The 57671-nt window shown below is 44.9% G+C and carries 42 protein-coding genes (1 of these 42 running past the window's edge); 8 read left to right on the top strand and 34 right to left on the bottom strand.

Annotation, left to right across the window (positions count from 1 at the left end; all coding sequences use genetic code 11):
• Nucleotides 1–72: 72 nt before the first annotated feature.
• The gene (locus GKG43_RS11730; protein ID WP_083487066.1) at nt 73–825 is read right to left on the bottom strand and encodes an Rpn family recombination-promoting nuclease/putative transposase; all 753 of its coding nucleotides are present in this window, start codon (nt 823–825) and stop codon (nt 73–75) included.
• 434 nt (nt 826–1259) lie between these two features.
• On the opposite strand from GKG43_RS11730, the gene GKG43_RS11735 reads away from it, so the two are divergent.
• Both GKG43_RS11735 and GKG43_RS11740 read left to right on the top strand, forming a co-directional pair.
• Entirely contained in the window at nt 1260–1814 is a 555-nt protein-coding gene (locus GKG43_RS11735) for a hypothetical protein (RefSeq protein ID WP_055152909.1), read from the top strand.
• Entirely contained in the window at nt 1811–2437 is a 627-nt protein-coding gene (locus GKG43_RS11740; RefSeq protein ID WP_055152907.1) for a BTAD domain-containing putative transcriptional regulator, read from the top strand. The genes GKG43_RS11735 and GKG43_RS11740 overlap by 4 nt, the downstream gene beginning before the upstream one ends.
• A 233-nt stretch (nt 2438–2670) precedes the next feature.
• Here the strand turns inward: GKG43_RS11740 and GKG43_RS11745 are convergent, their stop codons facing one another.
• Nucleotides 2671–3912: a uroporphyrinogen decarboxylase family protein gene (locus GKG43_RS11745; protein ID WP_050639153.1), complete on the bottom strand. Its 1242-nt coding sequence runs from the start codon at nt 3910–3912 to the stop codon at nt 2671–2673.
• A 213-nt stretch (nt 3913–4125) separates the two neighbouring features.
• Here GKG43_RS11745 and GKG43_RS11750 point away from each other — a divergent pair, with 213 nt between their 5' ends.
• Nucleotides 4126–6423: an extracellular solute-binding protein gene (locus tag GKG43_RS11750; RefSeq protein ID WP_055152905.1), complete on the top strand. Its 2298-nt coding sequence runs from the start codon at nt 4126–4128 to the stop codon at nt 6421–6423.
• A gap of 190 nt (nt 6424–6613) precedes the next feature.
• Here GKG43_RS11750 and GKG43_RS11755 read toward each other — a convergent pair whose 3' ends face one another.
• The 5 genes from GKG43_RS11755 to GKG43_RS11775 form a co-directional block, all read right to left on the bottom strand.
• The gene (locus GKG43_RS11755; RefSeq protein WP_055152903.1) at nt 6614–8014 is read right to left on the bottom strand and encodes a D-alanyl-D-alanine carboxypeptidase family protein; all 1401 of its coding nucleotides are present in this window, start codon (nt 8012–8014) and stop codon (nt 6614–6616) included.
• 345 nt (nt 8015–8359) lie between these two features.
• Complete coding sequence (locus GKG43_RS11760; RefSeq protein WP_055152901.1) at nt 8360–9034, bottom strand: phosphatase PAP2 family protein; 675 nt, start codon at nt 9032–9034, stop codon at nt 8360–8362.
• 148 nt (nt 9035–9182) lie between these two features.
• The gene (locus tag GKG43_RS11765; RefSeq protein WP_055152899.1) at nt 9183–9803 is read right to left on the bottom strand and encodes a helix-turn-helix transcriptional regulator; all 621 of its coding nucleotides are present in this window, start codon (nt 9801–9803) and stop codon (nt 9183–9185) included.
• 207 nt (nt 9804–10010) lie between these two features.
• Nucleotides 10011–11348, bottom strand: coding sequence for a sensor histidine kinase (locus tag GKG43_RS11770; RefSeq protein WP_055152897.1), 1338 nt, complete (start codon nt 11346–11348; stop codon nt 10011–10013).
• Complete coding sequence (locus tag GKG43_RS11775; RefSeq protein WP_055152895.1) at nt 11345–12070, bottom strand: LytTR family DNA-binding domain-containing protein; 726 nt, start codon at nt 12068–12070, stop codon at nt 11345–11347. The genes GKG43_RS11770 and GKG43_RS11775 overlap by 4 nt, the downstream gene beginning before the upstream one ends.
• A 188-nt stretch (nt 12071–12258) precedes the next feature.
• Between GKG43_RS11775 and GKG43_RS11780 the strand changes: the two genes are divergently transcribed.
• Both GKG43_RS11780 and GKG43_RS11785 read left to right on the top strand, forming a co-directional pair.
• Entirely contained in the window at nt 12259–13539 is a 1281-nt protein-coding gene (locus GKG43_RS11780) for a leucine-rich repeat domain-containing protein (protein WP_055152894.1), read from the top strand.
• Complete coding sequence (locus tag GKG43_RS11785; protein WP_055152892.1) at nt 13497–14822, top strand: PT domain-containing protein; 1326 nt, start codon at nt 13497–13499, stop codon at nt 14820–14822. Before GKG43_RS11780 ends, GKG43_RS11785 begins: the two co-directional genes overlap by 43 nt.
• A 654-nt stretch (nt 14823–15476) precedes the next feature.
• Here GKG43_RS11785 and GKG43_RS11790 read toward each other — a convergent pair.
• From GKG43_RS11790 to GKG43_RS11845, 12 genes are all read right to left on the bottom strand, one after another.
• Nucleotides 15477–16715 carry a uroporphyrinogen decarboxylase family protein gene (locus tag GKG43_RS11790; RefSeq protein ID WP_129879125.1) on the bottom strand — a complete coding sequence of 413 codons (1239 nt, stop codon included), beginning with the start codon at nt 16713–16715 and terminating at the stop codon, nt 15477–15479.
• 16 nt (nt 16716–16731) lie between these two features.
• Nucleotides 16732–17055 (bottom strand): L-rhamnose mutarotase, encoded by a 324-nt coding sequence (locus tag GKG43_RS11795; RefSeq protein WP_025653827.1) that lies wholly within the window; start codon nt 17053–17055, stop codon nt 16732–16734.
• A 95-nt stretch (nt 17056–17150) separates the two neighbouring features.
• Nucleotides 17151–18188 (bottom strand): uroporphyrinogen decarboxylase family protein, encoded by a 1038-nt coding sequence (locus GKG43_RS11800; protein WP_055152887.1) that lies wholly within the window; start codon nt 18186–18188, stop codon nt 17151–17153.
• Between the two features lie 90 nt (nt 18189–18278).
• Nucleotides 18279–19520, bottom strand: coding sequence for a sugar ABC transporter substrate-binding protein (locus tag GKG43_RS11805; RefSeq protein ID WP_242857574.1), 1242 nt, complete (start codon nt 19518–19520; stop codon nt 18279–18281).
• A gap of 108 nt (nt 19521–19628) precedes the next feature.
• Nucleotides 19629–20654, bottom strand: coding sequence for an ABC transporter permease (locus tag GKG43_RS11810; RefSeq protein WP_050639179.1), 1026 nt, complete (start codon nt 20652–20654; stop codon nt 19629–19631).
• A complete protein-coding gene (locus GKG43_RS11815; protein WP_050639180.1) occupies nt 20654–21703 on the bottom strand; it encodes an ABC transporter permease in 1050 nt (349 codons plus the stop codon). Before GKG43_RS11815 ends, GKG43_RS11810 begins: the two co-directional genes overlap by 1 nt.
• Complete coding sequence (locus GKG43_RS11820; RefSeq protein WP_070102397.1) at nt 21688–23226, bottom strand: sugar ABC transporter ATP-binding protein; 1539 nt, start codon at nt 23224–23226, stop codon at nt 21688–21690. The genes GKG43_RS11815 and GKG43_RS11820 overlap by 16 nt, the downstream gene beginning before the upstream one ends.
• 23 nt (nt 23227–23249) lie before the next feature.
• The gene (locus GKG43_RS11825; protein ID WP_055152883.1) at nt 23250–24731 is read right to left on the bottom strand and encodes a peptidylprolyl isomerase; all 1482 of its coding nucleotides are present in this window, start codon (nt 24729–24731) and stop codon (nt 23250–23252) included.
• Nucleotides 24732–24767: 36 nt separating this feature from the next.
• Nucleotides 24768–25406, bottom strand: a complete 639-nt coding sequence (locus GKG43_RS11830; protein WP_050639182.1) for an SGNH/GDSL hydrolase family protein — start codon at nt 25404–25406, stop codon at nt 24768–24770.
• A 115-nt stretch (nt 25407–25521) separates the two neighbouring features.
• Complete coding sequence (locus GKG43_RS11835; protein ID WP_050639183.1) at nt 25522–26583, bottom strand: uroporphyrinogen decarboxylase family protein; 1062 nt, start codon at nt 26581–26583, stop codon at nt 25522–25524.
• Nucleotides 26584–26684: 101 nt separating this feature from the next.
• On the bottom strand, nt 26685–27989 hold the full coding sequence (locus GKG43_RS11840) for a hypothetical protein (protein ID WP_050639184.1): 1305 nt from the start codon (nt 27987–27989) through the stop codon (nt 26685–26687).
• 131 nt (nt 27990–28120) lie between these two features.
• Nucleotides 28121–28873 (bottom strand): AraC family transcriptional regulator, encoded by a 753-nt coding sequence (locus GKG43_RS11845; protein WP_050639185.1) that lies wholly within the window; start codon nt 28871–28873, stop codon nt 28121–28123.
• A gap of 154 nt (nt 28874–29027) precedes the next feature.
• On the opposite strand from GKG43_RS11845, the gene GKG43_RS11850 reads away from it, so the two are divergent.
• Complete coding sequence (locus GKG43_RS11850) at nt 29028–31283, top strand: extracellular solute-binding protein (RefSeq protein ID WP_050639186.1); 2256 nt, start codon at nt 29028–29030, stop codon at nt 31281–31283.
• On the opposite strand, the gene GKG43_RS11855 is transcribed toward GKG43_RS11850, so the two are convergent.
• The 7 genes from GKG43_RS11855 to GKG43_RS11885 form a co-directional block, all read right to left on the bottom strand.
• On the bottom strand, nt 31277–33715 hold the full coding sequence (locus GKG43_RS11855) for a response regulator (RefSeq protein WP_055152882.1): 2439 nt from the start codon (nt 33713–33715) through the stop codon (nt 31277–31279). The genes GKG43_RS11850 and GKG43_RS11855 overlap by 7 nt on opposite strands.
• A 22-nt stretch (nt 33716–33737) precedes the next feature.
• On the bottom strand, nt 33738–37583 hold the full coding sequence (locus GKG43_RS11860; protein ID WP_129879126.1) for a diguanylate cyclase: 3846 nt from the start codon (nt 37581–37583) through the stop codon (nt 33738–33740).
• A 2-nt stretch (nt 37584–37585) separates the two neighbouring features.
• A complete protein-coding gene (locus GKG43_RS11865) occupies nt 37586–38164 on the bottom strand; it encodes a TetR/AcrR family transcriptional regulator (protein WP_050639189.1) in 579 nt (192 codons plus the stop codon).
• A 453-nt stretch (nt 38165–38617) separates the two neighbouring features.
• Nucleotides 38618–40801: an alpha-galactosidase gene (locus GKG43_RS11870; protein ID WP_055152878.1), complete on the bottom strand. Its 2184-nt coding sequence runs from the start codon at nt 40799–40801 to the stop codon at nt 38618–38620.
• 48 nt (nt 40802–40849) lie between these two features.
• Nucleotides 40850–41707, bottom strand: a complete 858-nt coding sequence (locus GKG43_RS11875; RefSeq protein ID WP_055152876.1) for a carbohydrate ABC transporter permease — start codon at nt 41705–41707, stop codon at nt 40850–40852.
• The gene (locus GKG43_RS11880) at nt 41704–42570 is read right to left on the bottom strand and encodes a sugar ABC transporter permease (protein ID WP_055152874.1); all 867 of its coding nucleotides are present in this window, start codon (nt 42568–42570) and stop codon (nt 41704–41706) included. Before GKG43_RS11880 ends, GKG43_RS11875 begins: the two co-directional genes overlap by 4 nt.
• Nucleotides 42567–43877 carry an extracellular solute-binding protein gene (locus tag GKG43_RS11885; protein ID WP_129879127.1) on the bottom strand — a complete coding sequence of 437 codons (1311 nt, stop codon included), beginning with the start codon at nt 43875–43877 and terminating at the stop codon, nt 42567–42569. Before GKG43_RS11885 ends, GKG43_RS11880 begins: the two co-directional genes overlap by 4 nt.
• A 210-nt stretch (nt 43878–44087) precedes the next feature.
• Between GKG43_RS11885 and GKG43_RS11890 the strand changes: the two genes are divergently transcribed.
• Nucleotides 44088–44939 carry an AraC family transcriptional regulator gene (locus GKG43_RS11890; protein ID WP_129879128.1) on the top strand — a complete coding sequence of 284 codons (852 nt, stop codon included), beginning with the start codon at nt 44088–44090 and terminating at the stop codon, nt 44937–44939.
• Between the two features lie 124 nt (nt 44940–45063).
• On the opposite strand, the gene GKG43_RS11895 is transcribed toward GKG43_RS11890, so the two are convergent.
• The 8 genes from GKG43_RS11895 to GKG43_RS11930 form a co-directional block, all read right to left on the bottom strand.
• Complete coding sequence (locus GKG43_RS11895; protein WP_129879129.1) at nt 45064–51027, bottom strand: hypothetical protein; 5964 nt, start codon at nt 51025–51027, stop codon at nt 45064–45066.
• Between the two features lie 41 nt (nt 51028–51068).
• Nucleotides 51069–51836, bottom strand: a complete 768-nt coding sequence (locus GKG43_RS11900) for a hypothetical protein (protein WP_050639191.1) — start codon at nt 51834–51836, stop codon at nt 51069–51071.
• Nucleotides 51837–51860: 24 nt separating this feature from the next.
• Nucleotides 51861–52406, bottom strand: coding sequence for a hypothetical protein (locus tag GKG43_RS11905; protein ID WP_129879130.1), 546 nt, complete (start codon nt 52404–52406; stop codon nt 51861–51863).
• Nucleotides 52407–52457: 51 nt separating this feature from the next.
• On the bottom strand, nt 52458–52952 hold the full coding sequence (locus tag GKG43_RS11910) for a signal peptidase I (RefSeq protein WP_055152868.1): 495 nt from the start codon (nt 52950–52952) through the stop codon (nt 52458–52460).
• A complete protein-coding gene (locus GKG43_RS11915; protein ID WP_129879131.1) occupies nt 52949–54655 on the bottom strand; it encodes a hypothetical protein in 1707 nt (568 codons plus the stop codon). Before GKG43_RS11915 ends, GKG43_RS11910 begins: the two co-directional genes overlap by 4 nt.
• Nucleotides 54656–54820: 165 nt before the next feature.
• Nucleotides 54821–55426 carry a hypothetical protein gene (locus GKG43_RS11920; RefSeq protein WP_055152864.1) on the bottom strand — a complete coding sequence of 202 codons (606 nt, stop codon included), beginning with the start codon at nt 55424–55426 and terminating at the stop codon, nt 54821–54823.
• A 208-nt stretch (nt 55427–55634) separates the two neighbouring features.
• Nucleotides 55635–56240 (bottom strand): signal peptidase I, encoded by a 606-nt coding sequence (locus GKG43_RS11925; RefSeq protein ID WP_055152862.1) that lies wholly within the window; start codon nt 56238–56240, stop codon nt 55635–55637.
• Between the two features lie 314 nt (nt 56241–56554).
• Entirely contained in the window at nt 56555–56884 is a 330-nt protein-coding gene (locus GKG43_RS11930; protein WP_129879132.1) for a hypothetical protein, read from the bottom strand.
• Between the two features lie 123 nt (nt 56885–57007).
• On the opposite strand from GKG43_RS11930, the gene istA reads away from it, so the two are divergent.
• On the top strand, nt 57008–57671 hold the start of the coding sequence (gene istA / locus GKG43_RS11935) for an IS21 family transposase (protein ID WP_154266205.1). The gene runs 950 nt beyond the window's last position; 664 of the gene's 1614 nt are visible here — the first part of the coding sequence; it begins with the start codon at nt 57008–57010; the stop codon falls past the right edge of the window.

A 57671-nucleotide genomic window follows, 5' to 3' on the forward strand; every position in this document is an offset into this window, starting at 1 on the left:
GTTTTATGCCTTCTTTTTAGTGTCCATTTTTAGGGAACCCTTCTTCTTAATGTGTCCACATCTATGGGTACATTATAGTTCTAGCCCTTGTTCTAGCCCTTGTTCTAAGCCCTGCGCTATTCCCTCGTTTCTGGCTTCTTCCCGTTCATAATATCTTTCTTCCCAAGCCTGCACATATCTCACCCCCGCTTCCTCACTCGTTTTCACCTTACGTACCCGCTGATGTATGCGCTGAATCCGCTCGCTGTCCATATTTGCCGCCGTCTCATCGTTTGTATGTTCCAGATAATAAAGAAATTGTGCCAATTCCTCGGAAACTTCCTCTTTGTTCGTGCCGTGTGTATTTAAAAAAACCCTTACTGCTCCGTCTTCCAGGCAGCACTCCGGTACTTCCTCGCATCTGGATCTGAACGTATACATATATTTATCATAGCCAAATAAATCAAATGTCATAATCATGATGATGTATGCCATATTCAGATGGTTATAATCGGGAACCCCCGGTTCCAAAAGAGAGGTGTCTATTATAGCCTGGTAGTACCTGCTTCTTTTTGCCAGGTCTCCTCTCTTTTTCTGCTGCATTTCCGTATTGTAAATGATAGCGTCTTCATCCATAGAAAATACGTCCATCCGAATTGCGCGCAAAAGCGGCGATACCCGAAGTTCCTTTTCCGTCTCATTTTTATCCAGAAGCGGTACATTCCGCCCAAAGATAATACTTAATACGTCCTGATGCGCTCTTGGGTCTTCCATTACTTCATCAAACAAAAAGCGGTTTGTAAGGTTTAACTCTTTTAACGGTATAATTTTTCGCTTTGTGTCCATATAGTTCTCCTCTATTTTACCACATATTTTCTTCTGTTAAAAGTGAATGGCACACGAAAAAACAATCATAGGCATTCCTCCTTGCAATTATTAAATTCTTCAAACATTGAATCACCGGACGAAACTGCCCTTAGGATTGAAATTAGATATTTCAAGAATAATGAGTATAAAGAATGTTTGAAATGAATCCAGATTCATGGATTGGACTCATTCACATTAACATATAAAACCAAGGATTGTCAATGTATCTGTGCATCTATAACAGGATAACCGTATATAAGTTTATCCTGCCAAGATATTTGTTGAACTTCCTGTTACGAATCATGTATAATAGGTTCAGGCATTTATCCGAGGAGCATAACGACACTGCTCCTGCTGACCGGCATTTTACTTATTTAAATACCCTATTCAAAACTACAAAGGAGATTGGTTATATGAGAAGAAAGCCTGACCTTCACATTCGATTTTTTAATGATTTTACAGTATCCAGCCCCTATTATGAGTACGCTCCGAGCGCACACAACAGTACACAGCTGACATTGCTGATATCCTACCTGGTAGCCAATCAGGATACCAAAGTGCCAAAAGATGTACTGATGGCCATGCTGTGGCCCGATGAAAAGGATAAGTGTCCGGTCGGCGCCCTGCGCAATCTGGTATACAGAGCACGAAAAGAACTTGAACATCTTTATCCCGATAAGGATGTGGATTACATCAAGTTTACCCAGGATGCCTACTACTGGAATCCCGATCTTTACTGTAAGATCGACATCCATGACTTTGAGAATTACAACAACCTGGCCCGGCAGGAACCTGATCCGGAAAGGCAGTTCCGTTATTACTACCGGATGCACCGCCTGTATACAGGTGAATTCCTTTCCAACCACACCTCCATCGAATGGGTTCAGTACCGCATAACCTATTATAAAAATATGTATATTAACTGTACCATGAATATCTCTATACCAGGCACCGTTATGACGAGTTGATTGCTCTATGTGACCAATCTATTATTTTCTATCCCGACGAAGACCGTTTTTACCGTTATAAACTGCTTGCTTATCTGGGTATGAATACCATTAAGACAGCGCTGGAATACTACCACACTACCCTGGATTTCTTTTCTTCCAAATACGGTACTGATATCAGCGGATCTCTGAGGGATGTCCATCAGGAGATTCTCCTGCGCATGCCCAGCAAAGAACTTGATATCAACGAACTGGAAACAACACTTGGAAAAGATGATAAGAGCGGACAGACTTTTTACTGTAACTTTGATATCTTTAAGAACATCTATCATCTGCATTCCCGCTCCTCCCTGCGTATGCCGGGCCGGCATTATCTGATGCTGCTTACCCTGCATTCAAAAAAGGAAAAGATGCCGGATGCCGCAAAGGTGAAAGAAGTCATGGAAACCCTGTACTATATGCTTTCCACACATTTGCGTAAAAATGACGTTTTCACCAGAACATCGCTGACTCAGTACTCTGTGCTACTGAGCGTTACAGAAAAAATAGGCGTGGATACGGTAGCTGCCCGAATAAGCGAGGCGTTCCATGAGATGAATTCAAATTCGGAATTGTATCTGGAAGTCTCAAGCAAGGAAATCTAAAAACCGGAACCAAGCGGGCAAGCCCCGGAGAAATTTCCGATATCATATACCAGCACCGCAGCAGAAGAGGCAGACTGTACCGGGGATGCATACTTAATGCACGATCCCCGGTACAGCCCGCCTCTCCTACTGCGGTGCTGTTTTAATCTCTTTATTCTTATTGTATATTTCCAGAACTGTCACATTATGATAGCATACTGTGACTTTATTGAACCTGCTTTTATTGAAAGTACCTATTTACGTGAATCCGCCACGGCCCGGTACATAGCCAGTATGTTAACTCCCGGTACGTCGGGCATGATATTGTGTTCCTGATTAAAGACAAATCCGCCGCCCGGAGCAAAGATATCAATCATTCTTCTTGTATACTCATACACTTCTTCCGGTGTGGACCGGTTCAGGATGCTTCTCGTATTGCATCCCCCGCCCCAAAATGTGATATCCTTTCCGAACTCGCGTTTCAGTACCGCAGGATCCATCTGATAGGCCGTTGTCTGAACCGGGTTGATTACATCGTATCCTGCATCAATCAGATCCCCTATGATCGGATATATAGAACCGCAGGAGTGCAGAAATGTTTTCATGCTGCTGTGTTTGTGTACATATTCGTTTAACTGTCTGTGGTATGGTTTGAATAATTCCTGATATTTTTCCCTGGACATAAACATTCCCGTGTCCATTCCCAGATCATCACCAAAACGCAGGATATCTACGATATCCCCCACTGATTCACATACCTTTTCCAGTGTGGCAAGATGGCGGATCATCAGTTGTTCTACCAGTGATTCCACATTTTCAGGGTCTGCATATGTGTCCATCAGAAAATTGTCGATTCTCCTCAGGAAAGTCCCCCACTCAAACAGGTTACATCCGCAGGTGATCATCAGCGCTCGGTCTGTCTTTTCCCTGAGCGCCAGCGTGCGCTCTCTTAACTTCTGGTAAAAGTTCTCTTCACCTGCATGATCCCATGGACTGTGCACCAAAGCGCTCCAGAGTACTTTTCCCATCTGGTGGTCCAAGTCAGACCAATCATCCGGATAATCATCCATATATGGAAAATATGTCTGGTCAAAAAAAGTGGCTCCGACCGGCATTCTTGCGATTAATGTGCCCTCCTCATCATGGACTACATAGTCTCCGTTTTCCAGCTTTTTGGGCCGGAACCATTTTGGATACTGGCCCGTGGAGCCATCCGCAAGTGTCACATCATACCAGTCATCGTCATTCTCATTGAATACTCTTCCTATATCAATTACATCTACGCCGAATTGATCCATAAGCTCAATCTCCGGCTGTACAACCTGTTGTACTACATCATATATTCTTGTATGCCCGCCGGAGATTCCCATCTCCTTTTTCAGATTGTTATAAGCAATTGCAGATATACCTGAACTCGGCGTCCCGCCCAGATCCAGCGGCACATAATCAGGTTCTTCGTGGTTGATAGATGCTAAGACTCTTTCCCTTGACGTCATGCTGTTTATTCCTCCATTTCTAAACGGTTAGATTTTTCTATATGCGGTAAATGATTTGTTATTTTTGATTATAAACTAAAATACTGTAAATTCAATACCATTTTTTAAATTCTAATCTAAACGTTTAGATATTTTGATTTACTTAACCTGATGTGTTATGATGAAACAATAAAAACACGCTGTAATTTTTATTCATACTGGAGGTGATTATCATTGGCAACCTTAAAAGATGTTGCAAAAGACGCCGGAGTCTCGATTGCAACGGTTTCCTGCTGTCTGAGCGGCGCAAAAAATGTAAAACCGGAGACCCGTGCCAGGATCATGGATTCCATAGAAAAGCTAAAATATATTCCCAATGCGTCGGCGCGCAGCCTCAAAACTGCAGATTCAAAAAAGATCGGGATTGTTCTCACTGATATCGATGATTATTACCACGCCGAAATATTCAAAGGCATCTCATCTTATCTTCAGAATAAGGGGTTCAGCATGAATGTTGCTTTTTCCAACAACTCCCCTGATATCGAATGTGATAAAATAGATGATTTTGTAAGCGGCAATGTGTCCGGTCTGTTAATCATCACGTCTCAGCCCGGGAATACGGATTTTTTTACAACCAGGATCAAAAATTATAATATCCCCACCGTCTTTATCGAACGCAGGCCGGACAATATGAATGCTAGTTTTGTCGGTTTTGATAATGTGAAAACCGCCTACTATCTCACGGAAAACCTGCTCAGGAAAGGCTATCAGAACATTGCCCTGATTACCGGTTCGCAGCAGTTCTCTTCCGAGGCCGAGTCCATAGAAGGGTACCGGACTGCTCTGCAGGATTATGGTCGGCCCGTGAACCCCGATCTGATCCGTTCTGCCAATATGACCAAAGAAGATGGATTTAAGGCATTTCTCACCCTTCCCCTCCTGAACCAGGTAGACGCCGTGATCACTACATCGGAAAATGCAGCCCAGGGCGTGGCAGAAGCCTGCAAAATACACGGGAGCAACCCATCGGAAGATATACAGATCCTGACTTTTGGGGAAGAGTCCTGGAGCCGTGCCAGCCTGTCCGGAATCACCCATACCTCCCGTACCGCATTTACACTGGGCCAAAAAGCCGCCGGGCTGCTGATGAAAAATATAGAATCCCCTGTTCTGTTTGAGGAAAAGACCCTGCTTTTTACAGATGAAATTATACACACCAGGCTTTTCATTCCCGAAGCAAAAAAAAACAGTCCTACGGTCAAAAAGACAAACACTGCACAGGAACCGCTTCGTATCCTGATGGCTGACCTTGCAACCTCCCATGCCGCCAGACTGCTTTCCGAAAATTTCACCAGACAGACCGGTATTCCGGCAGAGATTGATTTCGCTGCACAAAACGAACTTCTGGATAAAATTGTGGAGGATATGGGCTGTTCACAATCCCGCTATGATATTTATATGTACGACATTCCCTGGCTGCAGTATCTGGTACAGAACGGAATGATTGCAGATATAACAGACTATATCCAAAGCGATCGCTTTCATCCGGAGGCCTTTTTTCCGGAGAATCTGGAAAACTGTATGTTTGATAAACATTATTATGGCATTCCCATCGTAGGAGGATCGCAAATTTTGTTTTACAGAAGGGATCTCTTTGAGAACCGGAACGTACAAAAAGAATTTAAGAAGATGTTCCAGATCCCGCTCTCACCGCCCCGTACATGGACAGAATTCAACGGAATCGCTTCCTTTTTTACAAGAGAATACAATCCAAACTCCCCAACCCTTTACGGAACTTCCATGGCTGGAATCGTGGACGAGGAACTGGCCCCCGAAATCCTGATCCGCCTCTGGTCCTACGGGGGAAAAATATGGGATAAATACAACCGGGTCTGTCTGAATACTCCGGAAAATAACCAGGCCTTCGGCAGTATCCTAAAAACCCTTGATTATATCGGGAGGCCTCCGTTTGACACTGCAATTGAACAGACTGTCGAGGATTTTTGTTCCGGAAAAACAGCGATGCTGATCACCTACTCAGAATATGCGGGCCAGATCTGCCAAAGCATCCACAACCATATCATAGGCCGTGTCGGATACGAACCCATCCCCGGAAAAACTCCTGCCAGCGTGGGATGGAACCTGGGGATGAATCCATGCACTGCCAGATCAGAAGAAGCATGTATGTATTTCCAGTGGCTCTCTCATAAAGATATCAGCATCTACATGACCATTCTGGACGGCCAGTCCCCTGCACGGGCGCCTTACTCCAGCCACGAACTGCTGAAGCTTTATCCCTGGATGGAACTGACCGAAGAAAGCTTCGAATACTGCCGGAAAAGAACCGGGCCTTACAGTAAAAATTCCCTGATCATCCCGCAGAGCCGGATTGAGGCTGCACTTTGCAGTGTGATGAAGAATATTGTAAACAATGGGATGTCCATCACAGAGGCTTTGAATAACGGGCAGGAAGAAATGCAGGCACTGTTTAAATCCTATGGGTATCCGAAACCGCTGCATTTGTTGGGGTAGGGGGGGACGCCTGCAGGTAGTTTCCCCCGCACATCTCCCTACAGGCTGCGTGCATCCAATCGGTAGAATAGATGCATCGGGAGAGCACTGATATTGGTGAAAGCGGATTGAGTCAGTTAATAAAAATATTTTTTTAGAAATAGAATTTAATTTTTATAAGTCTGGTATTACTTATAGTAACGGTTATATGTTACTCCTTGCGGTTGCGGTTTTTTCTGTGCAGCATTACTGATCCTGCGATGATCAGTATGAGAAGCACAGCTGCGGAACCTATTCCAACATACAATTTAAGCCTGGGCTGTTCGGCTTTTTCATCTTTTGCAGGCTCTGTCGGCGCTGGTTGAGTTTCCTGTTTATTTTCTATTTTACGGCTGTCGCTTGCTGCAGTATCTCCCATCAGTTTTTGATAGCCTTCCTCTGTCAGAGTAACCTCTGCGCTGCCCACTGCCTGGCCTTTATAGGTATAGATAATTTTTCCGTCCCGGATTCCATTTTCGGTTAATACGATGTTTTTCTCCAGACTGGAAAAGTTTACGCTCTGGGGTAGTACGACATAGGGGTTTTCTGTGTTAAAATTACTGATGTCTTCTGAGGTTTCCAGTGTCTCAACTGGAACTTTTTTGAAGTTCGAAAATACATAGTCCATCATGGCTCTTGTATCGGTATAGGCATCTACGCCGTAATCATAGAGTACTACGGCGGCCAGGTGCATGTCTCCGTTATCTGCCATTGTCACCAGGGTTGTCTTGGCCTGGTCCGTATAACCGGTTTTACCGCCGGTACAGTATTCGTAATAATAGTAATTTTCCGGCCACAGCATCTTGTGGTTCTGTTGAAATACGCGTTCTTCCTGTGTCAGGTTTGTGGGTCCGATTTTATATTCCAGTGTCCCCATGATGGTTCTGAATTCTGGCTGCTGGTACACGGCAGACGCGATAAGCGCCATGTCATGGGCCGTTGTGTAATGCTCATCATCGTGAAGCCCATTCGGATTCACCCAATGCGAATTGGTACATCCAAGCTCTTTTGCCCTGTCATTCATTTTCTGTATAAATGTATCATAGTTTCCACCCAGGCGCTGCTCTCCCACGCTTTCGGCAACCGCATGTGAAACTTCATTTGCAGAAGCCAGAAGCACTGCATGGAGCGAATCATCCAGGCTTAATTCCTCTCCCGCTTTCATCCCAATCTGTGCATCATCATACTGCAGAAAGGAGATACTGTCCTCTGTAAACTTTACCTTATCGGCCAGATCTGCATTCTCCAGTGCAACAAGCGTGGTCAGGAGTTTTGTGATACTCGCCGGGAAATGCTTTGCATCCATATTCTTTCCATACAGGATCGCACCGCTCTCCATATCCATTACAACTGCCGAATCGGCGTACACCTTCGGACCTTCTGGCCATGCCTCCAGGCCGTTTGTATCGATCTTTGCCTCATAGGATGACGCTTTTTCCTGCGCTTCCGCTTCGGCTGCAAGCTCCTCCTCCGTCTTCTCCTGTGTATCGCCATCTTCCGCCAGTACAACGGACGGGGAAAGTATCAAAATTGCTGCTAATAAAAAACAAAATAAAAACCGTTTTAACTTCATAATTCCCTCCAGATTTTTATTATCATATGCCGATCTTTCTAAACTCATTCTTATATAAAAAAATTATTACATGCATAATATGTGGAATTTTTTTTATCATAATTTTGCTGTTCTGGCTAATTATCCCATACTTTATTCTGCAGCTTTGCTGCAGACTCGCCCGCAGGGCATGAATTACGGGGTACCCTTTGAGTATACCTTATTCCGCAGTTTACTGCGGATCCGCCCGCAAGGCATGAGTTATGGTGTGCTTTTTGGTATATATTACATACTACTCCAAATAATAAGAGCTTGCAAGTAGTGAGCTTATGAAGACTGGAAATCAGATGTAAACGGATAGATCTCTTAATATTTTTTCATTATATCCAATTGATAATACAACACTGCGGTGCTGTATAGTGCAATCAGCACCAAAGAAAGTAAAATCCCCGCCACAATATCAGTAAACCAATGGACACCGGATATAAGCCGCCCGATTACAGTTACTATCATAATGAGAACCGATACAATATCCGATATCCAAAGCCAAGCCTTCCTTTCCTGCAGATAATAATGAAACTGCAGCATGGCTGTAGCCATAATACAGTTTACAAACATAACATGTGAGGAAGGAAACGATGCTTCTAAGCTTTCTGTAAGAATGATGGGCCTATAATTGACAACCACTACTTCAAAAAACACATAAACAGCAATAACCATCGCGTAAAATACACCCAACAATAATATTCTGTAATCGACTTTCTTAATGCTTTTCCGCTTTATAAGCTGGAACAGTCCCAGAACCGCAAACCCCAAAGCAATTACTATCGCGAAAACTCCAAGCCAGTCAGTAATATCGTACCATAATAGGTTTACACCGAAAAATTTAAACACACACTGGTTGACGGACGCGAGGCCAACTTTTGAGTGATCCGGACCGACGGGCTGAACATCCACGGTTTTGACCATAACAGTAAAAAGTATAAAGATGAAAAACAATCCCCCTGTTATGATAAGACACTTCTTTAATTTTTTTTGCATAATCAATCTTCCTTTCTTTTGCGGAAATAATCTATTTGCAAGCTGCATTTGGATTATCTGCCAGCAGTACCAAAAGGACAAGAAACCTGTCGTCACAATAGAAAAAGGCCCCGACACTCTTCGTGTCAAAGGGCCTTTTCTCAAGGATTTAATGCTGATCTGCCTGCATCTGCTTCCATAGTAAAAATACTTTCACTCCAAAAAATAAAAATAATAGAATAGTTGCATATGGCTCTCTTGCAGCTGCAAATAAACAGATAGCTGCCGCACCGGCTGCAATCGAAATTTTAGTAAAAAAACGGTACAATAACTCCTTCTCAATATAGGTGAATATAAGTCTGGCAATGCCAAGTCCGATCAAAAATGTAAAGACAGACCAATAAATAGTACGGTCTATATTGGGGGTATGGGTATTCGCCAGAAGATTCACGGAGTAAACATGGTTCCCTTCCGGCTTTCCATAAATCGGAAGTAATATAAATGCAACAGACAAAACATCAACGATCCCGCTGATAACCATGTAGATCTTTTTAAGATTGGAACGGTTCTCAGTTTCCGCCAGGGTAATCAATTCATCACTTGATAATAATTCATCAATAGTAACTGAAAAAAGTTTTGATATGCATTTTAAAGATTCGATGTTTGGATAGCCCCTGCCGCTTTCCCACTTTGATATAGCTGTCCGTGATACATACAGCTGCTCTGCAAGCTGTTCCTGCGTAAGATTGTGATTCTTTCTGAGCTGCTGCAGCTTTTCATTAAATTCCATTTGTATCCCCTGTTCGTTATTTGTCTTAGACTTCTATAGCAACAGATTCTTGGATAAACTCTCCACTGCTCTTTCATTTTTCTGAGGTTTCGATGTATACCTCCTGCAATTTATTGTATACATATTATAAAGTTTTATCAACACTCAAATCCAATGTACCGAAAATAGATAAGTCCATTATATTATAATAGCTCATATATTTAATCTCTATATCTGGCTGTCATACTGAATCAGGACAGAGGCATAAAAAACCTCTTTTCTCTGCTCAAACCGGACAGTCCCATTATAACGCGCTGCGATATCCTGTACAGACGCTGCTCCTATCCCCATACCGGGGCGCTTCGATGACAAGGGGAGGCCATCCATGAAGCGGACGGATGTCTTACAGGTGTTGTCGATTAGAATCAGCAGCTCCGAGTTACCATGGCGTTTGATGCGTACCTTGATAAACGGCTGTTCATCCTTCTGCTGCAGGCAGGCTTCCACCGCATTTTCCAGCAGATTCCCCAGTAACACGGTCATATCGGTCTCGGTAATGGAGGAGAGTTCGGGATAATCTGTTTTTACATCAAATTGTATTCCGTTGTCCCGTGACACCCCCGCATAATAACTGATGACAGCGTTCACCACGTCATTGCGGCAGTACAAATCAAGCACCTCATGGGGCAGTTCATTTTTATACAGTTCAATGTAATTATGCAATCCCTCTTTGTCATCTTTCTCTATGTAGGACTGTACGACAGCCAGGTGCTGTCGCAGATCGTGTCTTGCTTTCCTCATCTCATCCATATGCTGTGCCAGACTGTCAAACTGCTTTTTCTGAGCATTCATACTCTGATTGGCATAGTGCAATGCTTCCTCTAATTGTGTACGGGTTCTTGAAATCTCCAGTACTTTGAATGCCACAAAGGACACATAGCACGTACCAAACAGCATCAAATAGCGGGAAACCAAAAATTCCCATGTGGCATAGGCGTAGACATCATCGACAGCACAATACAGCATCCCGAATAAGGTTGAGAACAGCGGGATCTTCCACAGATACCGCCATAATGCATCATCCTGGATCTTCAGCGCTTCCGTAACAGTGTGCTGAAGATAGTGGAACAGAAACGGGCAGGTGATGAGGTATATTATAATACGGGCAATGTTGTAGACCAGATAGGGATGTTGGTCGGAAAAATTCCAGAAGAACCTGCTCTCAATGTAGTTCGCATTTCCAAAGACAAAGAAAGACCACGAAAGCAGAAGCAGATAGGTGAACATCAGTTTTGGGAAGCACTCCTTTATCAGAGAAAAAGACAATATGAGATTGATCAGCATGAACCCATAGCGCATGACTGTTGTCCACAGCATCGCCGTCTCATACCCACTGGAATTAATCAGGTAAAAAACCAGACTGTTGAGAGTCGCGACACCGGTAATCAGTACCATGATATAGCGAAACGGAATTCGCAGCCTGTCACGGAACATGTAATAGCGCGGCACGGCAAAGGGAATAAAATCCAGATATGGAAATAAGATCACCATCAGGGTATCTATCACAGCAGATCCTCCTCTCTTGCTTTTTGAAACAGATAGGTATGGTAGTTCATTTCGATTTTCTTTCTGTCCCGCTTGGAAAAGGGCAGCCTTTTGCCTGTCCTCAACAGGAAGTCCAGCTTATCCAGACGCTCCACATGATCAAGGTTTACGATGCATCCCTTATAACAGGTTTGAAACTGGGGATAGCAAAGCAGCATAGTTGTTAAGTTACTAAATGGAATCCGGTATCGCCTGATCCCCCGCTGCTCGGTATGTACCTGCACATAATGTCCGTCAACATCACACCAGAGAATCTCACGCAGAAGGATGCGATCTTCCTCCAAACAGATGAATCGTGCATTTCTTATCTTTGCAATTGAAAGCATTGACAACGTATGCTCAAAAGCAGCATAGCTGAACGGTTTCAGCAGATAACCGCCTGCCTTTACCAGATAACTGTCTATTGCATGGTCACGGCTGGTGGTGACGAATACAAGAGAGACAAGTCCATCGCTCTGCCTGATTTTCCATGCCGTATCAATGCCAGATAGCCCGTCCATATACTGGTCAATAAAAATAAGGTCGTAAGTGTCTTTTCTGAACGTAGAAAGAAATGCTTCCCCGCTGCTAAAATCCTCAATCGTAAGAATCTCATCCGCATAATGTTCCGCAAAAAAACGATGCAGGCTGTCTTGTATTTCATTCCTACATTCCGAAAGATCATCTATGACAGCGACTTTCATATCGAATCCTCGCTTCCTGTATTATCCACACGAAATAAATGTTTTATCTACTCTATTTTACATGATAAAGAACCTCCAAACAATGTAATTTCCTGCCAAAAAATGCAAATTTCAGCCATACCATTGTTTTTAAAATTTTTTTTGCTAAATTGGAGTAGAGAGGGTGTACATAGAAAGGAGTATGAGAGATGATAAAACAATTATGGAAGAAAACCTGTACCTGCCTGCTGATCTTAGGGCTGGTACTGACAATGGCACCAGTAAAGACATTAAAAGCGGAGGACCCGGTTATTACTGACCCAACTGAGGCAGAGCGCGTACTCAGAGAAACTCTCGCTGATGTAGTTGTGGACAATAGTGACACCGATGAAGGTTGGAGACAAAACATAGAAGAAATTCTAAGAAAAAAATTTGTAGTTACTGGTCAAATGAAGCTAACTAATGTGAATTTTCTTACCAGGAAAAAAGCAACAACTGATGCCCAGGGTTCTATGGATTTTACGGTTTACTTCAAGCTTTCTGATCCGTCATCACCCACGGGTATTTCTGGTGAGTATTCTTTTCCTTATACAATAGTGATACCTAAGCTGCTCAATGAAGGTGATGTCATAATTAATAATACTAATTTCCCAGATCCGAAGTTTCGGGAATATCTGGGGGGCTACACGATAGATACAAATGATGATGACATATTATCAGCTGCTGAAATTGATGCAATTGAAGAGGTGAATGTTGCTCGTCAAGAGATATCCGACTTGACAGGAATAGGCTACTTAAAGAACTTAAAGAAATTAGGCTGCTGGGGCACAAAGATAAAAGTTCTGGATGTCAGCGGCAACCCCAATCTGGCGGAGATACAGTGTCACGACAACAGTGATCTCGCCTCATTAATCGTGAAGGGGGCCGGAGCTTTAACATTTTTGAAATGCAATGATACCAATATCGCCAGCATCGATGTCAGCGAGAATCCAAATTTAGAAACATTGGTCTGCCAGAACAATAGCAGTCTGGGATCCTTGATTGTAAAGGGTGCTTCTTCATTAAAACAAATAGACTGCTCGAAAACAGGAATCAGCAGTTTAGATGTCAGCGAAAATCACAATCTGACTGAATTAAAGTGTATGGAGAGTGCAAATCTGGCCTCACTGACCGTAAACGGTGCAAGCGCTCTAAGCTATCTGGATTGCGGAGACACAAAAATTGGACGCCTGGATGTCAGCGGGAATAACAATCTGGTGAGTTTATATTGTGATAACGCTAATTTATCAGAATTGATCTTAGGTGATGCAAAAAATTCTTTAAGTGTCATCTATTGCGATAACAACAAAGATTTAACAGATCTGGATGTCAATGGCTCAACATATTTAAATACACTGGAATGCAGCAATACGGGATTCGCGGTCTTGATGTCAGCAACGTCGCAAATATGGACCTTTTGCGTTTCAGCCGATGCAATCTTGCATGGTTAAATATCGGCGAAAATAGAGCCTTCGACTCATATTCTACAAAGCCTGGCAATACGAATCTATCCCTGGATGTTACGGGTCCAAGCTTTGATATTACTAACGCATTTCCCGGAATTGATCCCGGCAAAGTTCATATAACAGACGGAGGCACCCTGAACGGAAGTGATGTCACAGGTTATAAAGACGGTGAACCATTAATCTATGAATATAACTGTGGTTCTTACTCTGATGGGACGGATGCGAAATTAAATGTAACCCTGACTCTTAATGTTCTTAAATCTGACAGTTATATTTATATTGATAATGATCTTAATAGGGACTATACCGGCAATCCTGTGAACCCAGAGATCCGTGTTGAAGGAAGCAAGGGGAAAGTGACTGCTTCTTATTTCAAATGGAATGGAGCTGACTGGGAACCCTGCTCCGACATACCAAAAGATGTTGGGAGATATGCAATTACGGTAACCGTAGAAGAAGACGATTATTTTAATCAGGCAGGTCTGGAGGCATCAGAATTTGTAATAACAAAGGCAGCTAATGAGTGGACAACACCGCTCTCCCTTGGTGACCGGACCTATAATGAAACAGCAGGTATCCCGGCCGCAGCAGCAAAGTTCGGAGATGTAACCTTTACTTACAGCAATGTACAGGATGGAGTATATACCAGCACAGCGCCTGTAAATGCAGGAACCTGGTATGTAAAAGCTATTGTAAAGGAAACAGAAAATTATACAGGTTTAGAAGATGTAAAAGAATTTCATATTTCACAGGCAGCTAATGAATGGCTGGAAGCCCCTGCCCTGATTGGCTGGACCGATGGAGAACCAGCAAATACGCCTTCTGCAAAAGCTAAGTATGGAAATACAGTCTTTTCCTACAGTAATGCTAAAGATGGTCTGTTCACTGATACAATGCCGGAAAATGCAGGTACCTGGTATATGAAAGCCAAGGTTGAAGCAACTGCAAATTACACCGGCCTGGACACCGTAGTGAAATTTACTATCGCCAAGAAGGAAGAGCAGAAGCCAGGAGACAAACCGACTGATAACCCAAATGACAAACCGACTGATAACCCAAATGACAAACCAAATGATAAACCAAATAACAAGCCAACTGATAAACCAAATGACAAACCAACAAATAAACCCGCCGACAAGACAAAAGCGAAATCCAGCACCCCTGTAACTGGCGACACATCAAATCCAGCACTCTTAATCAGCCTGCTGGCACTGTCCGGCGGTACCTTATGTGTATATGCCTTCAGGAAAAGAAAATCAAGTAACTAAGCACAAAAAATTACATTGTAAATAATTTGCAACAAAGGGCGGCAGATTGTACCTGTTAAGCTGTTAACAGACAATACTGTATAATCTGCCGCCCTTTCTTCCCTCCTCCAGTCATCGTTAGCCTGAGAACATCATTATCCAGTTCATAGCCCTGTTTCTGTTTTTTCTGAATTCTTCATAAATCCGGTCTTAAAATCATGTTATAATATCCTTAAAAATCTCAAGAGGTGAATATGAAAAATATATTAGTAGTTATAGGCAGCGGCAGAGCAAACGGAAATACTATGCATAATTTTCCCGTCCGGCCATTCTCCCGCGCCGCCGCCCTCCCCTCCGGGTGCACCCAGCCTGTCAGGGGCGGGACTTCTGCCGCGGGCGGGGAAACTTTCCTGTCCCTTTCTGCAGGCATAGAGTGCGCCGTAGTTTCACTAGATAAAAAACACATCGGATTGGAAGGCTAAAATCTGCTTCCGAAGCAGATTTTAAGCCGGCCTGAGCCGCGCAATTCATCAGAATTGCACGGTGAATGCCGGCGATGACTTCCAATCCGATGTGTTTTTTATCTAGTGAAACTTGGCAAACGGACCGCCCGCAGAAAGGGACAGGAAAGTTTCCCCGCCCGCGGCAGAAGTCCCGCCCCTGACAGGCGCCCCCCTACCTGCTATCCGCCACAGCCTTATACATAGCAAGCAGATTCTCCGCCGGTACATCCGGCATGATATTATGTTCCTGATTGAACACAAATCCGCCGCCCGGTCCGAAGATATCGATCATTTTTCTTGTATAGTCATATACTTCCTGTGGTGTAGACCTGTTTAATACGGATCTTGTATTGCATCCGCCGCCCCAGAAAGTAATATCATTTCCGAATTCTTTTTTCAAAGTCGCAGGGTCCATCTGGTACGCTGTTGTCTGTACCGGATTGAGTACATCATATCCCGCATCAATCAGGTCTCCAATGATTGGATATATGGAACCGCAGGAGTGTAAAAATGTCTTCATGTTACTGTTCTTGTGGACATAATCATTAAGCTGTGTGTGATAAGGCTTGAACAGCGTTCTGTATTTCTCCTGGGACATAAACATCCCTGTGTCCATTCCCAGATCGTCTCCAAATCTGAGTATATCCACAATGTCACCCACAGCGTCGCATACACAGCTTAAGGTCGCCAGGTGCCGTTCCATCAGCTGATCCACAAGTTCTTTTACATTTTCCGGGTCTGCATAGATATCCATCAGGAAATTATCCATTCTGCGCAGGAAAGTTCCCCACTCGAACAGATTGCAGCCGCAGGTAATCATCAGTGCCTTGTCCGTGCTGGCTCTCAACTCCAGGGTGCGCCTTCTCAGTTCACTGTAGAAGCCTCTCTCCCCTGCGTGATCCCACGGACTGTGCACGAGAGCGCTCCACAGGACTTTGCCCATCTGGTGGTCCAGGTCAGAATAATCCTCCGGGTAGTCGTCCACATACGGGAAATATGTCTGATCGAAGAAGGTTGCTCCAACAGGCATTCTTGCAATCTGGGTTCCTTCTTTGTCCACAACAATGTAGTTTCCATTCTCCTGGCGAATGGGCTGAAACCATACCGGATACTGACCGGTGGAGCCGTCTGCCAGAGTCACATCATACCAGTCGCTGTCTTTCTCATTGAATACTCTTCCAATGTCGATCACATCCACTCCGAATTCATCAATGATATTCCGCTCCGGTATGACTACCTGCTGTACTACGTCAAAGATGCGGGTATGCCCGTCTGTAATGCCCATGTGCTTCTTCAGGTTGTTATAAGCAATCGCCGAGATTCCTGAACTTGGCGTTGCCCCCAGATCCAGCGGCACATAATCCGGTTCTTTATGGTTAATTGCCGCCATCACACGCTCTCTTGAATTCATACCAAGACCTCCGTCCTTAATCTAAATGATAGACCTCTTCCATCTCAGCCCACCATTCGCCTTCTTTTCTTTCCTCAAGCGGCTGCTGGAAAGGCATAACCAGATCCCACCACTCCTGTGTCTTTGGGTCTGCCGCCATTTTGTCCATATCTGCTTTATAGTCATCTCCTGTATATTCATAATATGAGAACAGTAATTCCCCAAAATTGTAAATGGAATAATTAGAAATATTGCATTCCTTGATCATTGCATTAATTTCAGGCCATATATGTGCATGATGATATTTGTAATCATCCAGTTTTTCCTTTTTTACTCCTATGATAGATCCATATCTCTGCATTGCTGCACCTCCAATTGATAAACATAATACTGCGTCCTGCCCCACCCATAAGGGCTTATATTACGGGATACTTTCTAAGTATATTAGTTAATCTCTTAATAAACCTTCTGTGCTTCTTCAAACAGCGCATGAATATTTTCCGGCGGTACATCCGGCATAATTGCCTCGTGGCTTGGGGAAATAATCAATCCTGTCGGGAAAATTTCGCGCAGTTCTTTTACTTTATTACGTACATCTTCCGGGCTGCCATGTACGAGCAGATCCTGAGTATCCACGCCTCCGCAGAAAGCTACCTGATCGCCAAATTTTTCTTTCAGCCCTCTTGGCTCCATTCCTGCTGCCAGCGCCTGGATTGGATGAACAATATCCACGCCCGCCCCAATCAGATCCGGAATTACATCCACGATAGAACCGCAGGAATGATAGATTACCTTTACACCGTAGCTGTGTGCCTGCTCTACAAGACGTTTGCATCCCGGGATAATAAACTGGCGTACCATGTCCGGTGATAACATGAGGCCTCTCTGGCTGCCCATATCGTTTCCAATCAGGACTGCATCCAGTTTACCCTTTGTTGCTTCAAAAAAGATCTTATTTGCCTTCAGATAGAATTCCATGACCTTTTCATTGACTGCTTCATAAATTTCAGGATTTGCAATCATATTCATAAGTGCAGTCTCCATGCCAAAAGCGGCACAGGTATCCTGGAAATGAGCCGACCAGAGGATTCCCAGTCTCACTTTTCCTTCCGGAGCTGCCTCGACACGGCGTAAACACTCTTCGGGATCAATGTATTTTTCGGGATCCGGCCATTCAAAGAAGTCCAGATCTTCCAGCTCCTCGGCATCCTTAAAACATCCGTCTGCCGTCAGGGTCCGGTCCTCCGCATCTACATCGCCATCCATATACCAGTCAAATGCGGCATAGATCGCGCTTGCGGTCGGTGATTTGTACGGAACTTCCACTGCATAGAAATCATCTCCAACCGCCAGTTTTAACTCATGCATGTCTTTAACGCCATAATACTCAAATAATGCCGGCTGTGAAAATATATCCGGCATGCCAAGCCATGCAGCCGGGCGGTCTACCGGTTTTCTCTCAACTGTTGCCAAAAAACGTTCTTTACTGTTCATCTGCCTCTCCTCTTTCACAGGTCAGGCGGAGGTTGATATACCATCCTCCGCCCGACCGTTATCTGCTATTTCATATCTACTAACTCTTGCTTACCACTGGCATGGAAGGAAATCTTCTACATTGTCAGCACTGATGATATCTGTTCCGATGTAAGCAACTCTCGGAATTTCTTCGCCGTTGAAGTACTCGGACATTGTTCTTACTACAAGACCTGCATCTGCCTGGCAGGACTGGTAGCTTGCATACTTCAGCTGTCCGCTCTGGATCAGCTCTGCGCCCTGTTTGGAGATACCAGCTGCTACAATGATGATATCTTCACGTCCTGCTGCCTTACAAGCCTCTGTTGCACCGATTGCCTGGTCAGAATCGTCTGCAAGCACGATTGCGTTCAGGTCGTCGCCATATTTTGTAATCCAGTCAGATACTACCTGTTTTACAGCGGAAGCCTCAAATCCTGGTGACTGTACGTCAAGAGATTTGATGTCAGGATATTCTTCTGCTAATGTGGACATAGGTCCGAATGTACGTGCATAGTATGGTGATGTTCCTACATTGTGTGTGATGTAGCAAACTCCGCCTTTTCCGCCAAGCTCTTCACCAAGCTTGCTTGCCAGGTTTCTCATCTGATACCAGTCGTTCGGGCCTGTGTAAGCCAGAATATTGTTCATGGCATCTGCCTCTGGAAGTGTGTTGCTGCAGAATGCAGGGATGCCTGCTTTTGTAATCTTCTTGAACTGCTGTCCGGCGTGGTCAGCACTTACCGGGATTACTACGATTGCATCCGGGCTCTCATTGATTGCCTGGTCAACATATCCGTCCTGTGTAGACTGATCCCAGTTAGGATCGTATACATCACATGTCATGCCGACTGCTTCACAAGCTTCCTCAAAAGCTTCCTGATAGCAGGTTGTCCATGCATGAGCTCCGTGTACGATTACGATGACGTGTTTACCCTTCTGTCCGTCAGCCGGAGATTCCGGGAATTTTGCATCATTTGAATCATCCCAGTCAAGGTACTCATAGTAGTGCCATTTGTTTATGTCGCTGTCATCAAGTTTTTCCAGTTCTTCTGCATCGCCCTTTGCTTCCGGAACATCGAATGTGGTTCCCTCTTCCAGCAGTGGATGATTGTCTGTTGTTTTGAGCTCCTCAATTGCTTTTGCTAAAAGGTCTTTGGATTCTGCCAGGTTATCCCCGCCGCCGCTGGAATCCTCTGTTTTCGTGTCTGCTTTTGAATCAGATTCTTTGGAGTCACTTCCGCAACCTGTGAGGCTTACTGCACTTACCAGCATAAGCCCGCTGAGCAATACTGCTACATACTTTTTGAACATTTTTCTTCCTCCTTTTATTTTCCTTGGGTTTCTTATTAAAAACATGTCCCGCATGCTTCTAATCTGAGTTAAGCTGAACCTGCGATTATTCTGATAGAAAGATCTTGCCTATGAAGCCTTGCCCAGCTCCTTCATGGCCTCTTTATGCAGGTTCGGCCTTGTACCTACTGTCTTGTTTCTGTTATACAGTGCGATAGTCTCATATACAATACATCCGATCAGGATCGCTGCAATGACAAGCACCTGTATCTCTGTTTTCTTGAAAATAGCTTTCAGAAGTGCAATGGCTACCAGGGATACCCAGGTCCACACAACGCTTCCTTTTCCTCCGTTGATAGCAGTACCGCCGATAATGGTTGCCGTCAGCGCGATCATCAGGGGGCTGATTCCCTTCTCACCCATTGTAATACCTGCTGTTCCTGAGTAGATACCATTTAACGCTCCACCCAGTGCACAAGCTGCAGAAGAAATTACAAATGCAAGTGTTGTTACACGGTCACTCTTAATACCTGCCAGCCATGCTGTCTCCAGGTTACCGCCGATCATATATACATTCCGCCCGAATCTTGTGTAGCGCAGAACAATCATAACAATAAAGACAACGATTGTTGTGATCAGAAAATATGTTGAAAACGGCAGGAACGGAACCAGGTTTTCATTCAGGACATCGCTGAATGCATAATCTTTTCCGATACTCAGTTCTTCACCGCCTGTGTAAATGTACATGGATCCCTTCAATACAAACTGCATACCCAGTGTTGCGATAAAGGAGTGGATCTTCAGCTTCGTAACAAGGAAACCGTTAATGCATCCCACTAAGACTCCGACCAGTGTTGCAATCAGGATGCAGACAACCCACGGAAGACCAGGTTTGTCGTGCAGTCCCAGACAAAGCAGCGCTGCAAATGTGGACATATACATGATCGTCAGATCCATATGTCCTGCAATCATACATGTTGTAAATCCTAAGCCCAGCCAGATAACAAGGCTTCCGTTTCCTGTAGCGGCACTAATGTTGTACATGGTATAGAAGTTATCTACAAAAAGACCAATAATCAATATCAGAGCCAGGAAAAGATAAGATCTGTTTGCATTAATAAAATTTGCATTAAGTTTAAATTTCTTATTTTTCATTATGCTCTACCCAACTTTCTGTTAGAATAAGTATTCAGCCATACGATAAACAGGAATACAAGACCCTGTACCAGATATTTCTCATAGGTTCCAAGACCGATCCATGAAAGGATGTTGTTAAGGATACCGTAGGCGATTACACCTCCAAATGTTCCAACTACTGAACCTTTACCTCCGTTTAAGAGGCATCCGCCCAACAGTACGGCTGTCAGACAGGAGAAGTCATATCCTGTACCGTTTTCGTAGGATGCTGTCTTACGCAGTGCTGCGAAGAAGATACCTCCGATGGATGCACAGACACCGTTGATGATATAAGCGGTAATCAGTGTTTTTGCACAATTGATACCTGAGAATTTTGCTACTTCATAGTTCGTACCGATGATTTTCAGTTTCTGGCCAAATTTTGTCTTGGCGTGAATAAACCATGCGATGATCATGATTACGATCATAACGATCGCCATCAGGGAAATGTACTTTCCGATATAAGTTCTGGCAATAGAGAAGAATGTATTTGCAGCGTTCTGTGCAAATTCCGTATCCTTTGCCACTTTATCTGCATAGAGCTGTTTTCCTTCCCATACAACACGTACGATACCGGACAACAGAAGGTTGAAGCCCCATGTCCAGATGATTGGGTTGGCTCTGAGCTTACCGATCATGAAACCATTGATAAAACCGATGATCACACCGGATAATATACCGATCAGCATCGCAACCGGGAAACCGAAGTTAATGGTCTGCACCGTCATCATACCGCCCACAGCCATGGTAAGCGGAATGGACATATCGGTCATATTGCCGGAATATGTAATGAAAATAAGTCCCGCACTGACCATACCGATCAGCGCAACCGCCTCCAGAATGGACTGGATATTGCTGGCGGCGAAGAATGTACCCTTTGATACAATCATACCTATAATAATCAACGCAACTACAACAACGTAAATACCTAGCTTATTGAATATAAGACTGAACTTGTTGATTTCTTCTTTTCGTGTATCTACTTTTGGCGCGCTTGGATTTGGATTTTTATTTATTTGTTCTGACATGATACGTACTCACCCTCCCCATTAGCTGCAATCAACAGTGAATTCTCATTGATACCTTCTTTTGGAATCTCGCCGATAATATGGCCTTCTCTCAGGATTACCGCGCGGTCGCAAAGTCCTACAACCTCCGGCAAGTCACTGGAAAGCAGGATACAGGCATTGCCCTGTGAAACAAATCGCTTAACCGCATCATGGATAACCTGTTTTGCATTGACATCAACGCCTCGGGTAGGTTCATCCAGGATCAGGATGTCAACATCTGCCGCCAGCCATTTTGCCATCAGGACTTTCTGCTGGTTACCGCCGGAGAAGCTGTTTACCTGTCTGTCTCTGTCTGCCGGATAAACGCTCATCTCGTTAATCTTTTCGTCTATAAGGCCGTACTGTTTCTTGCCGTCATAGATAATGCCGGGGCCGCATCTGTCAATAATACATGACGTAACATTGTCTGCAACCGTCTGAGGAAGTGCAAGGCCTACGACCTTTCTGTCCTCTGTCAGGTAACCGATTCCACCCTTAATGGCTTCTCCAAGATCTTTGAAATGAACCTCTTTTCCATGGATGTATTCTTTTCCGCAGTCAACCTTGTCAACGCCTGTCAGTCCTCTTGCAATCTCGGTACGTCCTGAACCTGCAAGTCCGCAAATAGCAAGAACCTCCCCTTTGTGGAGATCGAAGTTCACATGATGGTAAAATCCCCATCTTGTAAAATCTTCGACTTTCAGTACCACTTCATCGGTAACCATGCTCTTATGGTCCGCATAGAAGCTCTTTACAGGCTCACCGACCATGCACTCTACCAGCTGTTCCGTATTGGTCTCGGAGATCGGGAAAGAATCAACCAGCTTACCATCTCTCATAACCGTAACCATGTCTGCAATCTCAAAGATTTCACTTAAGTGATGAGAAATATATACGATTGCCAGTCCCTGTTTCTGAAGATTTCTTACAATCTCAAACAGCTTATTTACTTCTTCGCTTGACAGCGCGGAAGTCGGCTCGTCCATAACCAGGATCTTCGGTTCGGAACCGAGCACCTTTGCAATCTCAACCAGCTGTGCATCACACTGGCTGATCTCGGATACATCCAGCGTCGGATCCAGATCATCCAGACCTACCCGGCTTAGCAGTTTCTTCGCTTCCTCGATTGCTTTCTTCTTGTCAATGAACAGTGCGTTCTTTTTGGGAAGGCGCCCAACAAGAAGGTTCTCATAAATAGAAATCCTCCGTGCCAGTGATAACTCCTGGTACACCATTCCTATCCCGTACTCTTTTGCAAGATTCGGTGTGTGGAGATTTCGCTTCTCCCCATTGATGTAGATCTCTCCGGTATAATCATTGAAAAGACCCGCAAGCATTTTCATCAAAGTGGATTTACCCGCTCCGTTTTCCCCCATGAGGGCATGAACTTCCCCCGCTCTCACCCGGAAATCGACCTTATCAACAGCCAATGTACCGGGAAATCTCTTGGATACGCTGCGCATATCCAGTGCATACGCTTCATTTTTTGATGCGTTACCCATGCTGATTAACTCCTTTCGTGTTGCTATTTATTGATTTCACCGCCGGCAAACCCTAAAACGTAGCTGTGACGCTTTACTTTGGCAGTATCCAGCAGATTCTGATACCATTCTTCATAAGCATCTGTGCGCATATCTTCCTCCGCTTTTACCTGCCACGCCTCAGCACCCGAGCCGGCGTAATAAACCACATGAAAACCGCCTTCCGTGTATATGACACTGCAGTCTCCAGGCTTACGCCCATCGTCAAACACCCATTTATCAATTGCATCATCCAGATTATCTCTGGTCAGATTTTCAAAATTTCCGTCTGCCTCAGATAAAGATTCATTTTCTGAAGCAAGCGCCCCGAAGCTTTCCTCTGTTTTGTTTCCTTTTTCCCATGTCTCCAGCAGCTCTTCCGCTTTTGCACAGGAATCTTCATATAACTGGTTCACTTTATCATCATAATCTTCTGAACTGCCATCCTCCAATGCTGCATCCACCGGAAAACAGATGTCTATAATATCAGCCGTCGGATAGCTGCTCTCGTTCCTGCTGTGGAACACCATCACATAGTATCCGGAACCATCATCAATCACATTTGCATCGCCGTCTTTTCGTTCTGGTGAAAAAAGCCATTCCCCATAGGAAAAGTTCGGATCATAGTAGGCATCGTCAAAAGCATAATAGGTTCCATAGTCTTCAAACTCACTGCTGGCTTCCTTCAGATCCCCACCCTTTTCTACTTTGTCGAAGATCTTCTGTGCTATGGAAAAAGCATTCTGCTTTTCTTCCTCTGTCGGCTCTGTATCAATATCACTGGCCTTCACATAAAACCTTTCATAATTGACAAAAGTATATTCCGGAAGGTGTTCCTCATAATACGCTTTTATCTCATCTTCGCTGAAACGAAAGTCAGCCTTGATCTGGTCACTGTATTCAGCCGCTAGATGGGAATAGGTAAGATGCTTCCCGTAGAGCTTTTCTGACATTTTGCTGCCGTATATATTTTCCAAATACTTGTCTGTACTGATTCCGGCATCATCAGCTCTGCTTTTTATGTCTTCCAGTGCAGTATCGATCTCTTCCTGCGCCTCACTGCTCAGTTCAAATCCTTCTTTCTCTGCCAGAGCAGCCGTCCTTAGAACGCTGGACATAGACTCCACGGTCTGATCCTCAAAATATTCGAACCAGGACTGATCATCGTCATAGGGCTGGTCTTTCAGAGATGTGCTGTCATCAAACATATACTCTCTGAACTCACTGTGTTCATCCAGATAAGAATTATAATAAGCATAGTAGTAATAGTTGAATTCACTCAGCTTATACCCTTTCCCGTCTATCGTGACCGCAGGAAGGATTCTGACCGGAGCACCGCTCTGAAAAAATAAAGCTGCAAGGATTCCGATAACGATCAGCACTCCCAGTACTACTGCAAAGATTGTGATCTGCCTGTTCTGGCGCTGCTTTTTTGCCTGCTGTTCCTGTTTCTTTGTGCCCCCGCTGTTGTTGATTTTTCTGCTCATAGCCACCTCTTATCAGCACAAAGGCCTCTTTATCTGTTATCCAAGGATCTCTTTTACTTTTTCTGCAAAGGCTTTCCCCAGTTTTTCGTGGTATTCCGCTTCCATATGTACCCCGTCCCTGACGGATGCCTTACCGTATTTGGACGCGTCTATAAAGTGCACTCCGTTTTCTTTTGCAAATGCCTCATATGCTTCTGCAAACTTTTCTGAACGCTCAACTGCGCCGTCTCCGAACATATCGAAGAATAGTGGAACATCCTTGTAAGACGGATCAATCAGGAGCGGAGATGCTAAAAGTACTTCCGGTCTGTTTCCTGCCATCGGCACCGTCTTCACCGCATTCAGATAGCGTCCGAAACCGAATGCTATCGTGTAAGGGTCCGCTCCGAATCTGGCCTTCAGATCGTTCGTCCCAAGCATCAGAATAATCAGGTCAAGAGGAGACTGTGAATCCAGGCAGGTCTCAAAATAAGTGATGCCGGAAAGTCTGTTTTCAACCGGATCATCGTGAACGGTGGTCCTTCCGTTATATCCTTCTTCAATCACCTGATACTCATTTCCCAGTTCAGCCGCCAGAATCCCTGTCCACCTGACATCGTCCGGGTGTCTGGTCCCTTCAGCCGGAACGGCTCCCCAGGTGTTGGAATCCCCGAAACAAAGTATTCTCTTTTTCATACTGCTGTTTCCTCCTTAATTACTTCAAGTATGCCCCGGCGGAGAGCCGCACGTCATGCTCGGCATGCACAATACCTAAGCTCGCCTCTCCCTCCGCCAGAGGCTTATTTACTAGTTAAATAAATTTCTTTCTTGCTTCATATAAAGCTATGATATTTTCCACAGGAACGTCGCCCTCAAAATCCTGGCTCGGCCCCAGAATATATCCTCCATCCACATTCATCGTCCTGATGATGTATTCCGTCTCCGCCCTGACCTCCTCCGGTGACCCGAAAGGCAGCAGGTTCTGTGTGTCCACACCGCCCTGAAAGCAGAGCTTGTGTCCGTATTCCCGCTTTAATGAATCGACTTCCATTCCCTTAACCTTCTGAATTGGCTCCAGTCCGTCAACCCCGCATGCAATCAGGTTCGGAATGATCTTCCTGACCGCCCCGCAGGAATGCTGCAAGTAAAAACAGTTATATTTATGTGCCAGCTGAACCAGCTTTTTCGTATTCTCCGCAAAGTATTCATCCCACATCTTTGGGCTGAACAGCAGACTGATCTGCGTCCCATAATCATCACAGGGCCGGATCAGGTCAATCGCCCCATCCCCTGCTTCCAGCATCCTCTCATACATCTCCATGTAAAACTGGCTGTAACGGTTCAGCATTGCCTTTACCATCCCCGGATCCTCCGCCATCAGCATATAGAAAGATTCCGCGGGATACAGATCCAGAAATACCTGATAAGGCCCAGGCCATCCGATCCGGATTGCTTTATCCTGATGCCGGCCGCAGAAACGCTTCACAGCCTCATAGTCAAAGTGATCGGGATTGGGCCAGTTTCTGAAGGCCATGAGGTCTTCCATTGTCTCAACATGTTCAAGAGGCCTTTTGATGGTATGGCTGTTATACTCCACACCGTTCCATTTTTCCACATACTGCTGTCCAAAAGGATGTGTATGCACTACCTCGCCTTTTGCGTTAACAAAATCCGGTATCTTAGGCCCGATATATGGTGGAAAATCCATTACCCTTGTGTCAATCTCCAGGATATCCATAACCTCATCTGCCGTCTCAACCTGAAAGTAATGCTGCATCTTCTCCCATGCAGTCTCAACAGCCTGCATCGTTGCAGGGACACGGTCCGGAGTCTTGTGCTCAAAAGCTGCCCTCACACGCTCCTTACTATTCAATTGATATCCCTCCCTCAGAGTTCCTCTTCTTGTTAAGCTCATTATAATTCTGAGGGAGTTTAAAATCAATTTAAATTTAATTTTAAATTTAAACGTTTAAATCATTTTGCATAGTCCCCTGCAACACGCATCGCAATCTTCTCCCATTTAAACAGCCGCTGTGGATCATGTCTTACGGTTGAGATATCTTTGAAGATAAGTTCCACATGGCACTGCCCCTCTGTCAGCTCCATAAACTCTCTGATTTCTTTCTCAGCCTGGGCCTCATCAAACATATTGCCCGCAACGATGGCCGGGTTCGGCTTTCTGCTCATGACATAGTCCGTCCCAACCTCACGAATGATCTTTTCACTGTTACACCAGGGTGATACGGATATCTTACGCAGATTGGGTATTTTTCTAAGCATGGAAACCTTCAGGTCCAGCGGTTCACAGCATCCGTAATAGGTAAGGCCAAACCGCCTGAGCCACTTCAAATCATGTTCAACTGCGAATTCCCAGTGCATCTCAGGAGATACGGTTGAGAATATCTGTGCATTGGAACATCCCCACATGTTCTTTGCAAGTATGTGTTCCGGATTAAAATCCTCACCGGGAAGCTCGGTTGTATACCCGTAACCGCCTGAACCTACCCGGGTGTTATTGCAGTCCAGTGATAACAGGTTCTGCTCTTCAAACTGATCCAGCTCCACCATCCATGCCTGTACCATTTTTTCATAGATGTCATGTACCATATCCGGCCTCATGACCAGATCCATAATCGCTTCCTGCACGCCCCACCAACGGATCAGGTAATCCCACGGCGTATACCATATGTGGGTCTGCCCCACCTTTTTGACAGGGATTATTCCCGCAAATACATCCTGCATTGCATCATAGGAATACTGCGTAGCCCTTTCATAATGGGTGATCACCGGCATCTTGATCTTTTCAATGTCTTCCGGCTCCTGGATCTGAATCTTAAAATGCCTGGAATAGATCTCATTTTCCTGATCCGTATACGCGGCATCCACGTCTTCCACAATACCAAAATCCGTGGAGTGGATCGCCAGCGGACATTCGATATAGGGGTTCACCACCATATCTCCGGGGAAATGGTTCCACTGGAAAATTGTCTTTTTCAGCGTGTCCTCCAGATTTCTCGCCCATGGATGTGTGCACTTCAGGGTCAGCTCATCGTTTACATTCATCTCATGCCATGGAATCTCATTGATCCATACCATTGGTTTTACCGATTTTTTGTCATTCAAAAGCGTCCAGTTTCTGGCATTCTCTTCATTTCTTTTATCGCCTGAGATCTCCGCAATCCTCTCTCCCAGTGTTTTTAAGATATCTTTGTCCTTCTGTGTAAGTATAATTTCTTTCTCCTCCGGAATCACCGGTTTGTGTGACGGATCATGCAGCATACTTTTTTTCCTCCTTTACTATATACCTGCAGGCTCCCAAAGAACCGGGACCTGCAGATTCTTCCAGATTTTTACTCTCTTTTTTCCATCCTAACACTCCATGAAAAAAGCCACAACGCTCTGTTGTGGCTTTATGGTTGCTCAATGTGACATTTTTTGTATTCACCGGGAGTGACTTCCATATATTTTTTAAATGCTCTGGAAAATGTCTTGGAATCACTGTATCCGCAGAGGGCAGCAGCCTCACTCACTGTCCTGCCCCCAAGCAGAGCCTGGGCTCCCACACTCATTTTCCTGGTATAGATAAACTGGCTCGGGCACATGCCGAATATCTCTTTAAACCGCCTTGTAAAATAAGACCGTTCCATACCCGCACACTCTGCCAGCTCCTGCACCCCCGGATTCTCAGCAATGTGCTCATCAATATACTTCAGCACACGCTTCATGCGCCGGCTGCTCGTGCGGTAGATTGGCAGCCTCTCATTGATCCGCTTCAAAAAGATATCGAACAGCCTGGACACGTCCTGAAAACAGGCGGGATCACGCTGCAGGAGCCGAATGCTGTGAAGCAGATAATACAATTCTTCATCCGAACGAATTTCAATGCAGGTAAAATTCATAGCCAGGGAGATATCCATCTCCACATGAAACCAGAGTACTTCCAGCGGGTCGTCCAGGTCATGCCGCAGAGAATAGGGCTGCATCACGGGTAGTACATAAAAACACCCCTTTTCCAGCTGCACCTCCTTTTCCCCCTGCCGGAACCAGGCCTTTCCCCCGCAGACATAATACATGCGGTAAAATGCGGCGCATTCATCCGTCATGCCCCAGTCCGGAGGGCACAACGTATACTCATTTTGTATAATCTTAAACTCGAAATGCACGGTGCGCCTCCTTTGTAACAGGTTAGTCCATACCTGCCTGAACCGTTAACTTCATTTTTAAAACGTTTAACTTTATCTTAAATTCCGTTTGACTTTTTTATTTACTTATGACAATATTATTATAAAATTTGGAGAAAAGCAAGGAGGGATTCTTATGGCAACATTAAAAGATGTTGCGGAAAAAGCGGGCGTTTCGATTGCGACCGTCTCAAACTGTATTAATAATACGAAAACCGTAAAACCCGCTACCCGGGCAAAGATCATGCAGATCATTGAAGAATTAAACTATATTCCCAATGCATCCGCTAAGAGCCTCAAATCTGAGGCATCCAGAGAGATCGGAGTTGTATTCCCTGATATTGATGACTCCTGCCATGCCGATATTCTGAAGGGAATCATCTCCAGCGCAGAGAACATGGATTATACGTTAAATATATCCTTTTCTTATCACACGCCAAAACTGGAGCGCAAGATCATAGACCAGCTCATCGGCAGAAATGTAGCCGGTATCATTCTTATTACATGCCAGCCCCAGAATGCAGACTATTTTCAGAACAGCATTGTCAGGCACAACATTCCAACCGTATTTATCGATCATTTTCCCGATAATATAGACGCAAACTTTCTGGCATTTGACAATTACAATTCCTGTTACTATCTTACGAAAAAGCTGATTGAAAACGGATATCACAATATTGACCTCATGATCGGACACAGTGATTACTTTTCTGAACGTGAATGTGTCCGGGGATTTACCGATGCCCACGATGACCTGGAACTGGAATTTGACGCCGATCAGATCATTGAGACGCGCTTTACAAAAGAATCCTCTTTCCGAAAGGCCATGTTTAATATCGTAGAAAAACCGCCTCAGGCGATTATCACTTCGTCGCATCCACTGGCTAAAGGGGTGATTGAGGCCTTTAATCTCTGTTCAATCAAAATACCAAAAGATACCTGTATCATCACTCTTGGAGAAGAATCCTGGAATGAGAGCAACTACCTGCCGAACCTGCTGCACACGTCCCGTACCGCTTACACGCTTGGCATCCGCAGCATTCAGGTTCTCATGAAGAATCTTCAGGAGTCGGCATTTTTTGAAAAGGAGTTCATGCTCTTCAAAGACAATGTGATAGGAAGCCATATCAAGATTCCCAAGGCTCCCATTCCCTACCACATCCCAAAGGCTCCCAAGAGGACACTGCGCATTATTGCCACCTCCATGCCAACTATCCTCTCATTATATGCAGTATCAAAAGAGTTTGAGAGGCAGCATGAGGTTAAGATAGAATTTGATTTTGTAAGCTACAGAGAACTGATCGAAACGATCGTTGCAGACAGTGCCAGGGAAAAAAGCAGATATGATGTATATATGTATGATATCTCATGGCTTACATATCTGGTAAATTTAAATGTACTCACAGACATAACCGAACTGATTACATCCAACGAGGTATTTTCTAGGCATCTTGTTCCAAAGAACCTGTCCAATGCATGCTATAAGGGACGGTATTACGGATTCCCTATCGTGGGCGGATCCCATATCCTGTTTTACAGAAAGGATTTATTTGAACAGCCGTCCATCCAGAACCAGTTTGAAACAAGGTACAATATGCCGCTGCGTCCTCCCAAAACCTGGAAAGAATTCAACGGCATTGCACAGTTTTTTACGAAAGAATTTAACCCCTATTCGCCGACTTTATACGGAACATCCGTCATCGGCAGCGTCAATGAAGAATTTGCCCTGGAGCTGCAGATACGTCTCTGGAGCTTCGGGGGCGGCCTGTATGACAGCGCCGGCCGCCTGAAACTGGATACGCCTCAGAATGTCAAGGCACTGCAGAGTCTTCTGGATACCGCCCGCTTTACGGAACACGGCATTTCGAACACCTCCATCAATTCCAGTTTCCAGGATTTTGGAAGCGGACGTACCGCCATGCTTCTTTCCTTTACAGAATACGGAACGCTGATTAACGACTGCCTGCACGGGGATATTATAACGAAAATCGATTACAGCATGCTCCCCGGTCAGACTCCGGCTAATGTAGGGTGGCATATGGGCATCAGCAAGACGACCCGCCATACAGAACTAATAGCAAACTACTTTAAGTGGATATCTCAGAAGAAAACAAGCTACTATATGACGACCTTAAACGGGCAGTCCACCGTACTTTACCCCTATGAGAACCAGGAGATTTTAAGGCTTTATCCCTGGATGAGACTGAACACAAAGTGCATCGAGAAATCCCGGAACCGGGTCTATCCGTTCCAGGCTCCCGACAGGATCGTTCCTCCGTATGAGATAGAGACGATCCTTCAGGACGTATGTATCCAGGCTTATCAAAAAGAACTTTCCCCGCAGGATGCCCTGCGAAAAGGGGAGAGCAGAATCCGGAAGCTGTTTCAGTAGAAGTGCCTCTTAAGCGTCCGGTACAGGAGCTCCGGTTCGATGGGCTTCGCAATATGGGCGTCCATCCCCGCTTCCTGGGATTTTGCAACATCCTCCTGGAACGCATTCGCAGTCATGGCTATAATCGGAACCTTGCCTGCCTGCGGATGTGTGCTGGACCGGATCGCCCGGGCCGCCTCATATCCGTCCATCAGCGGCATCTGAATGTCCATCAGAACGGCATCGTAATACCCCTCCGTTGATTCAGCAAAAGCCTCCAGAGCCTGGGCTCCGTCTGCGGTTGTCTCCACATGGATGCCCGTCATCTGCAGAATCTCCACGGCAATCTCCTGATTCAGCGCGTTGTCCTCGGCAAGTAGCACCCTGCGTCCACTGAAATCAAAGTCCTGCGCTGGATTATCTGCCGGCGCTTTTTCTTTGCCTTTTCCGGTAATGTCCAGCAATGTGTTGTAAAGAGACGACGCAAACAGCGGCTTCGCAAGAAACTTGTTCACACCTGCTTCCCGTGCTTCCTCCTCTATCTCTCCATAATCATATGCGGTGATAATAATAATCAGTGTATGATAGCCCACAATAGACCTGATTTTTCTGGCAACTTCCACGCCGCTGATCTCCGGCATCCTTAGATCAATAAAACAAATGTCATAATCCTCTCCGGCTTCGTGTGACTGCCGAATTTCCTCCACGATTTCCATGCTGTCCGTCACCCATTTTGCGTCAATTCCGAATTTCTGCAAAAGCAGTGATGCATACTGGCAGACATCCTGATCGTGATCGCCAATGAGCACTTTCAGCGTATCCAGCTCCGGATATTTCTCATAAGAACTGTCTGAATCTGCCAGGTCAAAGGGCAGCTCCACCGTGAATGTGGTTCCCGCATTTACCTTGCTTTTTACCGCAATCGTTCCCCCCAGAATTGTAACCAGGTTCTTTGTAATGGGCATTCCCAGTCCGGTTCCCTGCATATGGGAATATCCCTGCCTGCGTTCCTGTTCGAAAGGCTCGTACAGATGTTGTAGAAATCCTTCACTCATACCGGTTCCCGTATCGGATACGGTAAACCTCAGCCTGATCCGTCCCTTCTGTGAAAACAACTGCCTGACATCCAGCCTGACATGACCTCCCTCAGGCGTAAACTTTAGCGCATTTGATAAAAGATTGAGCAAAATCTGATTTACACGCATAGAATCTCCGATCAGCTCCTCATCCATCACTCCCTGTATGGATTCATCGAATTCAAGGCCCCTGTCGACCGCCTGCGGATGAATGATCGCAGTCACTGACTCCAGGAGACGCCCGAGATCAAACTTTTCATGGGAGACCGAAAGCCTTCCGTCTTCAATTTTAGACATATCCAGTATGTCATTGATCAGGGAAAGCAGATGCTTTGAGGAAAAACTGATTTTAGCAAGGCAGTCTTGTATTCTTTCTCTCTCTTCTATATGCGCCGCTGCAATTGTTGTCATCCCGATAATTGCATTCATCGGAGTCCTGATCTCATGAGACATTCTGGAGAGAAAATCTGATTTTGCCCGGTTTGCGTTTTCAGCAGAGCACAGAGCATCACTGAGCTGCTGAGCCTGGGCTTTCAGTTCTTTCTGCATCTCACGCAGCTCTTTTACGTCCGTGACATCAATGTAAATAAGCAGATATACGGGAAAGCCGCCAATCCAGTCCACACAATCCCCATTAATCTGCATCCAGGCAGTCTGGCCGTCCTTATTCAGCATCTTTGCCAGAAAATGTACATGTTCTCCTTTTTTTATACGGCTCATCTGGGACAAAATTACATCTCTGTTCATATCCAGATTCATCCTAAGAGTCTGTTCTGACATATCCCCGAATTCTCCGATCCCGAAAAATTCCTGGAATTTATCATTCGCCTCTAACAATTTCACATCCCGCTCTGTTTTCACCAAAAACTTTGCAGCAAATCCCGGGATGTTATGATATGTAATAGACTGTGTCTTTTCCATTTCAATCAGATCGTTGATGTCGGTGATGACCGTATAGGCAATCGGAATACCGTCAAGCACTTCCTCTGTAAAGCTGCCGTTCATCCTCACCCACTTATGCCCGCCGCCTTTTACCGGCATACGGGTAATAATACTGTACCCTTCTTTCCCTGCCTCTGCCGCCTCCATTACCGCCCCGCGGATCTTATTCAGTTCATCCTCATAATGATGGCTCGTATAATAGATATCCGGTCTGTTCCGGAACCTTGCCTGATACTCTTCTTTAGAATAACCGATCAGGTCATAATAAAAATCATTGGACCATACCATAGTATAATATTCATCCAGCAGGTGTTTGCTGACACTCACCTGCAGCGAACTCATAAGCATGATGTATTCTGCCTCTGACTTATTCTCTTTCAGGGGATTTTCCATTTCCGGCAGATATTCTTCCTCCCTTTCATTTCCATCTTCCATTTCATTACCTCCCTTCATCTATTCACTCAGAATTCCTTCTTTTTTGCCCGCGCTTATCCTGCTCTGATTTGTAAGGTGTAATATCGTGGCAGGCCAGCAGGCATGCCTCATCACTGCCCCATTTAATCATACAAGCATCCGCTATGGACCAGACATCCAGCACCGGGTTGTACACCTCCATTGTTTTGCTTCTTATACTCTTTATTCCTCTGACAGGGCATAGCTCACAGGGGCTTTCTCTATGAAAAAAAGCTTTATGGCAGCACATACCTGTCCGTGCATCAGGTACCGTATCCCTTGTTTTTGCATTAATGTAAAGAAGGCGGTAACTGTCAGGATCAATGACATAGATCCATGAATTCTGGTTGTCCAGTATCATATCCAAATTCTCGGCTGCCTCCAGAGCACGGTCCTGTGCCCTCTTCTTCAGCAGAAACGTGGATAAAAATTCTGCAATAAATTTAAGCGCATCAATCTGGTTTCTCGTCCACAGCCTCATGGCCAGGCAGTCGTCAAAGCCTACAAAACCTGCAAATCTGCCCTCGTCGCTCACCGCACACTGCAGCATGGACCGTATGTTTCTTTTATATAAAAACGGATGTTTTTTCTTTGAAAAGTCAGAAATATCCTGACAGTAAAAAATTCCATTCTCGTCAAAATTATTCTGATATTCACAGCCAAGATGCTTATATTCAATATTACGCAGCCCGCCGATCTCAGGTTCGATTCCTTCATTGCACCATTCGAAGGTATTCGTGCATCTCGTGCCGTCCACAGAATTTTCAAATATATAAACACGGCTGACATTATAGCGCATCCCGACCATCTCCAGAATCGACCTCACAGCCTCTTCAATATCTCCTGATTCATATAATTTCTGGAATGACTCAGGAACAATACTGTCTACACTGACCTCTTCTTCCCCATACGAATCGATCCGGGTGCCTGCCGCCGTACTCTGTTCTGTATTTAGTACGAATGATTTCTGCATCACTGCTGCATCATAAAATGCATAACCGTTCTTGCCGCTCTGCTTAGCATGGTACAGCGCCCTGTCACACTTCTGGAAGAGATTCTGAAAGTCCAGTCCATCCTCTGGAAATAATGCAATACCAATACTGCATGTCAGACTCAGGTCAGAGAGTTTATCATGATAGATACTTTTCAATACCCGGATAATCTTCTCCGCCTTTTTATGCAGGAATTCTCCTTTTGTATTGTATTCCAGAAAAACCAGGAATTCGTCCCCTCCAAAACGGGCAATGATATCTCCTCCCCTGAAAATATCCTTGATCTTAGCGGCTGCTTCTGCGAGAACAGCGTCTCCAAACATATGCCCCATAGAATCATTCACCTGTTTAAAATTATCCAGATCAATAATCATAAGTGCAAACTTCGTTCTTTTTACAGACGATCCCCCTCCTGCAAGACCGCAGTCCGAAGAATTCGTCTGGGTATAACCTGCTTCCTCTGCCCACTCCAGGCGGCGTCTGATCTTCCCAACCGCCGTATCTTTATTGAATACTTTTGTCAGCGAATCCATCTGCACTTTCGCAGACAGCTCTTTTATCTGGCGCTTCTCACCGTCTATATCTATAATGACACCGATCACCCTGACAGGCTTTTTCTCCTCATTAAACTGGGTAGTCACGCGTATCCTGCACCAGAGGTACTTTCCCTGTGCATTGGCAATTCTCACTTCAGTTTCACCATACGGAATTCCAGCAGAAGCGCTTTTCATCAGCTCAAGAAGTGCAGGCAGGTCTTCCGGAAAGATATGGGAAGCTTTCTGGATTTCAGCGAAGATATTTTTTGACAGAGGCTTATAACCGAACTTTTTCTCCCAATTTGAGGAATAACTAATTGTATGCTTTTCGAGATCCCCCTCAAAGGTGATATCATTCGTCTGATTCATAATAATGCGGTAACGCTCCATTGAAAGAGCCATCTGCTCCTGAACTTTTTTAATCCCACTGATATCCGTAAGGATACAATTCACATATTCTATCCCGTCCGCACCCACAATCAGCCGGCATTTTTCCAGAACCCACAGCGCAGCGCCTTCCCTTGTCAAAATCCGATACTCCAGCGTCTGTGCTCTCCCCTCAGACAACTGTTCCCTGTAATGCCTATGTACTGCAGGCTGGTCTTTTGGATGGATCATCTCAATATACCGGTCATGAAACTTCTCTTTAATTTCTTTTCTGGTGTAACCAAATAACGAAATAATCCCGTGATTCAGGTATGTAGTCGTAAACCATTGGTCATTCATACACTGCAGAATACCAGCGGGAAGGTTCTCCGTCATAAGATCGTGTCCGGATTGCCCCTCCACCTTTTCATCTATTTCTTCCGGATCTTCCCTTTCCCATATAATCAGTACTTTATGTTGTTTGGGACTCTCGATATTCACTCGCAGGGAAGTTGCTTTATACCAGATATATTCTCCGGATTCACGGTGCAGAACCCGATAGCTGCGGGTTCGTTTGATCAGCCCGTGCTTAAAAAAGTTCTCCATATATTCACCCAGGATTCCTTCAACAAGAGGACGGTCATCCGGGTATATTGCATGATCTATAAAATTACTCAGCGATTCTTCAAAGGTACTGCCGGATCTAAGATCCTGAAAGTCCTCGTTTTGCTGATAAACCAGATGATAGACCCCGCTGTCCATATCAAGTTCAACCACTGTCGAATCCAGGTGTCTGAGCAAGGCAAAATATTTCATCTGCTCCAATTTTGGTGCATTTTCCTGATCTGTATGCAGTACAGGATCCAGGGTGTCCTGGTATTTAAATGCAGTGCCCGGAAGATTACCGTCCGCATATTCACGGGTCAGCCGGAAGAACTTAATCCGCACATTCTTGAGGCATTCCAGCAGCTTTGGAGAGAACATTCCGCACTCCCCATTGAGTATCATATTCAACGCCTGCTCCGGCTGAATGGCTTTTTTATATACCCGGTCTGTAGTCAAAGCATCATAAGCATCGGCGATCACCACTGCCTGCGCATAAACCGGGGTATTGTCGCCGATCAGCCCATCGGGATATCCTTTTCCGTCCCAGCGTTCATGGTGATAGCGGCAGATATTATATGCATACTTCAGATACTCCTCATCCCCCATTCTGCCCAGACTTGAAAGAATCTCACACCCCTTAACCGTATGCTTCTTCATGATTTCAAACTCTTCGTCTGTAAGACGGCCCGGTTTATTCAAAATGGTGTCAGCAATTGCTATTTTACCAATATCATGGAGCGCCGCCGCTTCTGCAATGACCTGAATTGCCCTTTCGTTCAGCTCGTATTCCGGGCAGGAATACATGACATCTTCCAGAAGCACCCCTGTAAACTTGCGGATTCGCAAAACATGCTGCCCAGTCTCCGCGCTTCTGTGCTCAATTATGGAAGAAAGGGTGTCCATGATTACATCCCTCGATTCCCTCACTTTCATTGTCTGTTCTTGCAGCATTTCTTCCAGATGCATCTTATGACGGTTCAGTTCTACTGCATTACGTACCCTTCTTCTGACAACATGGGGTTCAAATGGCTTAATAATAATATCAGACGCTCCCATATCAAAGGCACGTACTTCGTTTTCCATAGAATCCTCGGAAGTTATAATAATAACAGGAATATTAGTCATAAGACCATTCTGTCCCATTTCCTGCATAACCTGAAATCCATCTTTTACAGGCATGACCACATCCAGCAGGACAGCAGCCAGAGATTCCCTGTACTGTTTTATCAGCATCAGAGCCTGTTCTCCATTTTCCGCTTCCAGCAGATTATATTCCTGCTCGAACAGTACATGGAGAATCGCACGGTTCACTTCCATATCATCTACTATTAAAATGGTGTCCCGGTTCATTCTCATTCCCCCCTGGCGTCTCCTGCCACATTATTTACCAATGTATCTATGAACTTCCTTCTCTCTTCTTTTTTGTATATATCCACGCCGCTGTATAGCTTAAAAGTACTGGCAGATATAATCGCCACCTGCAGAGGCTGTATAATCTGAAGAGCTATAATGCGGAGTTCCAGCTCATTCTTTCTATTCTGAAACAGCTCTTTTAACATGGGAATCATATACAGTTCCACCTGCATGCTGCCTCGCTGGACTTCCATAGTCAGCATGAATTTCGCCAGTTTTTCATATGCTTCAGACAGTTCGAAGATCGTATCCAGCATATTTTTAATTCTTTCTGCCGGATCCATTGACTGCATTTCTGCTCGGTTCAAAATCTGTGCTACGGCATCATCAACCCTTTTTTCGATAGCGGCTGCAAGAAGATTGTCCTTGCTTCCAAAATAATAGTTTATTAGTCCTGTTCCTACTCCTGCCAGCTTCGCAATGCCACGGACAGTGATTTTGTTTACGTCTGTTTTTTCTTTTATCATTATGCCTGCGGCTTCAATGATTTTATCTTTTGTATCCTGGCTGCAGTTCATAATATTTGTTTACCTCCATAAATCCACTGTATACTTTTGTTTATATATTTTTTTTGATCATTTTACTATAGAATATTGAACTTGATTTGAACACGTTCAATATAGTAAAAAGTATAGTCTTTCACTATCCTTTTGTCAAACTTTTAGCCGGAAAACTTTTGGATAACGTTGAATTAGCGGGCGAAACTGCCCTCAGGATTGAAATTAGATATTTCATAATGATAGCTATAAAGAATATTTGAAATGAATCCAATTCATTTTATTGGATTTATTAACATATATTATATAAAACTGCCGGTTGTCAATGTATTTTGAGCGGCTTACGCGCTTTATCTGCGGGATCGGATAGGAACGCTCCATGAAGGATATCCTAAAATCCCAGGAATAACATATCCCTCATGGAGCTGTTGCCTCCTTTCTGCTGTAACTGCGCGGGCCCCCTCAGGGGAGCAACTATATCTCAATACGGGAGAAATAGTACTGATAAGCCAGATATTCCCCCATTTCCACCGGCAATGGTATCCCCGCTTCCATCAATGCACTTCCGCTGTATACTTTACCTCCCGCCTCTTCTTTATACAGCGCATTTTCATCCAGGCCGCAAAGCTGTACATATTTGACCGTCATATTCCCGTGTTTTTCCAGCATTACAACGTTAAGCAGAGCTTCCTTCCCATCCTCAGAGACAACTTCCCAAGCCCCCGCCTCATCTACGAACGGATTCGTGAGCCGGTAATACCTTCCTTTCTGAATCAATTCAGCATATTTGTGATATTGATTTATCTGCTCTCTGACTTCCTGCTTTTCTTCCTCCGTCAGTTTTCCCAGATTCAACTCATAACCAAAAGTCCCCGTCATAGCCGTAACCGCTCTGGTTTTCATAGATACGTTTCTGCCTGTCTGATGATTTGGCACGGCGGATACATGAGATCCCACTGCCGATACCGGATAACCGAATGATGTCCCATACTGAATCCGTACTCTGTCCACCGCATCGGTGTTATCACTGCACCAGATCTGGGGCGTATAGTATAACATTCCGGCATCAAACCTGCCTCCGCCTCCGCTGCACCCCTCTATTAATATCTCCGGATACCGGATGGCCAGCCTTTCCAGGAAATCGTATAAGCCAAGCACGTAATTATACAGCACCATTCCCTGGTCTTGTGCCGCTGCAGAATAAATATCCGCTAGGCTTCGGTTCATATCCCATTTTATATATTCTATATTCCCCTGGTCCAGCACGCTGCAGATCTGCCCATAGACTGCGTCTACCACCTCTTTGCGTGAAAAATCAAGTACAAGCTGGTTTCTGGAACGGTTCGGCTTCCTTCCCGGAATACAGAATGCCCAGTCCGGATGCTCCCTGTAGAGGCCGCTGTCCTCACTGACCATTTCCGGCTCAATCCATATACCAAACTTCAGCCCCAGCGCGTTTACCTTCTGTATTAGTTCCCCCAGCGTACACCCAAGCTTTTTCTCATTAACCTGCCAGTCTCCCAGGCTGCTGTTGTCGTCATTTCTGTTTCCAAACCAGCCGTCGTCCATCACAAGCAGCTCAATTCCCACATCGGCTGCCTGTGCAGCCAGTTCACAGATCGTATCCCCTGTAAAATCAAAATATGCCGCTTCCCAGCTGTTTAACAACACGGGCCTCACTGCATCTTTGTATGTTCCCCGGCAGACGTGTTCCCGGATGCAGGTGTGCAGATTCTGTGACAAATGGTTCAGACCGGTACTGCTATAGGACATGATCACTTCCGGGGCATAGAATTCCTTTCCCGTTTCCAGCGGGTAAGAGAATTGTTCTTCAGCAAGCCCCAGAAGTACACGGGTCTGATTAAACTGATCCCGCTCTGCTTCTCCCTGGAATCCTCCGCTGTATACAAAAGACATAGCATAACAGCCGCCATGGTGTTCTGTTGTATCTTTTCCCGCCAGTATCATCATCGGATTATACTGATGGCTGGAGCTTCCCCTTCTGCTGCCAATCAACTGGCTTCCATGTACAACCGGGCTCCTCTGCCAGTTTCGCTCCATGGCATACCGTCCGTAAAAGGTAAGGAGATCATAGTCTCCCGATACAAAATCCAGGCAGGCGGTCTGCACTTTTTCCAGGTATATTTTATTCCCCTCATTCTTTATAACTGCGCTTCTGGTGATAATATCCTGCTCCGGCAGTACTCCGTACAGCAATGTTACCTGCACCCCGGCCGCATGATCTTTTAATACAATTTCCAGAGTCTGGGCCTCATCCTCACCGGCATAAACCGCAGGAAGCCCTCTCAGCTTATATTTTCCCTTCAAAATCCGGTGCTCTTCATAGCGGAGATCGCAGCTGTATGTCCCGTTTCCATTTTTGACAACCAGTGCAGGAGCCCGGAAATCCCCATTTCCCAGGCACGGAAATTCCTGGGGCAGCACATCCAGGGAATAGGTCCTGTCACTGCCTGCATCGTACGGGTTTCCGGAAAATCCCCTGTCGTAATGGGTCAAAAGGTAATCCATACATCCACAAACCCGTTTTCCATAGTAGAGATGAAGAAGGAAACCGAACCTGTCAACCTGCATCTGATAGGTGGTCTTACTCGTATTCAATGTAAAAGTCTTTGTGTCATTCTCAAAAATAATTCCCATATCATTTCTCCTATTTGTAACAGTTCAGACAAGTCTGAACTGTTATCTTTATTTTACAGCCCCATTCACAACTCCATTCAGGATCTGCTTTTGACAGATGATGTAGAATATCAGAATCGGTAGCAGTGCCAGCAGATAAGAAGCAAAAGCCAGATTATAATTAGTTCCGAACTGTGTCTGAAAATTCAGTTGTGCCAGCGGCAGTGTATTTTGATTTGTCCCTGACATAATCACAAGCGGTGTCATAACATCATTCCATGTTCCCAGAGCTGTAAGTACCGCAACGGTAGCATGCATCGGCTTCATAATCGGAAAAATAATACGCCAATAGGTTCTCCAGGTGCTCGCACCGTCAACACATGCCGCCTCTTCCAGCGCTACCGGTATATTTTTAAGATATCCGGTATACAGCAGCAGATTCATCGGCATATAGAATACAACATAGAGTACAATCACCCCAAAACGGTTGGCAATCCCCAACTGCGCAGTCTGTTTTACCAGAGGCATCATTAGAATGGCAAACGGCACAAACATACCGCTTATAATATATAAATAGGCAAATTTATAGAATTTACTGTGTGCCTTATTGCGCCCGATTGCATAACCAAGCAGGGAATGGATCACAATGGACAGTACAACTGTGACAAGCGTTATCATAATACTGTTCCCCAAAGAATGCCAGAAATCTGTGACACGCATTGCCTCGGCAAAGTTCTGCAGGCTCCAGGATTTCGGAAGCGAAAGAATCCCTGCCACGCTGTTGGTCATTTCTGAGGGCTGCTTAAATGCAATAACAATCGTAAGATACAACGGAAAGGCGACTGTTATAAGTCCTATCATCAGAAGAAGGGTAATCGGCCAGTTTGTTCTCTCTTTTATTTTTACCTTCGCATTCGCCTGCATCATAACTGTTCCTCCTTCTTACCTAAAAAGTTCATCTGGATTACCGAAATTGCTACGATCACAATAAAGAATACAAATGCATTAGCGCTCTGGAACCCGAACTGTCCGCCATCCATACCATTATTGTAAATCAGATAGGAAATAGACTCCGTGCTCTGTGCCGGCCCACCCTTTGTCAAAGCCATGATCTGGTCAAATACCATGAGAAAATCCTTCATACAGAGCACCATGTTAATGGTAAAAAACGGAAGGATCAGCGGGAATGTAAGGCTCTTAAACTTATGGAAGCCCGTCGCACCATCAATTGCCCCCGCCTCGTATACATCTTCCGGAACGGTCTGCAGTCCGGAAATATAAATGATTGTATTCATTGCGACCGCCTGCCATGCACAGACAATCACGATCGCGGCCCATGCCCATTTTGTGCTCGAAAGCATACTGGAACCACTTCCTCCCACAGCCTTTGTAATCACCGGCAGAATATAAGTAAAAAAATAATTAAAAATGTACCCCACAACCAGTGCTCCCAGAATCTTTGGTATAAAATACATCCCGCGCAGTACGCTTTTCCCTTTAATCTTGCTGTTCAGCCCCAATGCCAGAAGAAGGCTGATTATATTAACCACGATTGTTGTTACAATTGCCAGCTTAAAGGTAAAGAGGTAAGACCCACCAACCCTGCTGTCCTGAAACAAATCAATATAATTCCGAAGGCCGACCCAGTCAAACGAACCATATCCCCTGTAATTCGTAAAGCTGTAGAAAATCCCTATGATCAGGGGCAGTGTGTTAAAACAGAAAAACAATGCCATAATCGGTACCGTGATCAACAGAAATGCCTGCTTTTTACTATTTATTTTCTTCATTTTTCCTCTCCTTGCTGATTGGAGGCACCATTTGCCGCCTCATACTCCTCTACCTTACGTATTATGTCTCTGTTATAACGCATCCAGTCCTTATCGAACTTTTTCAGGAAAGCATCCACATCCTGATGAATAAGAAGAGTCTGTATCTGCGCATCGACCGACATCTCACTTGGATAATAATGATCCTGGAAATCTGCCATTCTCTCCTCACCGATAAACTGCTTCATCCCATCCAGCATCGGAGCCAGTTCGAAATCACCGGTTTTACAAGGAACCGCATTCTGGCTCTCCAGATACAGCTCTACATTCTCATCTTCCAGCAGGAAGCTCAGCACCTCATACGCAGCCTCTTTATTCTCGCAGGTTTCCATGACGCAGAACTGAAGGTCCACCCCGGAGTTCAGCATATTCTCATCAGCATTACTGCTGCCCGGCATAACAAAGGAGTCAATATCCAGATCCGGATTCACTGACTGGATCTGGGGGACTGCATAGCTTCCGATCGTATACATTGCAGATTCGCCGTTTGCAAATGCCGTACATGCATCATTGTATCCGTATGCAAAGGGGTCTTCAGGCCCATACTTCAGAAGTTCCAGCATCTTCTCCGACACTTCCCTGTACTCATTCTCAAATGTTGTCTCGCCCCGGTTTACTTTACGGCAGACATCGGCAGGGGCCAGATCTACTGCCAGCGCATTCCAGGGCGCCAGGCAGGTCCATGTATCTTTAAAGCCGAAGTATAAGGGCTGGATACCCGCCGCCTCGATCTCCTCACATAGCGCGGTAAATTCCTCCCATGTCTCTGGTATCTCCCAGCCATGCTCCCGGAACATTTCCCGGTTATACAGTACTCCAGCCGCATTTGCCATATACGGAACTCCATAGTTACCGTCTTGTGGTATAAACTCCAGAGACTTTAAGATGTTCAGATAAGCAGGCTTAATATCCTCGATACCCGGAAAATCGGAAACATCCGCCAGCATATCCGCGTCCAGAAAGTTAGAATAATTGATGTCCCCGCCAATCCCAATGATGTCCGGATTGTCCTCCCTGACAAATCTGGTTTTTAGTATAGTCATTGCTTCATTTGGCGATTCAATCTTCAGTTTTATATCATCATGCGTCTCATTGAACCGCTTCTCCAGTTCATCGAAAACATCCAGTCCTTCTTTCTTGTACTGAACCAGTTCTATGATTGTTTTCCCATCGTCATTTTCTTTTGCCTGGCACCCCCAAAGCCCTGGAACCGCCAGGACTGCGCATATTATAAGCAAGCCGGATATCTTTTTGTTTTTTCCTTTCATCCTCACAACCACTCCTTTCCCATAACCTTTTCCCTGTTTCTAACTATATTATAACATTGCATATTGCGTCTATAAATAGCTGCGTTTTTTCGGTTTTATACCTTTATGCTATATTTCTACGGATTATTTGAAGTCACCCGGCATTTTGGTATATAATAAGATTCATAAAAGAATCCAGCCGGTGTATAAAACAGAGAGGAGAATTGATTGATGAGCGATATGTTATTTTCCGTATTTCCCAACGAAAATTTTGTAGACCTTAGCCTTTATCAGTTCGGCTGGGAGCAGTGTGAACCGGCCCATTCTTATGGTCCCGCTGCCCGCAACCATTTTCTGTTCCACTATGTCATATCCGGAACCGGTGTCCTGATGGCCGACGACGCAAAGGGCTGGACAAGGACTTATCAGATAAAGAGCGGACAGGGCTTCATGATCTTTCCCCAGCAGATCAATACCTATATCTCTGATCAGGAACATCCTTGGGAATATGTATGGGTTGAATTTGACGGGCTTCGTGTAAAAGAAGCCATTGAGATCGCGGGCCTCAGCCGGGATCACCCGGTCTACCACGCCCACTCCAAAGACCTGCGTATGGAAATGATGAATGAGATGCTGTATATTGCACAGCACGGTGATATGACGCCGTTTCATCTGATCGGGCATCTCTACCTGTTTCTGGATTACCTGACCCGTTCTGCGGCATCCATGCACATGCAGAAGGGCGGACGGCTGCGTGACTTTTATATCAGGGAGGCATTTGCTTTCATCGAACAGAATTTCCAGAATGATATATCTGTGGAAGATATTTCCGCTACCTGCGGGCTGAACAGAAGTTATTTTGGAAAAATATTTAAGGACACGGTGGGAAAATCCCCCCAGGAGTTTCTGCTGAATTACCGCATGACAAAGGCTGCTGAGCTTTTGAAGCTTACTGCATTATCCATCGGCGATATCAGTAATGCGGTAGGATATGCAAACCAGCTTCACTTTTCCAGGGCTTTTAAGAATGTTTATGGGATATCTCCCCGGGAATGGAGAAACCAAAATCGGATCATGAAATGATCATCATCCATCTAAAGATGTCAGTGCCTGAAAAAAGCCACCGAAAACAACGTATGACGCATGTTTTCAGTGGCTTTTTAACTGATGTCTGCTCCTTTTGCCCTATTAGCGTGTATATTGCCCGTTACTCTACAATCACATTGTATGGCACTTCCTTGTCTCCGAGTGTGAACAAGATACGATAGGTGCCTGCCGCAGACGAATCTGCAACGGTTACGTCAATCGTCTTAGTTCCTGTCCCTGCAGTCACTGTATTTCCGGTCACGCCCCATTCGGCAGCAGCATCGATATAAGCTTCCCCAGACTTTTTTTGTACCCCTACTTTAATCGCTGACTCATTCATACCATTCAGATAATCCGCTTTGAATTGCAGTTTATCTCCGGCTTTTACCACTCTTGTTCCATCGCCTAGAAGTGCAATGGAAAGTGCCGTTTCAGGGTTAGCTGTTACAGTAATCTGAGTCAGACTTCCCCCAACACTCTCCCATGACGCGCCTGCACTGACACCTCCAGGCATGATTGCAGCCTTTAACCCTATTTGTCCGGGCTTCAGCCCTGTTGTATCCATTGTACTCATGGTAAATACTCTGCTGCCTGATTCTGGCATAGGAAGATACGTCTTTCCTCCTCTGGGATATAATGAAAACATTTCACCGCCTTCTTCATACTGTATCACAGTTCCCATCGGAAATTCTGTTCCGCCCTCCGGCGCAAGCACAGCCCACACGCTGCCATTAAACCTGGTATCTCCGCTTGCTGATGCAGATAAAGTGAATTGATATTCCCCTCTGGATAAACCGGATGTTGGTGCATTTGCTATCGTCACCACAGGTATGCTGTTATTTACGGTAAAATAATCATCCTGGGAATCGGCGCTTTTATCTTCTCTTAAGCGCAGGCCATAATTTCCCGGGGACAGCCCTGATGTACCAGTACTGAAATCAACAATAATGTCCCATACCGCACCAGCGGCAGTAGTGCCTGTAAATGCTGTGTCATCCCACATACTTTTAAAGTCGGACAAACGAATTCGACCCTGCGCTTCACTTCCCGATACCGTATAAATGTAAAACTCTGCACTTGTTATAAGCGTTAGGCTGGTGCCGGGCGGAAATATTTTCGTATCTCCGTTTTCTATATTTCTGAGTTCCAGCCAAAGATCATTTATTTGTACCTGAGTTCCCAATGTAAACTGGGTTGTCACTGCGCTTTTAGAAGAAATAGATGGGGAATTTTCTTCCTTCACGATCTGATTATAATGCCGACCTGCCGATAATTGAACTTTTGATACAACAGACGGTTTCCAATAAATATGGAGAGTAATCTTGGTTACCTGCCCTGCTTGATCCGCAAATTCTAATAATACGGTATCCGGGCTTTCCTGATCTGTAAATCCTGGTGCATTTTTCAAATTAAACTCTATTATAGCTTCATAGCGGCTATCGGTAGTTCCAATATTCACCTGGCCTGACGTAAATGATTTTAAATCATACGGCTTAGTAACCGCCGCCTCTGTCCATCCTGACGACTGTACCTGCTGCATGCTTATGCCAAACTGTTGCCCGGTTATCGTTGGGGCGTCATAACTTATAAATCTCTCTGAATTTCCGCTGGTAACCTTTTGTAAATGCAAAGTCCGGCTTACCCCTGACGGAATTGTCAGCTTTCCGGTATAACTGCCGCTCTGCGTTGCATACAGATCTATAGTCTGGTCAGATAGGGCTGCTGCCTTTGTAATGATTTCTACCTTCATGTTTATCGTTGTTATTTTTCCACTGCTATCTTTCCCTTGTATCTGAATCACTACTGCCCCCAGCTTTTTACTGACGGTTATTCCCTTGTTGCTATAAGTCAGATAAAACTTAATCTGAGGCATAATATTTTCTTGTGTTTCTGCTGTGCTCGTCTTTATGATTGTATTCTTATCATCCGCTATAATTGATTTTGCAGAAACCACTTTTCCTTTTTTACCGGTATCCGAAGAAAATCCCTCCCCAGCTTTCATAAAAAGACCAAAATGCGACAGGGGATTATTTTCAATAAGATTCCTCTCTTGTTCCTGCGTAATACTTTCTCCTGACTCCTGATTGGTCTGCGACGTGAACCATTCATCGTCTTTCCCCATACCGCTCTTAGCTGCTTCAACCAGTGTCATACCACTGGCATCCACCAGGCTTACCTGCTCAATCGTATAGACAGTCGGTTCGGATGCATGAGGAAGCTCAATCGTTCCCTCTGCCACAGAATATGTTCCGTCAATATAACCGCTATCCCCCGCTTTGAGTTCCTGTGCCGTCAGGACGGTCTCTCGTTCCGACACAGCTCCCGCATCTTTTTTCATTTGCCAATAGCGATATGTTGATCCTACATTGTAATAAGGGATTTCTTCATCCGTCTTCCGGGGATCTACAAATCCTCCATCATTTTTATTTTTTTCTTCTGTCTTAGTACGGGCGTATGCAAAAACCTCTGCCGTCTCTCCTGCCTCCATATAAGCATAGCCAGAAACCTCTCCATATTCTAAACTTTTATCTGTGTTTTCAACAGCCACACGGAATACCGTCCCACTGTCAAAACACACTTTATTCGATGTCATACCATCTTTATTTCCAACTTTATCCAGCCCAACTATGCCGTCCTCTTTATCACGGCTGCTGAATCTTCCAAGTCCGATTGCTTCTGAGTCTAAGATTACTGTACTGCCACCCTTGAGCACCAGGCCTTTTCCAAGAGTTCCTACATCCGGATTCGAATGATCCCCAATACGGTTCAGAGAATATAATGCCGTCGTGTTGTTGTTTGCTATATCGGACTTGCCTTTCAAACGTACATGGGACTCAATTAACAGGACTCTGTCCGCACGCTGTATGGCTTCTAAGGTACGTGTGGTATTAGTTTTATCCGCACTTTCATCCAATACACCATAATGATCCAGGGTAACAAGGCGGGTAGAACCCGCATCACAGGATGCCCCGCTTCCAAATACGCCGCCTGAAATCGTCAGATCTGGCTCCTCTGTACTTCCTGTCCCTGTATTATACCCAGTTCCGTCTATATACACATGGGATGTTCCTGTTATAGTGATCGCATTATAATCCGCCCCGCCTCCAAAATCGCCGCCTGCATAGACAGATCCTTCCACCAGCAGTTTAGACGAGGTTAACTGCGGTTTCTCAACGGCATGGTTATTATAATATGTACATTTATCCGGGGCATGTATGCCGATATGTACATGGGTAGACCCATAAACCGTTCCTAGATACCCTCCCCCAAACACATTTTTTGTAACAGTCCCTCCTGTTAAATTGACAAAGATCATATCCTTAGTTGAACCAGATTCTACTACACCGTCATCACTTTTTTCGCTTCCGCCATAAAGGTTTTTTTTCACCCAGCCGCCTGTCATATTAACGGTGGCTCCTCCAAGTACAAGGCTGCTGCCCGGACTGCCAAGTGAACCTCCATAAACAGAGTTTTCTATTGTACCATTTGTTATGGTTACATTCGTCTTTCCTTCCACAACCGCATTCTTACTACCGCCGTAGACATTGCCGCTGACTATTCCGCCGCTTATTGTAACATCTGTATTTCCGTTTACTTTTCCATTCTCTCCGCCGCCAAAAACAGAACCTTTCACTTCACCGCCGGCAATCGCGATTTTTACTGTTGAACCAGTATCTACGCGTGCACACTCTTCATATCCGGACTGGGCAATTCCTTTCCCTCCACCATATATGCTGCCATTAATCGTTCCTCCATTGACAGTTATTTCTGCCGTGCCCTTCAAATAGGCATTGCTTTTTAACCCGTCTCCATCATACCCCGTAATTGTTCCACTGTCACCCGAACCGCTGGCATAAATATTTTCCTCTACTATAGCGCTGCCCCCGACGGTTATACTTGCCGATCCTGTTAAACTGCCAAATTTTTCGGGAGTAGTCTCTTCAGCAAAGGTATAGTTTGTACTTTCATCTTTATACAGAGATACACCATTTTCATTTCCTTTACCGGCTGCATAGATATTTCCGATAGTGCCTCCCTGTGCGGAAATCCTTACGGAGGACATTGTGTCCCCTTCACTCTTAACAAAAGCAGCCGACCCTGCGCCATAGATATTTGTTACTTTTCCTCCTGTCACCTTTATGTCCAGGTTTCCCAAATACGTAGGAATACTTGCATTCCTCCCCGTTCCTGCACCATAGATATCCCCTACAGTTCCTCCGGAAACTTCTATCTTAGTAGTTCCGCTATATGGAGATTTTACCGCAGTGAATCCTTGGTTTCCACCAATAACTGTAGTCACCATTCCACCTTCAATATTAATATTTACATTGGCATTCTCAATGCCTCCTGATGCACTGCCTGCAACAATGGTGGATACAATGGCATTACCGCCTACGGTTATATTAGCTTCCTGGTTATTAACATTCAAAACATTAGTGTTAAAAGACCTGATATACCCTACAATTCTGGCAATTCCACCGCTCTCAACTTCAATTTTCCCAACCTTAACATTTTGGGTAGATATAGGTGTTCTATAAGACCCGTAAAGATATGTCCCCTTGGAAGTTACATCTTTACCAAAAATGATATCATGTCCGGATCCATATATATGCTGCAGGGTTGCAAGTGTGAGGGATTCCAGCTTGAGATTTCCAGATAAATCTATAGCTTTTTCTATATTATCCTTATCTTCGCCACTACCTTTTAGTCTTATTTGCTGAGTACTCCCGCAAATAGTAACATTCACTGGAGTTCCACCTAGTATCCCACCGCTTTTTTCAGTTGAATCATCAGCTTGATCCATATCGTAATCTGCCTGAAGTATAATTTTATTTGTCTCAACTGTCCCGTTTAGGTTCTTCTCCATCAGGTATTTTGCTGCTTTGGTCAATGATTTAAATGGCAGGCTTTCCGTACCATCCTTGTTATCATCTCCACTTTCCTGATTCACATATACACAATATACCTCTTCTGCTGCAACAGCTGCTTTGGAATACAACGCCGCCGGCTCTGGCGTTTCTGTAAGAAGGGATTCCTTCTCCTCCGGGTCTTTCTGTTCCTCATTTTCAGCTGTATCTGAAACCCTATATCCAGCTGCCCGTGCACTCTCTGCAAATGTCGTGTTTTCATTCCTGCATATTACATATCCATCCTGCCCCGTTACGAAAAGGGTTTCCGGATGATCAATCTCCTGCTGCATTATAACTTTGGTTCGGATATTATCCGCAGGCTGTCCGCTCAGTACGGCATCCTTTTGCCGGAGAACCGGCTCCTGAGAGACAGCTTCCTGGGAGGCGGATTCCTGAGAGGCTGTTTCCTGAGTAACTTCTTCTCCTGCATCCTCCTTCGGTAATGACTGTTCGTCTGAAATTGTATAATTTGCTGTTTCGCCGGATAATTTTTCTCCCTCTGAGTCCTCTGGTGAAGATTCCTTGTATTCCTCTGCATTATCTTCCGGCAATATCAAATCTCCAGCAGATCCGTCGTCCACATCTTCCGGCGGCACCACCTCTTCGGAAGGTACCGTTACTTCCGTCTCGCTGTTGTTTCCCTCCAAGGCAGTGTCACTTCCATTTTCAGGAAGATCCGGTTCAAGTTCTCCATCAGACTGAACGGGGTCTTCTATTTCTGCGCTTTCGAATTCATTCTTTATTCCTGTAAATTTAGGGGCGGACTCTAACTGCTCTCCGGCAAATGCATAATCTCCAAAGCCTGTAATACTGCCGGGCAATGTCAGTTCGCCGCCAAGTTCCCCCAGTCCATAGAATAGATACGCTCCAATATATGTTACACCATTCTCAATAACTAAAGTATGTACCTCACCTGCATAAGGCAAAAATGGCGCAGTTTCAGTGCTATAGTCATCTGTCCTTCCTTCTCCTGAAAGGGTAAGGACTCCCTCTTGAAGTACAGCGGATACCCCGCCCCCCACGTCGATTGGAGACGGACTGTCTTGTGCTGCATAGACCGGTATGAAGTTAAGGCCCGTGGAGTTTAGCAGCAGGCATAGAATAAGCACAATGGTCAAAAATGAATGCCTGTGTCCTCCCGGGTTAATTTGTTTTCTATGATTCTTCATCCTCATGACACTCCCTCCATCAAGCAGGCCAAAATCCCCCTCTTTGTTTATTGTGCTTCCCCCGCTGTTAAATCAATTTTGTCAGCCTCTTCAAAGTCTTTTTCTGGTCTGGATAGATTCTTTTCCACCTCTTTTTTCAGTAATACCAATGTATATACCCCCGATTCTTTTGGGCTGAACTTGAAACTTCCATCTTGCTCCTTGGTGATCATCGTATTCGCAGCGTCTGGTATCACACCTGACGGTACAATAAGAGTAATCCCATCCGATGGCGTTTCCACACATGTAATCGTTAGAACAGCTGCCCGGTTATTTTCCGCATCCTCAATAGAATATTGATTGCCAGGTTCCAACACAAATTCAGCCTTTAGAGTCTTCTTATATGGTGTACTGGAAGATGCAGTTACCGTCACTTTAGATGAGCCCGGATCAGGGGTGATCGTGACCTTTTCCTCGTCCTTACTACTTCCGTTCAGTATCAGGTTTTCTGCACTAGTTAGTGTTCCCCCTTCAACATTGATATCAAAAGTAATAGCTTTCTGTGTGATCCGCTTCGAATCAGCAGAATTAGAGAATGTAATATCAAAGCTGCCGGCCTTAGGATCTATATGATAAACCTTATTTTCTGATACTTCTTTCAGGAAATCACTGGTAAAGTAAAACGCTTCAGCCTCCGCAGCCCCGCTGTGGTTTTCCTGAAGCACATACCGTGCAAATGTAATCCCAGCGGTAATGACAAGTATGAAAGCTGTCACGATAAAAAGCGCCGGAAATCGGTAATTTTTATCATTAAGATCTATATTCATCTTTTTCATTCCTGCGCCTCCTTATTCTGAAATCTATTTATTTTGTGTCTGTTTTGAATCAACTGTCAGAGTCACCTTATCGATCTCATCGGCATAACTGGCATCGGTTGAATTTGTTGGCCACTTAACAGTTAATGTATATTCATGTACTGTATTTTCGCTATGGGGCATCTGTCCACCGCTCCAGGCTCTTGAGTTTCCGTCACTTTTTGGAATGGTACTGGTTGTTACATACGTCCCCGCTCCAGTGGAATTCTTTTGGGCCAGCTCATATACAAGCGGCAAATTTCCCGTTGTATTAATGATGATGGAATAATCCTGCGTAACTTCACTGGTTCTGCCATCCTTTACATTAGAAACAGATATGTCTATATTACGGCTGTCTCCTGGCGTCATCCTTTGTAATATGCTGCTCAGATCGGCCTTACTGTCCAGTGCAACCCTGGCGACGCTTGCTGTCCCTGTACCCGTTACAGAAGATCGGTAACGGGCATAAGTGATTCCAAGTACAAGCGTACAAGCCATCGTAAAACAGAGCAGATAACTGGCTGCCCAGCGTTTATTCTGATTACGATCCATCTGCTCCTCCTCTCTATGCGGGTATCAATCCTCGGTATTGTATAAACTGTATTATTCATCTTTCTTATTCCTCAGATGAGGCACCCATATGATTACAAGTATGCCTGCTGTCATAAGCAGCATTCCGGGGGGCGTTTTCAAAAACAGCACCACATTCCCCAGGTGCGGGAGAACCAGGATTAACTTTCCCAAAACATTCTCATATGGCACCATTTCCTGATCCGCAGTATTATTTGCATCTCCGCGGGTTTGGAATTGTCCATCCTTTTTCTCTATAATCCGATGAGTAATCAGGCTCCCATCCTGCTGGAATAATACGATATCTCCAACCTGATATGAGGGAGCTTTCCGGTAAATGTTCAGATCACCGGAGGAAAATACCGGCTCCATGCTGCCCGAACCTGCTGCTGCCAGCCGGAATCCAAGTATTTGCGGCGTCTGTTCTCCTGATACATGCTGTATAGCCGCCCAATACATTATTAATACCAATACAAGCCCCCACAGGATCAAAATGATCCCCTTTACCGTTTTTACTGCACGATTCATTGCTGTACTGCCCTAATGTGCAGGTTCACTGTGTAGGAATGGTTCTTAATCACTCCGATCATGGTATCTGCCGCATCCTGTTCATCGCTTGTATGATAGGGCCACCGCCATTTAATCTGGTAAATCTCCTCTCCCCTCTTTTTCAGGGTTATCTTATCTGTATAGACTTCTTCCTTGCCTGCTGCCGCCTGCCAGGATGTGAGAAGATTCCCCCTGGAATCTGCAATTGCAAATTCCAAAGGCAGATGCAGATCCTTCTCGCTGACAGCAAGGTCAATGGAAACAGAAAAATGATTGTCGTTATTTATACGAAACAGATAGTACCCTTCCGCTCCTGGTGAAAGCAGCGTCACATCATCCTGCCCCGCCGTCCGGTTATAGAATAGATCAATCTCCGTTGCTTGTTCCCACGCAGTCATCAGCTGCTCGCTTGTTCCCCCGGCAAATTTTACTCCATTGTCCGGCTCATCCGGTTTCGGAGTATCTGGCCCCGGGACATCCGGGTCTGGGACATCTGGCCCCGGAACATCTGGATCTGGAATATCCGGGTCCGGGGTGTACGTTCCCGGATCGTCGTTACCCGGCATATTTGGTTCCGGCGTACCGGTTCCCGGTGTATCAGAGCCTGTTGTGCCTGAACCTGCCGTATCATTCGATGGAGGATTCGCCCCTATGGTACTGCCAACGGAATTATTTCCGCCTTGATTGTTGACATTTGTCCCCTGATTCTCTCGGGATGGCGGCTCCTTATTGGCGCCTATCAGTTTCTCAGTATCTTTCCCTATAGGTACCTGCAATACTTTATTAGCATCGCTTAAAATTTGATATCCGCCCTCCCCCGGCTCCTGTTTGTTTCCATCCGGGGTCATAGAGGTACCTCCTGTATATATCACAGTGTCATTATGAATCACAGTCCCGTCCGGCCGCACCTGTGTTCCGTCCGGAGCCTGGATGGTTCCATCCTCCATATTCGTCAGACTGCCGGATGGTATTATGACCTTATGGTTTGCCTTATCCCCGCTTCCGCAGATAATCGTTCCGTCTGTTGTAATCACATTCCCCACCGGAGTTACTACCACGCCAGATCTGATATCTGCCTTTCCCGTCGGGGATACTACAATTCCATCCTCTGTCAGATAAGTCACTTTATCCGGATTGATATATAGCCTGCCGTCTTCTTTCAGAATCATGACCTGTATCTCGAGATACTTAATATCAACGGCAACCTCCACCTGATATGTGTCATCCTTAAGAAGGCTTATCCTTGCCCCCTCCTCAATCTCCTCCTTACTGATATTGACTTCTCTCTCGGCAAGTACATTCCCTTTACTGTCAATAATACTAAGCGTATGGGAGCCGCCCTCTGTATTCTCAAACACAAACGCACCAAAATCATCCGTTATCGTCTTCCTTGGCTCACTATGAATCTGAACCGTTCCTTTCGCATAGGGAGAACCGTCGCTGTAGAATATCTTGCCCCCCAGATGGATCTTAGCTCCCGGCTGGGTAACATGGATGGTATCAATTGCTTTTCCTGTCATATTATCTGAGAAACGGCTTCCCTTGCCCAAAATGTATCCTGCAAAACCGGTTGTTATAATCATGAAAATGAAAAGTATAAATAAAAGAATCCGCCATTTGCGGCCTTTTTTTTCTTCCGGATCCGGAGTACTGGTATTTAATTGTGTGTATAAATCACTCATGTTCAGACGCTCCTTTCCGGTATAGACGAAATGTTTGCTTTGTAAATTGTAGAAACACTTTCCAGCCTACGGCAAAGGGAACATTAACGGTGTTAAAATTCCCTTTGCCGAGGGCTGGAAGCCCTCGGTTTAAATATCCACTGGCACAGGTGGTAGGGGATATTGTTATGGGGTTGATGGAGATTCAATTTTTTGTTCAGCCTTTAAAGTTATTGTAATAGTTCCTTTATCCGCAGGTTCCGTACTGCCTTTTGCTGTGTCCTGATTATCATTCTCAGTAACCCATTTCCAATATATTGTTTTTGTAAGTTTAGTGGCATCGCCTGTTGCCTCTTTCGTCATCTCTTTACTTTCGCTTAGCTTATTTTCCACCCAGTTAACTTCCGTTGTTAAATTTTCATCAGTATAAAACTTAATTGGCACAGTCCCTATAGCAGACTTGTCAATAGTATAAGATAAAGTTGCTGCGACTTCGCTTCCAGCAGCATCAATTTCAATCGGAATTGAACCTGTCGAACCAGGAGCAATCTTTTTGTCGACAACATTACTCTTGTTTATCCCAGTATCGGTCAAGTCAAACGTAAATGTTTCACTCGTTTGATTTGTACCATTAGCCTTGAGCACAACGGCCCACTTAGCAACTGTAGCAGTTCCTGTACCTACAGTCGAACTAGTATACTTGGCCAATGTTCCGCCTGTAAGACATGTGGTGATTAATGTGAGTGCCAGAGCCAAAGCGCCCAGGCGCCCAAAGTTAAATCTTTTTTTCATCTTGTTTCCTCCTTATCCATAATGATTAGGGAATTCCGCGCAGTCTCCTGCCTCCCCTGACTGACTGCAACGATAATTCCCTTTATCGCCTGCAGCGTTTTGCTGAGACCCTCAGCTATATGTAATCACCTGACAGGACTCCTGTGCCCTGTGTGCTGACCTATATCAAACAGCCAGCATACTAGTCCCCCAGTGAAATACATCTTACTTACTTCTGCGCTTTTCGCAGCTCTTCCAATTCCTTCTCAAGGCGCCCTCTTTCTTCTCGTTCCTCTTTGTCTATTTTTCTTCTATATATGATATCCCACAGAATCAAAAGGACTATAGGGCATACAATAAAAAGGATCATTCCTGTAGTCGACTGCATAAACATGACCGCATCGCCTGCCCCTGAGATTTTTCTGCCCTTATAAATGCCCTGTATCTGACTTTGTTCTACCTGCTTCTGGTCGTCTGTATTATTGGCATCCCCTCGTGTAGTATAACGAACAGCTCCGTTTTCTTCGGTCACTGCTTCAATCCGATGAGTCACTGCAGCTCCGTCTTCCATATAGCATATAATATCGCCTTCTTTTAATTGTTCTACATCTCCGTCTTGTATAAATATCAGGTCACCGGACATGAATTCCGGTTCCATCGAACCAGAAAGTACAATTACCGGACGCATTCCAAACACTCCCGGTATATTTTCCGGGTGAATATATGTGTTAACAATTAAAATTATATTGATGATAATAATCGGAATTAAAATAATGCATAATATAATGCCTATAATAGTACCAACCAGTCCTCTTTTTTTCTTTTGCCGTTCCATAATTATGTAAGTCCTCTCTTTATAGATTTACTAAAATAACAAAGTGGGCAAGCCCACTTGAACTCCCCAACCCCTCAATTATCAGATCCTTTTAAGGTAAAAAAACGGTACCCCTATGAAGGATACCGTAAATTAAAACTATTTAAAAATGAATAACGACTCCCTCTTTCATATTATACAATAGGCACCGTTACTCAACCGTTACTCTAAGTTATAGATATTTCATAAAAAACAATTTTTTTTCATCCCGCCAAATTCTTTTCGAATCACACCAGAATTTTTCAGCAAATCTGGCTAATTATATCAGCTTGCATTTACTCAACTACCCGGTTGCTTTCTCTCGTCATAAAAGCATTGGCATCCTCTGCCCATAAATAAGTTCCCATAAAAGTCCCCTGGAATAAATCTCTTTTTCCTTTCAGGTATTCATAATATTCACAGGTAAAATGTAGAGATTTAATCCTGGCCCTGCCGTATCCTGTTTCAAGTATGAATTGTATCCCATATCTCTCAAGCACATTCTTCAACCTGTGCATAAGTGTCCGATAATATTGTTTCCCGCTTTTTTCTGTCTGTTTTTCTAATACAGAAAATACAATCTGGTCTATATGCAGATTGCCAGCCAAAACGGCCACCTGTGCCATATTCGGCGGCCACCCTGGAACTTAAATGGCGGTCAGCCAAGGACACATTAAACGGCCAAAATTTCCAGTTATAATATAAGCATCTCCTGTTCAAGGAGAAATATTATAACTGGAGGTTCCATTATGGACTACAAAAGAGTATTGAGACTTCACTTTGTGAATCATCTCAGCGGCCGCGAGATCGCCGAAAGCTGTGGCGACTGCAGCAAAACAACTGTCAACGAGTTCCTGAAGCGTTTCAGAGAGAATCCGGAGCTCTCGTACCCTTTACCGGCAGATGTCACGAATGAATACATCGAAAGCATGCTTTATAAAAAGCCTGGTGTATCGGCGGATCGACTCCTCTATCGGGATTTTAACAAGGAAGCTGTCTATAAAGCTCTGGCCCGCAAAGGGGAGACCCTGAAGCATCTGTGGCAGAAATACAATGCCATAGGTGTCGTAGACGGGAAGAAGCCAATGAGCTATCGCCAGTATTGCAGGCGTTACAGCGAATGGGCTGATTCCAAACAGCTGACCTTCCACATCCAGCGTTATCCCGGTGTCAATCTCGAGCTGGATTATGCGGGAAAGCAGCTCTATCTGCATAACCGCCGGAACCCGGAAGAGACCACAAAGGTCACCATCTTTATTGCAGCCCTCACCTACAGTGATTACTTTTATGCCGAAGGCATGACGGAATGTGATATCAGGAACTGGATCCGGGTAAATAATAACGCTCTGGCCTATTTTGGCGGCGTGACTCCGACAATTACGCCGGATAACTGTAAGGTGGCGGTTGCCCGGA

It is taken from the genome of Eubacterium sp. BIOML-A2 (assembly GCF_009680135.1).
Classification (GTDB): Bacteria; Bacillota; Clostridia; order Lachnospirales; family Lachnospiraceae; genus Faecalicatena; species Faecalicatena contortus_B.

What these genes read in the sequence shown, in the direction of transcription:
- GKG43_RS11730 (WP_083487066.1), bottom strand. Translation starts at nt 825, where the DNA reads ATGGACACAAAGCGAAAAATTATACCGTTAAAAGAGTTAAACCTTACA.
- GKG43_RS11735 (WP_055152909.1), top strand. Translation starts at nt 1,260, where the DNA reads ATGAGAAGAAAGCCTGACCTTCACATTCGATTTTTTAATGATTTTACA.
- GKG43_RS11745 (WP_050639153.1), bottom strand. Translation starts at nt 3,912, where the DNA reads ATGACGTCAAGGGAAAGAGTCTTAGCATCTATCAACCACGAAGAACCT.
- GKG43_RS11755 (WP_055152903.1), bottom strand. Translation starts at nt 8,014, where the DNA reads ATGAAGTTAAAACGGTTTTTATTTTGTTTTTTATTAGCAGCAATTTTG.
- GKG43_RS11760 (WP_055152901.1), bottom strand. Translation starts at nt 9,034, where the DNA reads ATGCAAAAAAAATTAAAGAAGTGTCTTATCATAACAGGGGGATTGTTT.
- GKG43_RS11765 (WP_055152899.1), bottom strand. Translation starts at nt 9,803, where the DNA reads ATGGAATTTAATGAAAAGCTGCAGCAGCTCAGAAAGAATCACAATCTT.
- GKG43_RS11775 (WP_055152895.1), bottom strand. Translation starts at nt 12,070, where the DNA reads ATGAAAGTCGCTGTCATAGATGATCTTTCGGAATGTAGGAATGAAATA.
- GKG43_RS11780 (WP_055152894.1), top strand. Translation starts at nt 12,259, where the DNA reads ATGATAAAACAATTATGGAAGAAAACCTGTACCTGCCTGCTGATCTTA.
- GKG43_RS11785 (WP_055152892.1), top strand. Translation starts at nt 13,497, where the DNA reads ATGGACCTTTTGCGTTTCAGCCGATGCAATCTTGCATGGTTAAATATC.
- GKG43_RS11790 (WP_129879125.1), bottom strand. Translation starts at nt 16,715, where the DNA reads ATGAATTCAAGAGAGCGTGTGATGGCGGCAATTAACCATAAAGAACCG.
- GKG43_RS11795 (WP_025653827.1), bottom strand. Translation starts at nt 17,055, where the DNA reads ATGCAGAGATATGGATCTATCATAGGAGTAAAAAAGGAAAAACTGGAT.
- GKG43_RS11800 (WP_055152887.1), bottom strand. Translation starts at nt 18,188, where the DNA reads ATGAACAGTAAAGAACGTTTTTTGGCAACAGTTGAGAGAAAACCGGTA.
- GKG43_RS11805 (WP_242857574.1), bottom strand. Translation starts at nt 19,520, where the DNA reads ATGTTCAAAAAGTATGTAGCAGTATTGCTCAGCGGGCTTATGCTGGTA.
- GKG43_RS11810 (WP_050639179.1), bottom strand. Translation starts at nt 20,654, where the DNA reads ATGAAAAATAAGAAATTTAAACTTAATGCAAATTTTATTAATGCAAAC.
- GKG43_RS11815 (WP_050639180.1), bottom strand. Translation starts at nt 21,703, where the DNA reads ATGTCAGAACAAATAAATAAAAATCCAAATCCAAGCGCGCCAAAAGTA.
- GKG43_RS11820 (WP_070102397.1), bottom strand. Translation starts at nt 23,226, where the DNA reads ATGGGTAACGCATCAAAAAATGAAGCGTATGCACTGGATATGCGCAGC.
- GKG43_RS11825 (WP_055152883.1), bottom strand. Translation starts at nt 24,731, where the DNA reads ATGAGCAGAAAAATCAACAACAGCGGGGGCACAAAGAAACAGGAACAG.
- GKG43_RS11830 (WP_050639182.1), bottom strand. Translation starts at nt 25,406, where the DNA reads ATGAAAAAGAGAATACTTTGTTTCGGGGATTCCAACACCTGGGGAGCC.
- GKG43_RS11840 (WP_050639184.1), bottom strand. Translation starts at nt 27,989, where the DNA reads ATGCTGCATGATCCGTCACACAAACCGGTGATTCCGGAGGAGAAAGAA.
- GKG43_RS11850 (WP_050639186.1), top strand. Translation starts at nt 29,028, where the DNA reads ATGGCAACATTAAAAGATGTTGCGGAAAAAGCGGGCGTTTCGATTGCG.
- GKG43_RS11855 (WP_055152882.1), bottom strand. Translation starts at nt 33,715, where the DNA reads ATGGAAGATGGAAATGAAAGGGAGGAAGAATATCTGCCGGAAATGGAA.
- GKG43_RS11860 (WP_129879126.1), bottom strand. Translation starts at nt 37,583, where the DNA reads ATGAACCGGGACACCATTTTAATAGTAGATGATATGGAAGTGAACCGT.
- GKG43_RS11865 (WP_050639189.1), bottom strand. Translation starts at nt 38,164, where the DNA reads ATGAACTGCAGCCAGGATACAAAAGATAAAATCATTGAAGCCGCAGGC.
- GKG43_RS11870 (WP_055152878.1), bottom strand. Translation starts at nt 40,801, where the DNA reads ATGGGAATTATTTTTGAGAATGACACAAAGACTTTTACATTGAATACG.
- GKG43_RS11875 (WP_055152876.1), bottom strand. Translation starts at nt 41,707, where the DNA reads ATGATGCAGGCGAATGCGAAGGTAAAAATAAAAGAGAGAACAAACTGG.
- GKG43_RS11880 (WP_055152874.1), bottom strand. Translation starts at nt 42,570, where the DNA reads ATGAAGAAAATAAATAGTAAAAAGCAGGCATTTCTGTTGATCACGGTA.
- GKG43_RS11885 (WP_129879127.1), bottom strand. Translation starts at nt 43,877, where the DNA reads ATGAAAGGAAAAAACAAAAAGATATCCGGCTTGCTTATAATATGCGCA.
- GKG43_RS11890 (WP_129879128.1), top strand. Translation starts at nt 44,088, where the DNA reads ATGAGCGATATGTTATTTTCCGTATTTCCCAACGAAAATTTTGTAGAC.
- GKG43_RS11895 (WP_129879129.1), bottom strand. Translation starts at nt 51,027, where the DNA reads ATGAGGATGAAGAATCATAGAAAACAAATTAACCCGGGAGGACACAGG.
- GKG43_RS11900 (WP_050639191.1), bottom strand. Translation starts at nt 51,836, where the DNA reads ATGAAAAAGATGAATATAGATCTTAATGATAAAAATTACCGATTTCCG.
- GKG43_RS11905 (WP_129879130.1), bottom strand. Translation starts at nt 52,406, where the DNA reads ATGGATCGTAATCAGAATAAACGCTGGGCAGCCAGTTATCTGCTCTGT.
- GKG43_RS11910 (WP_055152868.1), bottom strand. Translation starts at nt 52,952, where the DNA reads ATGAATCGTGCAGTAAAAACGGTAAAGGGGATCATTTTGATCCTGTGG.
- GKG43_RS11915 (WP_129879131.1), bottom strand. Translation starts at nt 54,655, where the DNA reads ATGAGTGATTTATACACACAATTAAATACCAGTACTCCGGATCCGGAA.
- GKG43_RS11920 (WP_055152864.1), bottom strand. Translation starts at nt 55,426, where the DNA reads ATGAAAAAAAGATTTAACTTTGGGCGCCTGGGCGCTTTGGCTCTGGCA.
- GKG43_RS11925 (WP_055152862.1), bottom strand. Translation starts at nt 56,240, where the DNA reads ATGGAACGGCAAAAGAAAAAAAGAGGACTGGTTGGTACTATTATAGGC.
- GKG43_RS11930 (WP_129879132.1), bottom strand. Translation starts at nt 56,884, where the DNA reads ATGGCACAGGTGGCCGTTTTGGCTGGCAATCTGCATATAGACCAGATT.